The sequence below is a fragment of the Streptomyces sp. NPDC002133 genome, from assembly GCF_040296405.1.
In the GTDB taxonomy this organism is placed as follows: domain Bacteria; phylum Actinomycetota; class Actinomycetes; order Streptomycetales; family Streptomycetaceae; genus Streptomyces.
Genome location: NZ_JBEOXF010000009.1, coordinates 1 through 57,671, shown reverse-complemented (window position 1 = coordinate 57,671; position 57,671 = coordinate 1). Strand labels below are relative to the sequence as shown.

The following is a 57,671-nucleotide window of genomic DNA, read 5'->3' as shown; positions in this document are numbered from 1 at the left end:
ACGGCCATCACCGAGCCCTCGGCGGTGGCGAGCTGGTCGCTCAGTTCCCGTACGAAGGCGGTGCGCCCGGTGAAGTCGGAGACGGTCGCGGGAAGTTGAGCGGGCCGGGTGACCTGTGGGGCGGTGGGCGTGGGCTCCTCGACCGGACGGGCCAGCTCCGCGTCGGCCTGGAGGATGCGCTGCTGGAGCCGGGACAGCTCGGGACGCGGGTCGACGCCGAGTTCGTCGGCGAGGAGGCGCCGCGTGTCGGCGTAGACGGCGAGCGCCTCGGCCTGCCGCCCGCTGCGGTACAGGGCGAGCATCAGCAGCTCGCGCAGCCGCTCCCGCAGCGGGTGCGCGGCCGTGAGCGCGGTGAGCTCGGACACGGCCTCCGCGTGGCAGCCGACGTCGAGGTCCATCTCCAGGCGGGTCTCCAGGAGCTGGAGCCGCCATTCCTCCAGCCGCACCCGCTGGGACTCGGCGTACGGGCCGGGCACGGACGCGAGAGCCTCGCCGTCCCACAGCCCGAGGGACTTGTTGATCAGAACGCGCGCCTGGCAGCGGTCGCCGCCCGCGCGGGCCTTCTCGGCCTCGGCGACGAGTTCCTGTGCGGTGTGCAGGTCGAGCGCGTCGGGCGGCGTGCGGATGGCATATCCGCCGGATTCGCTGACCAGGGCGCCGGGACCGAGGGCCTTGCGCAGCCGCGATGCGTACGTCCGTACCGCGGCGAGCGCCTGCGAGGGCGGCTCGTCGCCCCAGATGGCGTCGATCAGCTCGGCGGCCGTGGCGGTGCGCCCTTCGCGCAGGAGCAGCGCCGCCAGCAGCGCGCGCTGCTGCGGCGACCCGGTGGGCAGGGCCTCGCCGTCGCCCCAGGCGCGCACGGGTCCGAGCACGCTGAAGCGCAGGCCGCTGCCGTCGTGCCGCACCGGAGTCCGCTGCTCCGGAACGCGCGTCGGTGCGGAGGGCCCGTTCTCACGGTCCATAGCTTCCCCCTCGCCGGTATCGCCCCGGACAGTCTGCCTTGTGGGGGCCCGACTCGTCAGCAATGGGTGACTCTCTGCACAGGATCTGCGGGTTCGGCCCTTTCGGGCAGCCGACAGAGAGCTGACGGATCGTCAGATCAGCGCTACCGTGGTGCGCATGGAGACCTTCCCGGAGATCATCTCGGTGGACGACCACACGGTGGAGCCGCCCCACGTCTGGCGGGACCGGCTCCCGTCGAAGTACCAGGACACCGGCCCGCGCGTCGTCCGGGCTCCGCTGAAGGAAATGACGTTCCTGGGCGGGAAGTTCGCCCCCGTCATGGGCGCCCCGGGCGACGACGGGCCGATCGGGGACTGGTGGGTGTACGAGGACCTGCACCGGCCGCTCACCCGCCTCGACACCGCGGTCGGCTACGACAGGGACGAGATCAGGCTCGAGGTCATCACGTACGAGCAGATGCGGCCGGGTTCGTTCTCCGTGCCCGACCGGCTCGCGGACATGGACGTCAACCATGTCCAGTCGGCGCTCTGCTTCCCCACCTTCCCGCGCTTCTGCGGGCAGACCTTCACCGAGGCGAAGGACCGCGAGCTCGGGCTGCTCGGGGTCCGGGCCTACAACGACTGGATGGTCGAGGAGTGGTGCGGGCCCGAGGCGCAGGGCCGGCTGATCCCGCTGACGCTCGTACCCCTGTGGGACGCGGAGCTGGCCGCCGCCGAGGTCCGGCGCAACGCGGGGCGCGGCGTGCGGGCGGTGGCGTTCTCCGAGATACCTCCGCACCTGGGCCTGCCGTCCGTCCACACCGACGCGTGGGACCCCTTGCTCGCGGCGTGCGACGAGACCGGCACGGTCGTCGCCATGCACATCGGCTCCTCGTCGCGGATGCCGTCGACGTCCGCGGACGCCCCGCCGGCCGTCGGCTCGACCATCACGTTCGCCAACTGCTGCTTCTCGATGGTCGACTGGCTGATGAGCGGCAAGTTCGAGCGCTTCCCGAACCTGAGGATCATGTACGCGGAGGGCCAGATCGGCTGGATCCCGTACATCCTGGAGCGCGCGGACGTGGTCTGGGAGGAGAACCGCGGCTGGGGCGGCGTGGCGGACAAGGTCCTGCGGCCGCCGTCCGAGCTCTTCGCCGAGCACGTCTACGGCTGTTTCTTCGACGACGCCTTCGGGCTGCGGAACCTGGACGCGATCGGCGTCGGGAACGTCCTGTACGAGACCGACTACCCGCATTCCGACTCCACCTGGCCCAAGTCGCGGGAGGTCGGGGAGTCCCAGATGGGGCATCTGGCGCCGGACGTGGTGGAACGGATCGTGCGCGGGAACGCGATCGAGCTGCTGGGGCTGACTCCCGAGGGGCTCTGGGCCGGCCCGGGCGCGTGACGACATGACGAGGCCGCGGCCCCCGGTGGGGAGCCGCGGCCTCGTCGCCGCGCGGTCAGCCGAGGAAGACCGACGACACGGTGTTGTCGAAGCCGATGCCGGCCAGGTCGGCGACGTTGCCGTTCACGACCTGGGACCTGCCCTTGCAGTCCTTCTCGGACCAGATCTTCAGCGAGCCGGAGGCCTGGAGGGACGAGGCGAGGTTGTCACGGCCGACGTTCTGGCAGCCGGAGCCGGCGAGGCCCTCGGACGGGTCGCCGAAGTTCTTCTCGTCGGACAGGGTGACGCTGGTGGCGGGCTTCGCCGTACCTTCGCCGCTGTCGGCCGGGCCCCCGCCCGCCTTCTGGCCGTTCGGCGTCACGCCGAACCAGGTGCCACCGACACCCTGCCCGTTGGTGTCACCGGGCTTGAGGTCCTTGCTGAACCGGTAGACCGGCCAGCCGCCGATCGTCACCTGGAGGTTGCCGTCGTCCCGCTTGACGACCCCCACGTCGGACTTCTTCACCCCGTCGATGAAGATCCTGCCGCCGGGTGCGACGACCACGGGCGGCCAGGTGGTGGCGCACTCGCCGTTGCAGGTGGACTTCGACGGGTCCGCGGTGTCCTTGTCGAAGCGGTAGAGGGTGAAGCCCGCACCGTTGACCACGACGGGGTTGAGGTTCCCCGCCCCGGCGGCGCTGAGCTGGACCCACTTCTTCGCGACCGGCCGGGTCGCGGGCTTGCCGGGGCCGTTGGCCCAGTCTCCGGTCCTGGGCCGCGCCTTGTTCTGCTGCGCGGTACCGCTCAGGAAGTCGAGGTTCTGCGTCCCGCCGGCCTGCTCGGCGGCCGCCGAGGTGTTCGGGGCGGCGGCGTCGGTCCCGTAGCCGTCGCCGTTGCAGGCGGTCAGCAGCAGGGCACCGGCAGCGGCGGCACCGGCGATCATTCCGAAGCGCTTGTTGAACATCGGGCTCTCCTCGCGTCATTCGCTCCGGACCCCCCGGAGCCTTCGCCACGAGGTACGGGGCGGGGTCCGTGGCCCCCTCACCCGGTTACGCCCCTGAGACACGCCCGGGACAGGTCGCGGCCATTGCGGACCGGGCGCGGTCATTCCTGGTACGACGTGGACATCCGGCGGCCGCGGCGGCGGCATTCGGGCCGTTCATGACGTGGACACCGGGGCGCGGGCGGCCCCACCATCGGCCCATGACGCTCTCGCTCGCTGAAGCCGACAAGATCCTCGCCGACAACTTCGCCCCGTGGGTGCTCGACCTCGGTCTGGCCGTCGTCGAAACGGGCGGCCTTCACGCCGTCCTGCGCCTGCCCTGGTCGGACCGGCTCGCCCGCGAGGGCGGCGCGCTCTCCGGTCAGGCGCTGATGGCCGCGGCCGACACGGCGACCGTGATCGCCGTCTCCGCGGCCCGCGGCGCCTTCGTTCCGATGACGACGGTCCAGCAGTCGACCACCTTCCAGCGTGCGGTGACCGGCGCGGACGTCCTGGTCGACGCCCGTATCTCCAAACTCGGCAAGCGCATGGCCTTCGCGGACATCACGATGACAGCGGAGGGCACGGACGAGCCCGCGGCCCGCGCCTCCACGGTGTACGCGCTGCTGGGCTGAATCCCGGGCCCTTCGGGGCCCTCAAAATCCATTGCCCCGCAGGCCGCCCGGCTGCGAGGCTCCCGGGCATGCCCGACAACGGATCCAGCGGTGCGCACAGCGTGGCCGCCCTCTTCTCCCAAGGCCGGCTGACGGCGATCCCCCGGAAGCCGGCCCGTCGCGAGCAGTTGCTCGTGCACCTCGCGGAGACCCTGTTCGAGCCGGACCGCGCCTACACCGAGCGCGAGGTCAACGAGGCACTGCTCACGGTGCACGAGGACTGCTCGGCGCTGCGGCGCTACCTGGTCGTGGGTGGCCTGCTGTCCCGGACGAGGGACGGCAGCAGCTACCGGCGGATGCGGTAGCCGGCCCTCACGGGTGACGCCGGTGCGGGGCGCCCGCGGGCTCGGCGTGACGCCGGGCCGGTGGGTCGCGGGCAGTCGTCAGGCCGGTGGGGTGCGCCCGCGGGCTCGGCGTGACGCCGGGCCGGTAGGTCGCGGGCAGTCGTCAGGCCGGTGGGGTGCGCCCGCGGGAAGGGGCGACGCCGGTGCGGTGCGCCCGCGGGCAGGGGTCACGCCTGGTCCTGGGGGCGCTTGCCCGCGACCGTGTCGATGAGGGCCTCCGCCGAGCCCGGTTCGCCCGCGAGACGGCCGGCCTCGCGGATCTGCTCGTCCGTCATGCCCTGCCCGGCCAGTTCGATGGCGTCGTGGATTCCGTTTCCGTCGCCGTGCCCGTACATGGTGAAGAACCAGCGGACCGCCTGCACCGGGTCGGTCGCGGTGCCGAAGCCGTCGCGGTACCAGCAGGCCGCCGCGTACATGGCGTTCGTCTCGCCGCGCTCGGCTGCCCACAGGTACCAGGCCAGGGCCTCCTCGTCCCGGTCCACCGCACCGAGGCGGTCGCCGAGGGCACAGCCGGCTTCGGTGACACCGAGACCGGCGGCGCCGGCCAGCAGCCGCAGCTCCTCGTCGCCGTCCGTGTCGCTGTCGAGCGTCGCGGCGAGATTGAACATTCCGTAGGCGTCGCCGCCTTCGGCAGCCGCTCGGAACAGCTTCGCCGCCCGATCCTCGTCCTTCTCCACGCCCAGGCCGTTGACCAGCATGAAGCCGTATGTGCGCTGTCCCGCAGGGTGCCCCGCCGTGGCCGCCGCCTCCGCGTATCGAACGGCCGTCGGCAGCGCGGACTCCTCGTAGTACTCCAGGAGGATCCCGGCCAGCAACGCCGCCGCATCCGCAGAGCCCGCGTCCGCGAGGGGTCTCAGCCGAGGAGCGGCCGTCCGTGATGCCTGGTTCGCCCCGTCGAGGCTCGCCTGCATCGCGGCCTCCACCCAGGCGCGACCCGCCGCGATCCAGTCGCCGTCCGCAGCTGCGCGCTCGGCCGAGGCCAGAAGCTCGGGGACGGGACTCGGCTCGGGGGCGTCCGTGGGCGGGGTGAGGGGCGGGTGGCTCATGGGGAGCACTCTAGGCAGCCCCGGAAAGCCGGACGCCCGCACCCCGCACACCCCTTGTCTGATGGGGCGTCAGCAAAGACCATGGTGGTTCATCGAATATGACGGAGCGTCAGGTAAAGGGGATGGATCATGGTGGTCTACGGGATGCAGCTTCCGGTCCAGTCGCAGAGCACCATCTACGCCGAGCCCTGGGAGGCCACCGCCGGCCCCGGTGACCTCGTCGAGATCGCCCGCACCGCCGACAGGTCGGGCTTCGACTACCTCGCGTCCTGCGACCATGTGGCCATTCCGCACCGGCTCGCCGCCGCGATGTCGACCGTCTGGTACGACCCCGTCGCCACGCTCTCCTTCCTCGCCGCGACCACCGAGCGCGTCCGGCTCCTCAGCCATGTCGCCGTCGTCGGACTGCGCCATCCGCTTCTCACCGCCAAGCAGTACGCGACCCTCGACCACCTCTCCTCCGGCCGACTGGTCCTCGGCGTGGGCGCCGGTCACGTACGCGAGGAGTTCGACGCGCTCGGGGCGGACTTCGAGCGGCGCGGGCCCGTGCTCGACGAGACGATCGATGCGCTCAGGGCGGCACTCGGGCCGGAGGAGTTCCCGAGCTTCGCGGGGGAGCGGTTCGCCTTCGAGGGGCTCGGGCAGAGGCCCCGGCCCGCGCAGGCCCGCGTGCCCATCTGGGTCGGCGGCTCCTCGCCCGCCGCCGTGCGCAGGGCCGCGCTCAAGGGCGACGGGTGGCTGCCGCAGGGCGATCCGCGCGACCGGCTCCCGGGCCGGATCGCGAAGCTCAGGGCGCTGCGCGAGGAGGCGGGGGTCACCGATCCCATGGAGATCGGCGCGATCACCGAGCCGCTGTACGTCGGCGACGCCTCCTGGGACGTCGGCCGCCGTACCCTCGCCGGCAAACCGGACGCGCTCGCCGAGTCGCTGCGCGCGTACGGCGCGATGGGAGTGGACCAGATCCAGGTGCGCTTCCGCAGTCGGAGCCGCACCGAACTCACCGACCAGATGGCGGCCTTCGCCGCCGATGTGGCTCCGCACCTCAACCGTTAGGAGTACGGGCATGGGCAAGCTGGACGGACGTGTCGTCGTCATCACGGGCGCGTCGCGCGGACAGGGCGAGCAGGAGGCGCGGCTGTTCGCGGCCGAAGGGGCGAAGGTCGTCCTCGGTGACGTGCTCGACGACCAGGGGGAGGCCCTGGCCAAGGAGCTGGGCGAGGACAGCGCGAAGTACGTCCGTCTCGACGTGACACGGGAGGCCGACTGGGCGGCAGCCGTCGCGACCGCGAAGGAGGCCTTCGGGCGGATCGACGGCCTGGTGAACAACGCGGGCATTCTGCGCTTCAACGAGCTGGTGTCCACGCCGCTCGAGGAGTTCCAGCAGATCGTCCAGGTCAACCAGGTCGGCTGCTTCCTGGGGATCAGGAACGTCGCCCCCGAGATCGAGGCGGCCGGCGGCGGGACGATCGTCAACACCGCCTCGTACACGGCCCTGACAGGCATGGCCGGCGTGGGGGCGTATGCCGCGACCAAGCACGCCGTCCTCGGTCTGACCCGGGTCGCGGCCGTGGAGCTGGCCCCGAGGAAGATCCGGGTCAACGCGGTGTGTCCCGGGGCCGTGGACACCCCGATGAGCATGCCGGAGGGCGTCGACCGGGCGGCCGTGGACGAGCTCTACCGCAAGGTGGTGCCACTGGGGCGGGTCGGGCAGCCGGAGGAGGTGGCGCGGCTGGCGCTGTTCCTGTCCAGCGACGACTCCTCGTACATCACGGGCCAGCCGTTCGTCATCGACGGCGGCTGGCTGGCGGGCGTCAGCATTCTCTGACGCATCGTCAGGTATTGACGCCCCGGGCGCCCGGTGGAACAGTCGACCCATTCAGATCTGACGGTGTGTCAGAAATAGAAGGACGGTGAACCCCTTGGAATTCGGTCTCTTTGTGCAGGGATACGTGCCTGAGGCGCGGTCCAAGGTCGACCCCGAGGCAGAGCACAAGGCGCTGATCGAGGAGACCGAGTACGTCATCCAGGCCGACAAGTCGGGCTTCAAGTACGCCTGGGCCTCCGAGCACCACTTCCTGGAGGAGTACTCGCACCTGTCGGCGAACGAGGTCTTCCTCGGCTACCTCGCGCACGCCACCGAGCGCATCCATCTCGGCTCGGGCATCTTCAACCCTCTCGCCCAGGTCAACCACCCCGTCAAGGTGGCCGAAAAGGTCGCCATGCTCGACCACCTCTCCCAGGGGCGCTTCGAGTTCGGTACCGGCCGCGGTGCGGGCAGCCACGAGATCCTCGGCTTCCTTCCCGGCATCGAGGACATGAACCACACCAAGGAGATCTGGGAAGAGACCATCGCCGAGTTCCCCAAGATGTTCCTCCAGGAGGAGTACGAGGGGTTCCAGGGCAAGCACTGGTCGCTGCCTCCGCGCAAGGTCTTCCCCAAGCCGTACGGCAAGGCCCACCCGGCCATGTGGTACGCCGCCGGCTCTCCCTCCTCGTACGCGATGGCCGCCAGGAAGGGCCTGGGCGTCCTCGGCTTCAGCGTCCAGAAGGTCTCCGACATGGAGTGGGTGCTGGAGGAGTACAAGACCGCGATCCGGGAGGCGAAGGCCATCGGTGCCTTCGTCAACGACAACGTCATGGTCACCTCGACCGCGATCTGCGCCGAGACCCACGACAAGGCGGTCGAGATCGCCGTCAACGCCAATCTGAACCGGTTCCAGTCGCTGGTCTTCCGCTACCACGACACCTTCCCGCGGCCCGAGGTCATCCCGCAGTGGCCCGAACTGCTCCCCGAGTACAACGCCGAGATCATCGAGCTGCTGATCGCCGAGGAGCTGATGATCTGCGGTGATCCCTCCGAGGTGCTCGCGCAGTGCAAGCGGTGGGAGCAGTCGGGGGCGGACCAGCTGTCGTTCGGTCTGCCGACGGGGGTGTCGTACGAGGACACGATGAACACCATCAAGCTCCTCGGCAAGCACGTGATCCCGGAGATCGACACGGATCCGGTCCACCGGACGACCCGCTTCCGCGAGGCAGCCTGACCATGAGCTCGGCCCCCGGGTCCCCGGGTCCCCGGCCCCCGGGTCCCCGGGTCCCCGGCCCCCGGGTCCCCGGGCCCCCGGCCCGCGGGCTCGACCCCGGGCTCCGGGCCCAGCACCGGCGCCCGACCCCGCGCCCCGGCCTCACCCGGCTCTCGGCCCGGCCCCGGCCGTGGGGGGCGCCTGCGGCGGGCCCTCCCCTCCGCCCCTTTCCGCACCGGGGACCCCGTCCGGGGGCTCCGCCCCGAACCTCGCGCCTCAAACGCCGGCGGGCCTGACTACGCAGCCCGTCCGGCGTTTGAGGACGCGGGGCCAGAGGGCCTGGGGCCGGCCCCGGTGCGGAAAGGGGCGGGGTGGGGGAAACGCCTCACCCCCAAAGACCGCGGGCGGCGTCTTCCCGGATCGCCGTTCGCACCGCCCGGCCGGAGGTCTCCGCGGCTGCGGCCAGCCGCGGAGACCTCCGACCGGGGCACCCGACGAGTGACGAAAGGGACGCCACCCATGCTGGACCACCTGATCAAGGGCGCCACCGTCGTGGACGGCACCGGCGCCCCCGCCTGCACCGCGGACGTCGGCCTCCGCGACGGCCGCATCGCCGTCATCGCCGAGCCCGGCACCGTCACCGAGGACGCCACGACGAGCGAGGACGCGACCGGGCTCGTCCTCACGCCCGGCTTCGTCGACCCCCACACGCACTACGACGCCCAGTTGTTCTGGGATCCGTACGCCACGCCCTCCATGAACCACGGCGTGACCACCGTCGCGGGTGGCAACTGCGGATTCACGCTCGCGCCGCTCAACCCGGACCGCCCCGAGGACGCCGACTACACGCGCCGCATGATGTCCAAGGTCGAGGGCATGTCCCTGGTCGCGCTCGAAGAGGGCGCGCCCTGGAACTGGCACACCTTCGGCGAGTACCTGAACGCCCTCGACGGCCGCATCGCCGTCAACGCGGGCTTCATGGTGGGCCACTGCGCCCTGCGCCGGCACGTCATGGGCCCGGACGCGGTCGGCGCCCGGCCCACGCCCGAGCAGCTCGACGCCATGGTGCGGCTGTTGCACGACGCGATGGACGCCGGAGCCTGGGGTCTGTCCACCACTCAGTCGTCCACCCACTCGGACGGTGACGGACAGCCCGTCGCCTCCCGCCACGCCGGGCCCGCCGAACTCCTCGCCCTCTCCCGCGCCGTCGCCGAGCACGAGGGCACCCAGCTCGAGGCGATCGTCGCGGGCTGCCTCGACCAGTTCTCGGACGAGGAGATCGACCTCTTCGTCGAGATGAGCGCCGCCGCGGGCCGCCCGCTCAACTGGAACGTGCTCACCGTCGACGCCGCCGTACCCGAACGCGTACCGCGCCAGCTGGTCCCGAGCGAACGCGCCCGCAAGGCCGGCGGCCGGATCGTCGCGCTCACCATGCCGATCCTCACCCCCATGAACATGTCGCTCGGCACCTTCTGCGCGCTCAACCTCATCCCGGGGTGGGGCGAGATCCTGGGCCTGCCCGTCCCGGAGCGGATCGCGAAGCTCCGCGAACCCGCGGTCCGCGCCGAGATGCTGCGCCGCGCCGACTCCAAGGAGGCGGGCGTCTTCCGGCGCCTGGCCGACTTCGGCCGTTACGTCATCGGCGACACGTACAGCGCGGAGAACGAGGGCCTGAGCGGCCGGGTCGTGAACGACATCGCGGCCGAGCGCGGCCAGGACCCCTTCCGGTGCCTGGTCGAGATCTGCGCCAACGACGACCTGCGCACGGTCCTGTGGCCGATGCCCACCGACAACGACCCGGCCAGCTGGACCCTGCGCGCCGAGACCTGGCAGCACGAGGACGTCATGCTCGGCGGCTCCGACGCGGGCGCACACCTGGACCGGATGTGCGGGGCGCCGTACACCACGCGCTTCATCGGGGACTGTCTGCGCGGACGCAGGCTCGCCTCCCTCGAGGAGGCGGTGAAGATGCTCACCGACGACCCGGCGCAGCTCTTCGGCCTGCGCGAGCGCGGCCGGATCGTCGAGGGCTTCCACGCCGACCTGGTGCTCCTCGACCCGGAGCGGATCGACGCGGGCCCGGCGACCCTCGTCCACGACCTGCCGGGGGACAGCCCGCGGCTCGACTCGCGGGCGGTCGGGATCGTGTCCGTACGCGTCAACGGCGTCGAGACCGTGCGCGACGACGAGATCACGGGCGCGATTCCGGGCAAAGTGCTGCGCTCGGGCCTCGACACCAGGACGGTGAGCACCAGGTGAGCGCCGATGGGCCCGCCGGGCAGCGGCTGTACATAGGAGGGGAGTGGGTCGAGCCGGACGGCGGCCACTACGAGGTCGTCGACCCCGCGACCGAGGAGGTCGTCGGCCTCGCGCCCGAGGCGAGCCGCGACCAGGTGTACGAGGCCGCGGCAGCCGCCCGGGAGGCCTTCGTGTCCTGGTCCGGCACCGCCCCGGAGGAGCGTGCGGCGATTCTGGACCGGGCCGCGGACGTGATCCAGCGTGAGTTCGACATGTACGCGGAGCTCGCCCGCGCCGAGACCGGCGCGACGACCGGGACGGCCCGCGGCATGCAGGTCGCGGTCGGTGTCTCCCGCTTCCGGCGGTACGCGAAGGGCGCGCTGGAGCCCGCCGAGCAGGGGTTGCCGCCGCAGATCAACGAGGCGGGCCCGATGGGGAAGGCCGGGATCTTCGGCGCGCTCGCCGCCCGTCGCCCGGTCGGCGTGGTCACCTGCATCACCTCGTACAACAACCCGTGGGCGAATCCGGCCGGCAAGGTCGCCCCAGCCCTCGCCATGGGCAACACGGTCGTCGTGAAGCCCGCCCCGCAGGACCCGCTGTCCGTGTACCGGATGGCCGAGGCGCTGGCGGAGGCGGGCGCGCCGCCTGGGGTGGTCAATGTCGTGAGCGGCTCCCGCACGGAGGTGGGGGAGGCGGCCGTCGACTCGCCTGACGTCGACATGGTCAGCTTCACCGGCTCCACGGCCGTCGGGCAGCGCATCGGCGAGGTGTGCGGCGGGGCGATGAAACGGCAGCTGATGGAGCTGGGCGGCAAGGGCGCGGCGGTCGTCTTCGACGACGCCGATCTCGACTCCGCGGTCATGGGCATCGGCACCACCTTCGCCTTCTACAGCGGCCAGATCTGCACCGCACCGACGCGCGTCCTCGCGCAGCGCGCGATCCACGACAGCCTGATCGAGAAGCTGACGGGCTACCTGGCTTTCATGAAGGTCGGCGATCCGGCGGCGCAGGGCACGGTCGTGGGCCCGGTGATCTCCGCGGCGCACCGTGACCGGATCGAGTCGTACGTCGAACTGGGGAAGAAGGAGGGCGCGCGCTTGGTCGCGGGCGGGGAGCGCCCCGACTTCGCGCGCGGCTTCTACGTGGCGCCGACGCTTTTCGCCGACTGCACCAACGAAATGCGTGTCGTACGGGAAGAGATCTTCGGTCCTGTGGTGGTCGTCGTGCCCTTCGACGACGAGGAGGAGGGCATCGCGCTCGCCAACGACAGCGACTACGGGCTGATCGACTACGTCTGGTCGGGGGATGCGGCCCGGGCCTTCCGGGTGGCGCGGCGGCTGCGGGCCGGCGGGGTCGGGGTGAACACGATCGGCCGCAACATGGAGGCGCCGTTCGGGGGGTTCAAGAAGAGCGGGGTGGGCCGGGACGTGGGTTCGTACGCCCTGCACGCGTACAGCGAACTGCAGGCGATCGTGTGGCCCGGAGGCTGAGCCCGAGCGGGTGGCCGGGAGCGGAGTGGCGGGCGCCGGCGAGGAGGCCGGCGACCCGCGGATGAATCCGACGGGAAATTTCAGAAACGGGCAAAACGGGCGCAGCTGCGGTTTTCGCATTCGGGAACTGCTTGATTTGAGCCTGTAAATCTCCTGGACAAGTCCTCGTTCACCCTTTCAATCACCGGTTGATTGCGTTTCTTCTTGTGGATATCAAAGGTGAAGGGAGTGGAGTTCAGGCTTCCGGATACGGGAACCGCAGCATTTAACGTCCTGTTCATGACTCAGCTGGACATGCAACCCCAGGCCGGAGACACGGTAGGGGGACGCCCTGGAGGGGGCGTCCGGGCCAAGGGACTGGAGAAGAACTCCGTCGGTCTCCTCGGCAGTGCTGTGATCGGTATCTCGACGGTCGCCCCCGTGTACTGCCTGACCTCCACCCTCGGCTCCACGGCCGGCGAGGTCGGCCTGCAGATGCCCGCCGTGTTCCTGGCCGGCTTCCTGCCCATGCTTCTCGTCGCCTTCGCCTACCGCGAGCTCAACAGGGTGATGCCGGACTCCGGCACCTCCTTCACCTGGACGGTGAAGGCCTTCGGCCCGCGCGTCGGCTGGATGTGCGGCTGGGGTCTCGTGATCGCCACGATCATCGTGCTCTCCAACCTCGCGGGCGTCGCGACCTCCTACTTCTGGCTGCTCGCCGGTGAGATCACGGGCAGCGAGTCGATCGCCGCCCTGGACGGCAACAAGGCCGTCCACATCCTCACCTGCCTCGTCCTGATCGCCATCGCCACCGCGATCAGCTACCGCGGCATGACCGCCACGAAGCGTGTGCAGTACACGCTCGTCGGCCTCCAGCTCGTCGTCCTCGCCGTCTTCGTCGCCATGGCCCTCCAGAAGGCCGGCAGCGGGGCCTTCGACACCGGCCTGGACTTCTCGTGGTCCTGGCTGAACCCCTTCGCGGTCCAGTCCTTCGCGGCCTTCACCGCCGGACTGTCGCTGTCGATCTTCATGTACTGGGGCTGGGACGCCTCCCTGTCCACCAACGAGGAGACGACCGGCTCCGAAAAGACTCCCGGCCGCGCCGCGCTCATCGCGATGGTCGTCCTGGTCGCTTCGTACCTCGCCACCGGTGTTGCCGCGCAGATGGCCGTCGGCTCGGGTGACAAGGGCCTCGGCCTCGCCAACCCGGACACCTCCGACAACGTCTTCGCCGCCCTGGCGGGACCCGTCATGGGTCCGGTCCTCGGTGTCGCGCTCTTCGTCGCCGTTCTCGCCTCGGCCGCGGCCAGCCTCCAGACGACGTTCATCCCGGTCGCCCGCACGGTGCTCGCGATGTCCGCGTACGAGGCGCTGCCCAAGTCCTTCTCGGACGTCCACCCGCGCTTCAAGGTCCCCGGCCGGGCCACGGTCGTCGCGGGCGTCGCCACCGGCGTGTTCTACACGGTCATGACCCTGGTCAGCGAGCACGTCCTGGTCGACACGATCTACGCGCTCGGCCTCATGATCTGCTTCTACTACTCGCTGACCGCCTTCGCCTGCGCCTGGTACTTCCGCCGGGAGCTCTTCCGCTCCGCCCGCGACTTCGTCTTCAAGGGCCTCTTCCCGGTCCTCGGTGGTGTCCTGCTCGCGGCGGTCTTCGGCAAGACCCTCTACGACATGTGGGACCCGGCCTACGGCTCGGGCTCCGCGGTCTTCGGCGTCGGCTCCGTCTTCGTCATCGGCGTCGGCCTGCTGGTCCTGGGCGGCGTGATCATGGTGATCATGCAGCGCCGCAGCCCGGCGTTCTTCCGCGGCGAGGTACTGACGAAGGAGACCCCGTCGTTGGTCGTCGCCGACTGACCGCTGCCCCTTCCTCCCGCTGAGTCCATGCGTCCGGGCCCGGCCCCCTTCCTCGGGGGCCGGGCCCGGACGCATGTCCGTCACGCATGTCCGTCACGCCGGTCCGCTCACGGTTCAAGGGCCGTCAGCGGCTAGCCGGTGGCCGGTGGCCGGCGGCAGCGGACGTAGAGCGTCACACCTTCTCGAGAACCAGGCGAAGCACGGTGTAGCGCCGCTCGCGCATGAACTTGAGCGCTGTGCGCTGCTCCCTGAGGATGTCGGACACCGCGCTCTCGCCGATGAGTTCGGCCCCGCGGCGCCGGTTGGCCTCGGCCCGCTCCAGCCAGCTCTCCAGGGTCCGTACGCCGTCCTCCGGGTCGCTGCGCACGTCCACGAGCTTGAACATGCCGATGCTCGCGTCGATGAGCTCGGCGAGGGTCGGCAGAAAGCACTCGGGGAACACCTTGCGCGATGCGTGGAAGCCCTCGCGGATGTTCTGGAGCCCGTCGTAGACGTCCTTGAGGGCCAGGTGCCCGTTCCTGCCGGCCGTCGTGCTGCTGCTGCCCGTCCTACCGCCGCGCGGGTGGTGCGGTGCCAGTTGCCGCGCCGGCAGCACCAGGGACGACAGCCACCCACGGCTGTTCCAGGCGTTGGACTGCAACGACATGCGCCCGCCCGGGCGCAGCCAGGAGTGGGAGCGCTCGAAGAACTCGCGGTAGCGGGCGACGCGCTTGGCCCGCAGGATGTTGTTGCCCGCGAAGTGTTCGATCGCCTCGATGGCGATGATGGAGTCGTAGGGCGCTGTCGGCACATGGTCGAACCAGTTCTCGGTCCGCACTTCGCAGCGAGGCCAGTTCTGGTCGCGGATCCAGGCGACCTGCCCCGGACTCATGGTGATGCCGACGACGTGACCGACATGGTGATTCTCCACCAGCCGCTGCATGAGGCTGCCCCATCCGCAGCCGACGTCGAGCACGCGGTCGGCGCCCACGGCGTTCGCTGCCTCGGCGTGGTAGTCGAGCTTGCGCAGCTGGGCCGATTCGAGGGTGTCGCCCTCCTCCCACATTCCGTAGGAGTAGACGAGCTCGGGCCCCAGGGTCAGCCGGTAGAAGTCGCCCAGGAAGTCGTACTGATGGCGGATCGCCTTGGACGACGTGCCCTTGTAGGCATGGGATTTGCTCGACCCGATCAACGCCATCACCCAACCTGTTGCCATGGAGCCCGGAGAAATCGGAAATCGCGACAGATTATGACTATGTACCCATAGTAGCGCTTACGTCACTGTCCAGCGATTTCTCGACGCGGAATCATCCCTGTCGGCAGCGCTTGCGCGCCCGTTCCGACAGGGACAGGAGGCAGGGACAGGAACAGGTGGGCGGCTCTCAGGCGGAGCGCCCCAGGAAGACCGGATTGGTGAACGCGGCCAGCGGCCCCGGGAGGCCCGGGACGGGGACGACGGGCGCGTGCCGCACCTCGGCCCGTACGTACGCCGCGTACGCCGCCGTCGTACGCCACTCAACCGTGCCCGTGCCCTCCGGCGGAAGGGTCGCCGTGTGCAGCACGCCCTGGTCGGTGACGATGCGGGCCGTGCGGCCGGGGGCGCCGGTCACCTCCAGGCGCACGGTCACCGGTTCGTCGGCGTCGACGCGCAGCCGCTCGCCGATGCCCGCGTGCTGCCCTCGTCCGCCGGACGCGGAGAAGGACAGCGACACGGCCGAGGACTCGGCGACATAGCTGCGCCCCGCGCGGATGCCGTCGAGGATCGCCTCGCGGGTGAGGTCGTCGGCGAGGACGACGGTCTGCGGCGTGCCGACGGGGTCCGGGTCGCGGTGGGCGTCGCTGTTGCCCATCGCGGGGGTCCAGCGGCTGCCGGAGCGTACGGAGGCCACGAGCATGCCGTCCCAGTCCGCGAGGGACACCTCGTCGTCCGGCGTGTACGGCCCGTTCCACACCTCCACCGCGTCCGCCTCGCCGAAGCCGAACTTCCAGTTGCAGCCGATGCAGGTGGCGTGCGGGTGCGCCGGGACGACCAGGCCGCCGGCGCGGCGGATCTCGCGGGCGTAGTGGCCGAATCGGTTGTCGCGGGCACGGTAGCGCCAGTCGACGAACGTGCCCGGGTCGGTGCCGAGGGCGACGACGTGACCGTTGCGCGTGGTGACCTCCTCGCCGAGGAGGATCAGCAGGTCGTCGCCCGCCTCGTCCGCCCAGTGGGCGTGCGCGGCATGCGTGTTGTGCTCGCTGCTGTTGATGAAGTCCAGACCCGCTGCGCGAGCGAGCGCGGCGATCTCGGCGGGCGTGCGCCTGCCGTCCGAGTACCAGGAGTGCAGATGGCAGTCCCCGCGGTACCAGGCCCGCCCACGCCCCTCGGCCCGCTCGGGCGGGTAGACAGGCTCGGGGGTCTTCGCCCGGGCGCCGTGGGTGAGCGTGATCGTGATCGTGTACGGCAGGCCCTGCGGCGCGACCGTGTACGGCCCGAGCGCGATGTACCAGGTGCCCGCGCGGATCGGCCCCGGGAGGTAACCGGGCGTCGACTCGTCCCCCCGGATGAAGAACTCGCTGCGCGCCCCGCCCGACCAGCCCCGGAAGCCCTTCCCGCCGAGCGCCGTGCCGCGCTCGTCGAAGATGCCGATGTCCAGGGCGTTGCCCTGGGTACCGGCGGGCACAGCCGGCTTCTCGTACGTGTACGAGACCCGGATCTCCGACACGCCGCGCGGGATCTCCACCGGCAGATGGACGAAGTCGGGTGAGCCGGGCGGGAGGGTGCCGCGCACGACTTCGGTGGTGGTCTCTTCGGCAGCTGCCTCGGCGAAGGTCACACTGCTCAACGTAAGCGCGGCAGCGGCTCCCGTCACGAACAGTCCGCGTCTGCTGATCGAGTGGTCACCGTGCTCTTCCTTGCACATGTCGTCGGCTCCCCGGGGTTGGTGAGAGGGACAGAGGTGGGCTCGACCAAGCTGGTACTCGACCATGAACCACGGGGCAAGGGAAGGGGATTGGACGATTACGCGGTCGTGGCGTCGCCGTGCTCTCGGAATCCCGCACCGCACGGCGTACCTTTGGCCCGCCACGGACACGACGACGGGCGACGAAGGCGGAGGAGCCGTATGCGGATCTCGACCACGATCTTCCTGACGGACGAGACGATCACGCCCGTGCGGTTGGCGCGCGAGCTGGAGGAGCGCGGCTTCGCCGGGCTCTACCTGCCCGAACACACCCACATCCCGGTCGAGCGGACCACTCCGTACCCCGCGGGCGGCGAACTCCCCCCTGAGTACGGCCGCACCCTCGACCCCTTCGTCGCCCTCGGCCAGGCCGCGGCCGTCACGACGCGGCTCGGCCTCGGCACCGGCATCACCCTCCTCGCCCAGCACGACCCGATCGCCCTCGCCAAGCAGATCGCGACCCTGGACTTCGTGAGCGGCGGCCGCTTCACCCTCGGCGTCGGCTTCGGCTGGAACAAGGAGGAGGCCGCTGACCACGGTGTGGAATGGTCCACGCGCCGCGAGCTGAGCCGCGACCGTCTGCTGCTGATGAGGGCGCTGTGGGCCCCCGAACCGACGGCGTACGAGGGCGACTTCGGATCGGTGCGGGCGTCCTGCGCCTACCCGAAGCCCGTCGCCGGGGGCGCCCCGCGCATCCTGGTCGGCGGGGCGGCGGGCCCGAAGCTCTTCGCGCACATCGCCGAGTACGCGGACGGCTGGATGCCGATCGGCGGACGGGGCCTGTCGGAGTCCGTGCCGGTGCTGCGTGAGGTGTGGGAGAAGGCGGGCCGCGACCCGGGCGCGCTGCAGGTCGTGCCGTACGCCGTCCTGCCGTCGGCGGGCAAGCTCGCGCACTACGCGGAGCTGGGCGTGGCGGAGGTGGTCCTCCAGCTGCCGCCGGCGGGGGAGGGAGAGGTGCTGGGGGTGCTGGACGAGTACGGGCGGTACCTGTGACACGGCACCGCCCGCCCGCCGCGTCCCGCCCGTCCCGACGGAGCGCGGGTCACGGACCGCTGCCGTCGGTCGGGGCGGGACACCTCAGCGTGTGATCGTGTAGAACGAGGTCGTTCCCGTGCCCTCGTTCGCCACCGCCGGCATCGGCCGGTGTGTGGGGCTCTGCCAGGCCGGGAGTTCCAGAGGGTCTCGTCGCCCATGTCGAAGTACCGGCTCATGTGCCGCCCGTACTCAGCTTCCGCGAACGGATGTGACGAAGGCGTCCCAGTGGGCACGGGTGAAGGCGAGTCGGGGGCCGGTGAGGTTCTTGGAGTCGCGGACGTGGATGGTGGTGGGGCAGCCGGCGACTTCGAGGCTTTCGCCGCCTTCACCACCGCTGTGGCTGCTCTTGAACCAGTCGAGTTCCGTCGTGCTCATCGTTCTCCCGACATCTTCTCGACCAGGGACAGAGACTCCCGTGGGGTAAGAGGCTGCGCCCGGATGATGCCATGGCGTTCGGTGAACATGCGGACCTCACCCGGGTCGGTGACCAGACGCGGATTGCTCTGGATCTCCATGTACGCGACCTGCTGCTGCCATCGGGGGAGTTGAGCTCGGGACCGCCCTGGTCGGAATGTGGCCAACGGACAGCCGGAAGACCACCGCCGCCACCCGCTGCGCAGTGGTCGGCGCCGCATGCCGATTAACCCACACCTGTCGGGGCCCACCTCTTCCTCCGCCGGCGACCGGGCCAGGGTCGTGCTCCGACCCGGAGGCCTGACAGATCGAGGTGAGGAGCTGTATGATCCCCGCGATGATGACTCATTCTGTTGGCAGATTGGGGGTCCCGTCCGCGCAAGGTGAGTGCTGATGCTCACTCAGACCGCGAATGGGGATTCCCGCCTTTCCTTCTGGCTGCGCGTGCGTGAGTTCGCCGTGCCGCCGTCCATGATCGAGACTGCGACCGCCCGCCGTTGCGCCGGGGACTGGGCGGGGGCGTGCGCCGCCGCAGGCATCGATGTCGATCTCAATCTGCGTTCCACGGCGCGTACCCATGGCCAGGAACTCGCGGCCCGAGTGCGGGCCGATCTCCGCCATCTGGCTCCCGACCTGTTGCGCTGGCACATGCCGAGGATCGCTCCCGACGGACTGCTGCGCCCGGGGCTGACCATCGCCCTGGCTCGGTACGACGCCGCGCGGCGTGACGGCGCCTACCCGGTGCACCTCGTGGCCCGGACTCCGCCGGCCTGGGCGGATGCCGGTCAGCGGATCAGCCTCGCGCTGTGGGACGGGTCCCACTCCGAGGCCGGCGCAGGCCGTTATCCGCATCCGCATCCCAACCGGCGGTTCCGCCTCGACCTGCACCGCCACCTGTGGGACGCGCGCAGGACCGATGAGCTGCGGATCCGGTCCGGGGCGGATCGGCTGCCCGTCGACGGCAGTCCTGTGACGGACCCGGATCTGCCGGCTGTGGTGCAAGAGCGTCGCTGTGCCGTTGACCGGTGGGCGGCCGAGGCGGGGATCCTGCTCCACGCCGAGGGGCGGCCCACCGGTACCGTCACCGTGCGGATCGGGGCCCGACATCGGCTGGTCCTGGACCTGGTCGCGGACAGGGACGGCGTCGGGCCGCCCGCATTGCGGGTCGCGGCGGCGTCCACGGATGACGGCGGGTCCGCGCTGCCGGTCCTGCCCGACGCGGCGACCTGGGTACTCCCCGACCTGGAACTGATCCGCACCGGCTCGATCGAGGCCGATCGGCTGCACCCGCTGGTCGCCTCGGCACTGGTACCGGAGCGTTCGCCGACCGGTTCCACCGGGATTCCGGACTGGGCACGGCACCCGCGCCTGGTGGAATGCCGGGGAGCCCAGCACCGGATCGGCCTGGTCGACGGGGTACTGGCCCCGCTGGACCACGACCCGGCCGAGATCCGTCGCGAGGAACTGCTGGCCGCACTGACCGGTACTCCGCTTCCCTGCCTGCAGATGATCGACAAGGCGCATCGTCGTCCGGACGCCCTCGACGGCGTCCGCGAGCGCCTGATCCACGGCGACACCGCCGGCGCGCTGGCCGTCGTCGAGGACCTGCTGGGCCCCGACGCGCTGCTGCGCGACGGCGCGCTGCGGGACGAACTGGAGACGGCCGCGCGGCGTCGGATCACCTACGGACTTTTCAGGGCGGGCCTGGTCGAAGCCGGACCCGGCCGTATCCGCCCGGACCGTCGCCGTCCCCGTGACCTTCGCACCCACCCGCGCCACGCGAACTCCCGCTGACCCGGGGACCTCCACGTCCGTCCCCTGCACCCACTCGCCTCACGACGAACCCATAGGTGATCACACATGCCCACGTACACCCCGTTCGCTGCCACCGGCACCTCCTCCGACCCGGCCCACGCCTCTCAGCTCGGTGCCTCCCAGCACGACGCCTCTCAGCTCGACGTCGCCGGCGAGCTGCTGGCCCTGCTGCGCGACGCCACCACCGAACCGCGCCCCGACACACAACTGGAGGCCCTGACACTGGCCGTGGCCGCCGACCTGCCCGTACTCCTGTGGGGTGAGCCGGGGATCGGCAAGACCGCGGCCCTGACGCAGCTCGCCTCGGCCCTGGACCTGCCGCTGACCACAGTGATCGCCAGCGTGCACGAGCCGTCCGACTTCTCGGGGCTGCCCATCGTCGGGGACGATCCCGCGGAGCAGGGTGTCCCCATGGCTCCGCCGGACTGGGCCGTGCGGCTGGTGCGGGCCGGCCGAGGACTGCTGTTCCTGGACGAGCTGTCCACCGCGGCACCGGCCGTTCAGGCCGCCCTGCTCCGCCTCGTGCTCGAGCGGCGGATCGGCTCCCTGCAATTGCCGCCCGGGGTCCGGATCGTGGCCGCCGCCAATCCACGCTCCTCGGCGGCCGACGGCTGGGAGCTGAGCCCGCCTCTGGCCAACCGGTTCGTTCACCTTCAGTGGATCCACGACCACGAGGTCGTCGTGCGCGGCCTCGGTGGGACGTGGCCCCGGGCGACCCTGCCACAGCTCGACCCGGAGAAGCTGTCCGAGGCCGTGCACTTCGCCCGACGTGCGGTGTGCGGGCTCCTCGCCGCCCGCCCCGGCCTCGTGCACCGGCTGCCCAGCAGCGAAGCGCGCCGCGGTGGTCCCTGGCCGTCGCCTCGAAGCTGGGAGATGACCCTGTGCCTGATCGCCTTCGCGACCGCGGCCGGCTCCTCCCGGGAAGTGCTCTCCCTGCTGGTCCGGGGCACAGTGGGGGACGGACCGGGGCTGGAGCTGCTGGCAAGCCTGGACCGGATGGACCTCCCGGACCCCGAGGTGCTTCTCGCCGACCCGGCGGGTGCCGCCCTGCCCGAGCGGGGGGATCTGCGCCAAGCCGTGCTCGACGGTGTGGTGGCGGCGGTCCGCAGGCGCCCGGACAAGTCCCGCTGGGACGCGGCGTGGGCGCTCCTGGTCCGGGCGCTGGACACCGGAGCCCCGGACCTGGTCGTCGTCCCCGCGACGACACTCGCCTCGCTGCGCCAGGAGGACTGGGACGTTCCCGCATCGATCGAACGGCTCGCCGGAGCGGTGTCCCTGTCCCGGCGGGCAGACCGCGCGGCGGCCCGGGCCGCGGTCGCCACGAAGGCCGGCCGGTGATCGCGGACGCATCGAGGGCACTGGACCTCGACAAGCTCTTCGCCGCCCGACTGCACGCCGCCCGGGTCCGGCCCTACCTGGCGACGGCGCTGTTCGCCCTGCACGTCGTGGAGTCACGGCGGGTACCCACGATGGCCGTCGACCGGCACTGGCGGTGCTACGTCTCACCGGCGTTCGTGGACCGGACCCGGGTGGAGGAGCTGGCCGGGGTCTGGGTGCACGAGGTGTCGCACCTGCTGCGCGACCATCACGGGCGCAGTGACCGGGTCGCGCGGGAGCGCGGGCTGGCCGGCCCGGGGGAACGGCTGCGGATGAACATCGCCGCGGACTGCGAGATCAACGACGACGCGTTCGGCGACGGGTTGGTCCGGCCCGAAGGCGCCGTCACGCCGAGGACCCTGAAGCTGCCCGAGGGGGAGCTCATGGAGGACTACTTGGGCCAGTTCCGGCTCGGGCTGCGTACGCAGAGCCTGGCCTGGCTGGACTGCGGCAGTGGCGCCGACGGACTGGAACGGGAGTGGGACCTGGGACCGGACGGTGCGCACGGACTGAGCGCACAGGAGCGGGACGCGGTCCGGTTCCGCGTGGCGCAGGGCATCACCGCCCGTCCGGGGACCGCCCCGAAGGGGTGGCGGCGGTGGGCGGAGGAGGCGTTCCACCCACCGCAGCCGTGGCGGGAGTTGCTGGGAGCGGCGATCCGCTCGGCAACCTCCGGCCCCGGCGCGGGCGACGACTACACCTACGGCCGGCCGGCGCGACGCTCGGCCGGGGTGCCCGGCGTTGTCCTGCCGAGCCTCCGGCGCAGGCCACCTCGGGTCTCCGTGGTCATCGACACATCCGGATCGGTCAGCGACGCCGAACTGGGCGGCGCTCTCCACGAGGTTGCCGCGATCTCCCGTGCCGTGGGCGGCCGTCGCGACCTGATCACCGTGCTGCCGTGCGACGCGGCGGCCCGGATCGTGCACCCGCTGTGCCACGCCGAGGGAATCCCGCTGGTGGGCGGTGGGGGTACGGATCTGCGCACGGGCTTCGCCAAGGCGCTCCGCGCGCGCCCCCGACCGGATGTCATCGTGGCCCTGACCGACGGACAGACACCCTGGCCGGACACGCGACCACCGTGCCGGACGGTGGTGGGCCTGTTCCCCCGGCAGCAGGCAGCCGGCTCGTGGGACGAGGACAACCCCGATTACGTGCCGGACTCGCCGCCCGCCTGGGCACGAGTGGTGGTCATCGGGTCAACTCCCGCTGCTCGGTGAGCCCCGCGGGATGGCGCGACCGTTTGCATTGGGTGGACCGAGACCTGAAACGCAGGCCGCGCAGAGGGCTGCCGCACACGCAGGGCATGAACAACCGTCTGCGCGGGGGTCGCTCGACGCCGTCGCTGAAGCAGCGACAGCCCTCGGCGCAATGCCCTGGCCGCAAGGACGAACGGGCTGGTCGATCGCGTGTGGGATGCCGGCATGGTCGGATTTCGCCTGGCAACCGAGTATGGCCGCACATGGCCGCATCTGCCCCCTCAGCTGTCACCTCGCGCTCGTATGCTCGCTGCATGACGGATCACCAGCCCGGACCGCAGCCTGAACCGCATGCCGGAACGCACCCCGGAACGCAGCCCGGGCGCCCCACCGCCAACGCCATGCGCCGTGCCCTGAAACGCGCCCGGGACGGTGTGGCCCTCGATGTGGCCGAGGCCGCCGTGCTGTTGCAGGCGCGTGGGGAGGATCTGGACGACCTGTGCGCGTCCGCGGCCCGGGTGCGGGACGCCGGGCTGGAGGCGGCGGGGCGGCCCGGTGTCATCACGTACTCGAAGAGCGTCTTCATTCCGCTCACCCGGCTGTGCCGTGACAAGTGCCACTACTGCACCTTCGCCACCGTCCCCGGCAAGCTGCGCCGCGCTCGGGCCACGGAGGGGGTACCTCCCACGTCGAAGACTGTGGGGATGTTCATGTCGCCGGACGAGGTGCTGGACATCGCCCGCCGGGGCGCCGAACTGGGCTGCAAGGAAGCGCTGATCACACTCGGGGACAAGCCCGAGGACCGCTGGCCCGAGGCGCGGGAGTGGCTGGAGGCCGAGGGGTACGACGACACGATCGCGTACGTACGGGCCATGGCGATCCGCATCCTGGAGGAGACCGGGCTGCTGCCCCACCTCAACCCCGGGGTCATGACCTGGACCGACTTCCAGCGGCTCAAGCCGGTCGCGCCGTCGATGGGCATGATGCTGGAGACCACCGCGACCCGCCTGTGGAGCGAGCCCGGCGGGCCGCACTACGGCTCGCCGGACAAGGAGCCGGCCGTGCGGCTGCGGGTGCTGGAGGACGCGGGGCGCTGCTCCGTGCCGTTCACCAGCGGGCTGCTGATCGGGATCGGGGAGACGTACGAGGAGCGCGCGGAGTCGCTGTTCGCGCTGCGCCGCGTCTCGCGGGCGTACCACGGCATCCAGGAGCTCATCATCCAGAACTTCCGCGCCAAGCCGGACACGGCCATGCGCGGGATGCCGGACGCCGAGCTGGACGACCTCGTCGCGACCATCGCCGTCGCACGGCACATCATGGGTCCTTCGGGCTGTCTGCAGGCGCCGCCGAACCTCGTGGACGACGAGTACCGTCGTCTGATCGGCGCCGGGATCGACGACTGGGGCGGGGTGTCGCCGCTCACCATCGACCACGTCAACCCCGAGCGGCCCTGGCCGCAGATCGAGCAGCTCGCCGAGCAGTCCGCGGCGGCGGGCTTCGAGCTACGGGAACGGTTGTGCGTGTACCCCGAGTTCGTGCAGCGCGGCGAGCCCTGGCTGGACCCGCGGCTGCTGCCGCACGTACGGGCCCTGGCCGACCCGGAGACGGGACTGGCCGGCGAGGACGCGCTCGCGCGGGGTCTGCCCTGGCAGGAGCCCGAGGAGGCGTTCACCTCCGCCGGGCGCACCGAGCTGCACCGCACCATCGACACCGACGGGCGGACCTCGGACCGCCGCGACGACTTCGACGAGGTGTACGGCGACTGGGAGGCGCTGCGCGAGGCCGCGGCGCCCGGCATGGTGCCGTCCCGTATCGACACGGACGTCCGCGCGGCGCTCGCGACCGCCGCCGACGACCCGACGAAGCTCACCGACGACGAGGCCCTCGCGCTGCTGCACGCGGACGGGCCCGCGCTGGACGCCCTCACCCGTATCGCCGACGACGTCCGCAGGTCGGCCGTGGGAGACGACATCACGTACATCGTCACGCGGAACATCAACTTCACGAACGTCTGCTACACCGGCTGCCGGTTCTGTGCCTTCGCCCAGCGCCGCACGGACGCCGACGCGTACACGCTCTCGCTCGAACAGGTCGCGGACCGGGCGGCGCAGGCGTGGGACGTCGGGGCCGTCGAGGTCTGCATGCAGGGCGGCATCCACCCGGACCTGCCCGGCACGGCGTACTTCGACATCGCGCGGGCCGTGAAGGAGCGCGTGCCCGGCATGCATGTGCACGCCTTCTCGCCGATGGAGGTCGTCAACGGCGCGACCAGGACCGGCATGTCGATCCGGGAGTGGCTCACGGCCGCGAAGGAGGCCGGGCTCGACTCGATCCCCGGGACGGCCGCCGAGATCCTCGACGACGAGGTGCGCTGGGTGCTCACGAAGGGCAAGCTGCCCACCGCCACCTGGATCGAGGTCGTCACCACCGCTCACGAGCTGGGCATCCGCTCGTCCTCGACCATGATGTACGGGCACGTGGACCAGCCCCGGCACTGGCTCGGCCACTTCCGGACGCTCGCCCGCATCCAGCAGCGGACGGGTGGCTTCACAGAGTTCGTGACCCTGCCCTTCATCCACACCAACGCGCCCGTGTATCTGGCGGGCATCGCCCGGCCGGGGCCGACGACCCGCGACAACCGCGCGGTGACGGCGATGGCCCGGTTGCTCCTGCACCCGTACATTCCGAACATCCAGACCAGCTGGGTGAAGCTCGGCACCGAGGGCGCCGCGGAGATGCTCCGCTCCGGGGCGAACGACCTGGGCGGCACGCTCATGGAGGAGACGATCTCCCGGATGGCGGGCTCCAGTTACGGCTCGTACCGCTCGGTCAAGGACCTGGTCGCCATCGCGGAGGCGGCGGGGCGGCCGGCCAAGCCGCGTACGACGCTGTACGGGGAGGTGCCGGAGGAACGGCAGCGGGCAGCCATGGCCTCCGACGGCCATCTGCCGGAGCTGCTGCCCCTCGCCGACTGAGGCAACGGGTCCCGGCAGGACCGGTGGCCTCGGTATAACCGGGGCCTCGGCGGTGACCGGGGCCGGGTCCCCGTCGGGACCCGGCCCCGAGTACGGGGGCGCAGGCTCTGGCCGGGCCGGCAGGTCCCGTTTCAGCTCGCGCAGGCTGCGGCGACCGCGGTGCAGGCGGCAGGGACCGTGACGCCTTTCACAGCGGTGAGTGCGGTGACGGCAGTGACGGCAGTGACTGCGGTGACGGCCCTGACACGAGTAAGAAGGGCCATGCGGCGGACCCTGCGGATCCCGGACGGCACAGCCGGAAATCCGCCATGAACGGTGCTCAAAACCGGCCTGAGGGGCGACCGGGCACATACCCTTCCGGCTCGATTCCGCCCATGAAGCGATCTCACGCGGTCGATTACAGTGCTGCGCACGAATGGGGAGGGAGTTGCGCGTGACCACCGCAACCACAGCCGTCTGGGGCCGTACCGAGCAGCAGGACTTCCGCGCCCGGGTGCGCGGCTGTCTGCTGGGCGCGGCCATCGGCGACGCGCTCGGCGCCGGGGTCGCGCAGACGACCCTCGACGAGATCCGCGCAGCCCACGGTGCCGACGGCGTCGGCGACTTCGTTCCCGCGTACGGCCGCCGCGGCGCCGTCACCGCCGCGACCCAGCTCACCCTCTTCACCGTGGACGGGCTGATCCGTGCCCAGGTGCGCCGGGACACCGGCGCCTGGCACCCGCCCACCGACGTGCACCGTGCCCATCTGCGCTGGGCGGCGACCCAGCGCGACTGGGGCCCCGACGAGCGCCGCAAGGACAATGGCTGGCTCGCCCGCGAGGAGTGGCTGTACGCCCGCCGCGACCCCGACCGCTCCACTCTCACCGGGCTCGCCGACGAGTTCCTCGGCACCCTCGACAAGCCCAAGAACCCCACCGCGCGCGATGCCGGAGCGCTCGTCCGCTCGGCGCCCTTCGGGCTGCTGGTCGGCTGGGAGCCGCAGCTGGTCTGCCAGCTCGCCGTCGAGTGCGCGGCCCAGACCCACGGTCACCCCACCGCGTATCTCTCGGCCGGTGCCTTCGCCGTCATCGTGCACGGTCTGGCCCGCGGCGAGACCGTCGACGGGTCCGTCCAGCGCGCCCTCTCCCTGCTCGCGGCCCGCCCCGGCCACCAGCCCGTCACCGACGCACTGAAGCAGGCTCTCGGCGCCGTACGGCAGGGCATCCCGAGCGCCGCCCGCATCGCCGCGCTCGGCAACGGGCAGCACGCCGAGGACGCCCTCGCCGTCGCCGTCTACTGCACCCTCGTCAGCGACGAGATCCGTCACGGCCTGCGCCTCGCCGTCAACCACGACGGCCCGTCGCACACCACGGGCACCCTCTGCGGCGCTCTGCTCGGCGCACTCCACGGCGAGACCGCCCTGCCCGCGGCCTGGCTCGCGGAGCTGGAGGGCCGGCCCACCATCCTCGAACTCGCCGACGACTTCGCCATGGAGATGACCCAGGGGCCGTCCCTCCACGGCCCGGGGGTCTCGGCGCCGGGCTGGCTGCTGCGCTATCCGAGGGGCTGAACGACAGAGCGCCGAGCGACCGGGGGGCCGCGCGGCCGAGGGGCTGGACGCCGGACCGAAGGGCTGAACGACAGGGGCGGGCGGCCCCCCGTACGGACCGCCCGCCCCTGCCGTCGCTCCTCGGCTGCCGTCTACTCCTTGGCGGCCGGCTGCGTCACCGTGTCGCCGGCAGCGGCCGGCCCGGGGATGGCCGCTGTGGCCGCCCCGCCCCCACTGCCCGGGTTGAGCTGCGCGAGGATCCCGTCCCGCTCCGGTGTGTCCTCGGGCTTGATGTAGCCGATGAGGACGAAGAGCACCAGCGAGACCGCGAGCGGGATGGAGACCTGGTACTGCAGCGGGACGCCGCCCTCGACGTTCCAGTTGATCGGGTAGTTCACCAGCCAGAACGTCAACAGGCCCAGACCCCAGCTGAGCAGCGCGGCGGTGGGGCCGCTCCTGCGGAACCACGGCAGCAGACCGAGCATCAGCGGGATTGCGATCGGGCCCATCAGACCGGCCACCCACTTGATGACGACGGTGATGATGTCCCCGAAGAATGCCGAGTTGACCTGGGTCGCGATGGCCATCGACAGACCGAGGAAGAGCAGCGTCGACCAGCGGGCGGCGAGCAGTCCCGCGCGGGTGTCCCATTCGCGGACCTTGCGGGAGACGGCGGGCATGATGTCACGGGTGACGACCGCCGCGATCGCGTTGGCATCGGAGGAGCACATCGCCATCGTGTGGGAGAAGAAGCCCACGACGACCAGGCCCAGCAGACCGTGCGGCAGGAGCTGTTCGGCCATCAGGGCGTACGAGTCGGCCGGAACGACGTTCGTCTCGTCGCTCAGGATCACCGGCGCCACCCACATCGGGAAGAACAGCACCAGCGGCCAGATCAGCCAGAGCAGGGCGGACAGCCGGCCCGAGCGCTCGGCGGAGCGGGCGGAGTCGGTGGCCATGTAGCGCTGGGCCTGGTTCCACATGCCGCCGTTGTACTCGAAGGTCTTGATGAACAGATAGGCGATCAGGAAGACCATCATGTACGGGCCGGCGAGCGGCTCGGTGTGACCCGACATCGCGGGCTCGTCCCAGACGCTCCACAGGCTGCTGAAGCCGCCCAGTTCGGCCATGACGGCCACCAGCATCGCGATGCCTGCCAGGAACTGGATGATGAACTGGCCGAGTTCCGTGAGGGCGTCCGCCCACAGGCCGCCGACCGTGCAGTAGACGGCGGTGACCGCGCCGGTGATCAGGATGCCCATGTTGAGCGAGACACCGGTGAAGACGGAGAGCAGCGTCGCGATGGCCGCCCACTTGGCGCCGACGTCCACGATCTTCAGCAGGACACCGGACCAGGCGAGGGCCTGCTGGGTGGGCAGGTTGTAGCGGTCCTTGAGGTATTCGAGCGGCGAGGAGACATGAAGGCGTGAGCGGACCCGGTTGAGGCGTGGGGCGAAGAGCCGGGAACCGATCGCGATGCCGATCGCGATGGGGAAGGACCAGGTGACGTACGAGGTCACGCCGTAGGTGTAGGCGATGGCCGCGTACCCCGTGAACATGACGGCGCTGTAGCCGGACATGTGGTGCGAGATGCCCGACAGCCACCACGGCATCTTGCCGCCGGCGGTGAAGAAGTCGCTGACGTTGTCCACGCGCTTGTGGGACCAGACGCCGATGGCGACCATCACGCCGAAGTAGCCGATGAGCACTGTCCAGTCGAGACTGTTCATGTCCTGCCCCCTCCAGGGGTCCGCCTTGTGAACGCCGTTCATGGTGTGGCCATTTACGCGGCCACGACAACGAGTCGAAAGGTCAAGAGCAAGTAAAATTGTTCGAGTTATTGACCTTTATTCACATCCATGACCGCGCGGAAGACGAAAAGAGGCCGCACGGCGATGCTCGCCCGTGCGGCCCGAGGGGGAGGTGGGGTGCGGGTTACCGCATCAGCTCGCCGGCGTTGACCAGCAGCGACTGTCCCGTGATCGCCCGCGCCCGGTCGGAGGCGAGGAAGGCGACGGCCTCCGCCACGTCCCCGTCCGTGGCCAGTTCCGGCAGGGCCATGCGCTCGGTCAGCCGGCCGAGCACGTCCGACTCCGGTACGCCCTCGGTGTGCGCGGTGAACTGGACGTACGCCTCGACCGGCGGCCCCCACATCCAGCCGGGCAGCACGGTGTTGACCCTGATCCGGTGCGGGCCGAGCTCGCGCGCCAGGGAGTACATCGCGGAGGTGAGTGCGCCCTTCGATGCCGCGTATGCCGCCTGGCGGACCTGGGAGGGGGCGGCCACCGCCGACTGGGTGCCGATGATGACGACGGAGCCGCCGCGTTCCTTCAGTGCCGGCAGGCAGGCCCGGGTCATGCGCAGCGTTCCCAGCAGATTGACGTCGACGACCTGCTGCCAGGTCGCGAAGTCCGCGTCCTCCAGGCCGCCGAAGTAGCTGTCCCAGGCGGCCACATGGACGACCGCGTCGATCCGCCCGAAGCGTTCGACGGCGAGCGCCGCGAGCGCCTCGCACTGCGCCTCGTCGGTGATGTCGGTGGGGCGGTGGGCGGTGTGGGCGCCCTCGGGGTCGATCTCCGCGGCGGTCTTGACGAGATTCGCCTCCGTGCGCGCGCCGAGGACGGCGTTGCCCCCGTCCTGTACGACGGTCGCGGCGACCTGGTGCCCCAGCCCGGCGCCGACGCCGGACACGATGACGGTCTTTCCCTGCAGCAGCATCTCGGTGCCTCCGGACTCTGGTCCTTCATCTGACGGTGCGTCAGAGTAGGTCCGTCCACCGGAGGAAGGAAGGGGAGCGTCGTGAGCGAGGACACCCGGTCCGAGGTGTACGCGGAACTGGCGGCCGTCGGCCCCTACGGAGTCCACCCGGGCCATGCCCTGATCACCATGGTCGAGCCGCATCCCGGCCACGAGTACGCGTACAACCGCTGGTACGAGGACGACCACTACTACGCGGGCGCGATGGCGATGCCCTGGATGTACGCGGGGCGGCGCTGGGTGGCGACCCGGGAACTGCAGCTCCTGCGCTACCCGGAGAAGTCGGCGGTCGCCCAGCCGGTGACGGCGGGGTGCTACATCTCCACCTACTGGATCACGGAAGGCCGCTACGACGACCACATGAAGTGGACCGTCGGCATCAACAAGCGGCTGAACCGTGACGGCCGCGTCTATCAGGACCGTACGCATGTCTTCACCGCGTTCCAGGACCATGTGGCGACCGTCTACCGGGACGGCGCCGCCGGTCCGCGCGACCACCACGCGCTCGACCACCCCTACGCGGGGCTGGTCGTGGAGGTGATCGACGCCGAGGGGCCGGAGCAGCGGGCGGAGCTGCTGGAGTGGCTGCGGTCGCGCGAGCTGCCGAGGCAGCTCGCCCCCAAGGGGAATGTCGCGGCATCCGCGGCCATGGTGGCGGTCTTCCGGCCGACGCCGCTCCCGCTGGACCGGATGTCGTACGTCAAGCAGGTGGAGGGCGTCGACACGCGCCTGACGCTGCTCTGGTTCCTGGAGGAGGACCCGCGCGCCTGCTGGGAGGACCGCTTCGCGGACCTGGAGGCGGGGGAGCTCGGGCGGGTGGAGCTGGTGGCACCGTTCATTCCGACCGTGCCGGGGACGGACCGCTATGTGGACCAGCTGCGCTGACGCGGTACTGCGGGGAGAAAAGCCGAGCCCCCTCGGCCGGGACGGCGGACCAGTCGAGAGGGCTCTGTCGTTGAAATCCGGTATTTTCCGTTGGTTCCGGTATTTCGGTATCCCTTGAGGTCGAGGTCCTACCAGGTCTCCTAGAGGGAACCCTTGCTCACCTCGTACACGAAGGCGTTCCACGAATCCGGGACGAAGGTGAGCGAGGGTCCCGCGGGGACTTTGGAGTCCCGCACGGCGATTGCCTGCACAACGGGGGACTTGACCTCGACGCAAGCGCCGTTTCCGCCGGAGTACGAGGACTTGGTCCACGTGTCCAGGGCGCCCTTTTGAATAGCCATGTGCATCTCCGGTTCCAGGTTGGTCGTTGCCGCCGACGTTCCTGACGGCGTGATCACGACGCTACTTGGCTGGCTCTCCGGATGAGAACGGCCGTTCACCCGACCGGATGGCATATTCCAGTGTGGTCTTCCGGGAAACGCTGGTGACGGTGTACCGTGCGCGCCCGCGAGTTTGTTGCTCGGGCGTTACCTGGCGTATCCCTTGGCGATGTCCTCGATGAACTCCCGGGTATGGTCCACATTCAGCGCCTGCGCGCGCAGGTGCTCGTACATCACGGTGTACTTGTGGACATCGTTCGCCTTCTCCAGATAAAGGTCGCTGGTGACACCCTCGATGTAGACGACGCTCGAGTCCGATGCGTCCGGAAACTCCAGCACCGCGTAGTGCCCGGTGATGCCGGGGTGCGCGCCCATGCTGAACGGCAGCACCTGGACCGTGACATGCGGCAGTTGCGACTGCTCCACCAGGTACTCCAGCTGGTCGCGCATCAGCTGCTCATTGCCCACCACGCGGCGCAGCGCGGCCTCGTCGACCACCGCCCACAGCCGCAGCGGATTGTCGGGCGTCGTGATGCGCTCCTGTCGGCGCATCCTGACCTGCACCCGCTTCTCGACATCGCTGACCGGTGTCTCGGGCAGCGCGCCGGCGATCAGGGCCTCCGCGTACTGCCGGGTCTGGAGCAGGCCGGGCACGATCTGCGGCTCGTACACGCGCAGGCTCGCGGCGTCGGTCTCCAGGCCGATGTAGACGCTGTACGGGATGTCGCCGAAGGCGTGCCACCAGCCCTGCTGGCGGGAGTCCTTGGCCATCTGCATCAGCGAGTCGACGACCCGGTGGTCCTCGACCTCGTACACCCCGCAGAGATCGCGGACGTCGCGCTGGCTGATCGAACGCCGGCCGTTCTCCAGCCGGCTGATCTTCGACTGGGAGACGAGAAGGCGCTCCGCCACCTCCTCCGCGGTCATGCCCTTGAGCTCGCGGAGCCGGCGCAGCTCCTGACCCAGGCGGCGGCGCCTGACGGTGGGGTTGACGTTGGACGCCACAGGAACTGCACCTCCGGCTAGGGACTTCATCTGTTCGTTGCTGTCCGTATCTACGTCCCAGCAGACTGCCACCAATGGTGCTGGCTGCGCTGGGAAATGACGACACGCGAGACAACGCGAACGCGCGGAGCAGTCGCGATGACTGCTCCGCGCATTCAGTGCGGCTCCCGAACCGGGCCTTCCGTGGAGGGTGTTGTTCTTGCCTGCTCGGACTCGCCGGGTGACTCGGTTCGCTCGGTGATTCGGTCCGATCGGGTTGCTCGGACCGACTGCTCAGTGTGCGGCGGCGCGGGCCATGCTTCCGCGGCGCGGTTGCACCGGTACGGCGGACTGGCGACCGGGCGGGGCCGCCGGGCTACGGCGCGGCTGTGCTGCCGCACCGTTCTGGACGTCCATCACGGCGTGCGCCACGAGGCCGCCCATGGGGTCGTGCCTGATCAGATCCCGGAGCCTGGAGCGCGATGAACGCCCCTCGTTCCCGGGATACAAGTGCTTGCCTAGGCCGACCGCATGGGCCAGCGCGGCGAGCGCCGCGGTCCGCGGGTCCGGTGGTACGCCGGTGCGGATCGCACTGTCGAGCCGGGCCTTGATGTCCCGGCTGACCGCCGTGTCCGTCGCCTGGTAGCGAGTCGTCGGCAGCACCCCGCACATCTGGCCCGCCACGGCATGCACCATGCCGCACCGCTCCAGGTGCGCGAGATAGATCTGGCGCAGCCCCAGTCGGGGCCCGCCGATCCAGTGGACCGCCCGTACCGGACTGCCGCGTCTGCGCAGCAGCTCCAGTGCGGAGTCCAGTGTCGGATCTCCTGTCGGCCGTGGCATCACCACGGCGATACGATCCCCGTCAGGGGCTATCCGTCCTGCCAGCGCCAGCTCCACTAGCTGTGCTCCGGCCAGGCCGAGGTCGAGCGACTGCGGCTGCGCTGTGGTACCCGTGGTCGGGTCCAGAGCGAGCAACAGAAGCTCTTCCGGAAGTGTTCTGCGGCTCCTGCCCATCCATGCCTCCCCGCGTGGATGAATGACAGGGTGACGCCTCTCACATTGGTCTGTCGAGAGTGCCTGGGTGCTTCGTACGGGAACCGGTAGGTATGTCGTTCTCGTCTAGCACGGGGGCCAAGCGCTCACACAGGACACTGGTAGATGGTTCGGACAGCGACGTTTCGCGGCGCGTAGGCATGGAGGAGGCACGGTGGCGGGCGAGTCCCCCGACAAGTCGGAGCAGCAGAAGTCGTCGGGGGAGACGACTTCGGGCGACCGCGATCCGCGGCTTGCCGTGTTCCGTCAGGAGGCGGCGGCGCCGCGGGCGGAGGGGCCGATCGACCAGCCGACGGCGGTGTTCAAGACGCTGCCGTCGCCTGCTGCCGCGCGAGACGCGGCGGGGTCGGCTTCCGGTTCCGGTTCTGGTTCCGGTTCGGCCGGGGACGGTGCGGTTGCGTCGTCCGCTGCGGCCGGTTCGGCCGATGTGCTCGATGCCGGCGACGAGAACGAGGATCCGGACGCGCCTGCGGAGCCGGATGCCTCGTCGGACGGCGACGACGCGCGGCTGCGGGCTGCGGTGGCGGCGTGGGTCTCCAGGTCCGACAAGTCGCGGGAGCCGGAGCCGGCGCCGGACACGGACGTGGCCACGGAGGCGGGCGCCTCGGTCGACGACGAGGCCGATGTCGATGTCGAGGACGGCGACGACTCGGACGGGGATGCCGACCAGGACGCGGAGACGGCCGCTGCGGCGGAGGACGCGGCGACGTCCGAGCCGACCGTTGCATCCGACGCGTCCGAGCCTGCTGAAGGCGACGACGATGACCCGACCACGAATGTCGAGGACGGTGGCGCCCATGCTCCCGCTCCTGCCTCGTCGGAGGCGCACGAGCCCGAGTCGTCCGACGCCGAGGACGCGGATGGCGCCGACGCCGACGCCGACGCCGACGCCGAGGACGCGGATGGCGCCGACGCCGACGCCGAGGACGCGGATGGCGCCGACGCCGACGCCGAGGACGACGAGCAGGACGGCCGGCCGGTCGATCAGCCGACCGCCGTGTTCAAGGCGCTGCCCCGGCCGGCCGTCGACCAGCCCACCACCGCGCTGAAGATCACCCCGCCGCCCGCGCCCGAGCCGGGGGCGAAGCCCGAACCGAAGCCCACGCCCGAGCTGAAGCCGCAGACCGAGGCCGAGCCGGAGACCGGACCCAAGCCGGAGACCGAGGCCGAGCGGACCAGCAAGTTCGTACCGCTGCGCCGTGACGAGGTGCACCCGGCCCCGGCCCCCGCCCCGGCCGCGTCCCCCGCATTCGCACCCGCCGCGCCCGCGTCGCTCCCCGAGGTCGAGCGGACCAAGCAGCAGCCGCTGCCGCCCAAGCCGCCGCTCGACCTGCTCGCCGAGCTGACGAACACGCCGCCGCCGCCCCAGACCCCGGTCCGGACCGCCATGCGGCGGATCAGGATCTGGACGCCGCTCGTCGTGCTGCTCCTGATCGTCTTTGCGATCGTGCAGCTCGTGCGGCCGCTCCCGGAACCGGTCCTCACGCTGACCGCCACGTCCGAGTACACCTTCGACGGCGGGGCCCCCGAGCTCCCGTGGCCCGCCGAGGGCCAGTCGGCCGTCGAGGTCGAGGGCGTCGGCAGTCTCGGCACACGCGGAGCGCAGGAGCCCGCGCCGATCGCGAGCGTCGCGAAGACGATGACGGCCTACGTGATCCTCGAGAACCATCCGCTCAAGGGCCAGGAGACCGGCCCCCAGATCGAGGTGGACCAGAAGGCCGAGGAGGAGTCCAAGGCCGAGGACGAGTCGACGGCTCCCATCCGCGCGGGCCAGAAGTTCAGCGAGAAGCAGATGCTCCAGCTGCTGATGATCCCGTCCGGGAACAACGCGGCGCGCCTGCTCGCCCGCTGGGACTCCCCGTCGGAGGCCGCGTTCGTCGAGAAGATGAACGCTGCGGCCAAGGAACTCGGCATGAACGACACCACGTACACGGACCCGAGCGGACTGAAGGCCACGACCGTGTCCACGGCGTCGGACCAGCTGAAGCTGGCCAAGGCGGTCATGCAGAACGACGTCTTCCGGGAGATCGTCAACACTCCGGAGACCGTGATCGACGGCATCGACGGGAAGATCTACAACAACAACAACATTCTTCTGAACCCCGGCGTCAGCGGCATCAAGACCGGTTCGTCGACGCCCGCGGGCGGCAACCTCCTCTGGGCCGCCGACACCGTCGTCGACGGCAAGTCCCGCCGCATCTACGGCGCGGTCTTCGGCATCCAGCGCGGCGACTCGCCCAACGCGAAGCTGGAGTCGTCCCTGCAGGACAGCCTCAAGCTGATCCAGGGCGCCCAGGCGGCGGTCAGCTCGGCGACCGTCGTGAAGAAGGGCACGGTCGTCGGATACGTGGACGACGGCCTCGGCGGCCGCGTCCCTGTCGTCGCGACCAAGGACGTGAAGGCGCTCGGCTGGCCCGGCCTGAAGGTCGAGCTCGAGATCGGCGCGGGCAGGGCCGCGATCCCGCACGCCGCGAAGGCGGGCATGGTCGTCGGCGAGGTGTCGGTCGGCACCGGCACCGGCAAGGCCTCGTCGCCGCTCGTTCTGCAGTCCGACCTGGAGGAGCCGGGCGTCGGCGCGAAGCTGACCCGCGTCGCCTAGTTCACCCGGTGACCCACCTGTGACAGCGGCCCTGAGCACGGAACACCCACCGTGCCGGGGCCGCTGTCGTCCGCGCTGCCGCACCAGAACTCGCGTGCTAGCGTCCGGGCAACGTGACACCCCCGTGAGGCGTCCCTGTACCTGGGGGGCTGACACGTGGGGACGACGGGGAGAACCGAAGTGATCACCGCTGAGCCGACGCCGGCGTACGCCGACCATGAGGTCGAACCGTCCGCCCGCGGCAGCCTGCGGCAGCGCACCCTGCGCTTCCTCCGCCACCCGGTGGCCGTCGCCGCACTCACCGCGGGCGTCGCCCATGTCGTCTGGTTCTTCGTCTTCGCAAACAGCGGCGGGGACCTCGCGGCCCAGGACGCGTGGGCCGAGTTCGTCGGCCGGCACCCCGACTCCGCTTACAACCTCGCCTGGTACGGGGGCATGCACCCCGTCTCGTACAGCGTGGTGTCCCCGTATCTGATGTCCCTGCTCGGCGTGCGGACGACGATGATGATCGTCGGCACGCTGTCCGCGGCACTGACCGCGCTGATCCTGACCCGCGTCCGCGCCGTCCGCAATCCGTCGGCCTGCGCGCTCGCCGCCGTCTTCGCCTTCGTGTGCAACGCGCTGTCCGGGCGGGTCACCTTCGGGCTCGGGATGCTCTTCGCGCTGGGCGCGGTCACGGCCGTGTTCTGCTGGCCGTACCGCTGGCGGTACAAGCGGTGGGCGAAGGCCGCGGTCGCCGCGCCGCTCGCGGGGCTCGCGACCGCGTCGAGCCCCGTCGCCGGGCTGTTCCTCGGGGTCGTCGCGGCGGCGCTGTTCCTGAACAAGCGGCGCCCGGGTGCGTATGCGCTCGGGCTCGCCCCGATGGCGGTCGTGGCGCTGTCGGCGTGGCTGTTCCCGTTCTCCGGTACGCAGCCGATGTCGCTGGCGTCGACGTCGCTGCCGTTCCTCTTCGGGGTGCTCGTCCTCGTGCTCGTACCGAAGGACTGGCGGACGGTCCGCACCGCCGCCGCCGTGTACGCCGCCGGGACCCTCCTCACCTTCGTCGTCGACTCGCAGATCGGCTCGAACGTCTCGCGGCTCGCGATGCTGTTCGCCGGTGTCGTGCTGCTTGCGGCGCTGCCGTACGCCGCCCCGCGCTCGCTCAAGTGGTACGCGCTCGTCCTGGCCTTCGTCGGTCTCAACGGATGGATCGGCTTCAAGAGCGTCGACGACATCGTCCGTACGGCTCCGGCCGCGTCCTGGACGCGCGAACTCGCGCCGCTCGTGAACCAGCTCCAGCAGGCCGGGGCCGACAAGGGCCGCGTCGAGGTCGTCCCGGCCAGCAGCCACCGCGAGGCGTCGGCGCTCGCGCCGTACGTCAATCTCGCGCGCGGCTGGAACCGCCAGGCCGACATCGAGCGAAACCCGCTCTTCTACGACGACACCCTCAATGCCGACAACTACCGCGAATGGCTCGACCGCTGGGCGGTGCACTACGTGGTGCTGCCCAAGGGCATGCCCGACTCGGGCGGCGGCCAGAAGGAGGCGGAGATCGTCGAGCGCGGGCAGCCGTACCTCGAACGGGTCTGGGCCGACGCGAACTGGCAGCTCTTCGCCGTCCGCGACCCGATGCCGCTCGCGGACCCGCCGGCGACCGTGGACCGGGCGGGCGCCGGCGAGCTGACCATCCGTGTGCGCACCGCGGGCCGGGTGCTGATCCGCATCCCGTACTCGCCCTGGCTCGGCCTCGTCGACGAGCAGGGCCGGAGCGTGCCGCAGCCGGAGGAGACCGATGCGTCGAAGGCGCGGTCGGACGACGAGCCGCGGACGTTCGTCAACGTGGCCGGCTGCCTGCTGAAGGCGGAGGAGGACGCGGAGGGCGACGAGTGGACGGAACTCCTCGCCCCCCGCCCGGGCGTGTACCGGCTGGCGGCGCCGTACCAGTTGCCGCGGGGGACGCCGTGCCCGGAGGAACTCCGCGAAGCGCGCTGAGGCTGCGGCCCGGCCCCGCCGCCCCGGTCGGCGCTCCGCCGCGGACCGGTACCGGCGGGTGGCCCGGGTGCCCGTCCTCGAACGCCGTACGGACCGGAAGCTGCCCGGCACCAGCAGGTGGCGGTCCGCGCCGCTACGCCACCGGGAAGGCGATGTCGCACACCTCGTCCGTCGCCCCCACCGCGTCCCAGTCGGCGAAGTACACCTCCCTGCACGGGCCAGTGATCGTCAGACCCTTCCGCTCGACCCATGCCTCGACCGCCTCGAAGGCCGAGATGATCTGCGGGTACGCCACCTGGGCCTTGGTGATGCGGGTGTACGCGAGGCGCTGCGGGGGTTCGACGCGGAGGGCCGTCCCCGACGTCGCACCACGGCAGTTCGCCGCCACCCACTCCTCGGCGGCCCTCGCGTCGGCGACCGGCACGCAGGCCTCCGCCGGGCCGTCGCTGTCCGGGCTCACTTCGGCGTGGTAGGCGACGTACGGGGCTCCCGCCGTGCCCCCGCACTCCTCGGCCGCCCGGAGCAGTCGGTCGAGTGCGGCCGGGATCCAGCGCGGCAGCTCGTCCGTGAGAAGGTGCTTGCGCTCGGCGAGCACCGCCTGTTCCGGTACGTCACATGTCCTGATCTCGTACATCGTGGGTCTCCTGCCCGAGAGCCGTTCACGGAGATGGGCCACGACGGCGCCCTGCACGGCACGCCGTTCCTCGACGTCCGTCCAGTACGCGGCCACGGCCTCCGCGGCCTGCGCCCCCGGCAGCTCCACCACCTCGGCGATGCGCGCGAGCGGCATGTCGATCTGCCGCAGGAGCGCGACGAGCCGGGCGCGTTCCACCTGTTCGGCGCGGTACCAGCGGTAGCCGGTCGCCTCGTCGACGTACGCGGGGGCGAGGAGCCCCAGCCGGTCGTACAGGCGGAGCGCCTTGGGCGACAGCCGCGCACGAGCGGCGAAGGCCCCGATGGTGAGCGGAGCTTCCCGCAAGGCGCTGTCCGGGGGCGCGTCCGGGGAGTCGTCGTGCACGGTCCCATCCTCCGTCACCGGGCGGCGTCTTCCTTGTCCGCCCGGCAGGAGGACGGTGCGCCTTGCCCCTGGGACAAGGTCAAGGTCAGATCTTGTGGATCGATATCGCGTCGAGACGCTTGAGTGCCTACCGGTCGGTACGAACTCCGCTGCATAGTGAGGCGCATGGTGTGCGAGAGATGCGGCGGAACGCACCGGGGCGCGCTGCCGGGGATGGTGACGGATTCGTGCACCGTCGATGCCGTTCCGGCGCGATCCAGGACGGTGCGGGAATCGCCGCCCGGGCTGAGGGCACTGCCGACAGCGGGAGTTGTGCTCGCCATCGGCGGGCTGCTGGCCGGCGCCGCCCTGCTCCTGACGGGCGGGGAGGACAACCGGACGGCCGGGGCCGGTCCAGCGGTCGACGACCTCACGCTGGGCGGGCTGCCTAGCCGGGTGGGCCCGACGTCCGTGGCGGAGGACTCGCCGTCACCGAGTGCGACGAGCCCCAAGCCCTCGCACAAGCCGAAACCGCCGTCCAAGCCGAAACCGGAGCCGGAGCCGGAACGTTCCGAGCCTTCGGCCCCCCCGACGTTCAGCGAGTGGGTGGGGCCGGGCTGCCCGCACGGAGTGCGGACGTACGGGCGGTTCTCGGACGGGCGCGACGGCTGGTACGAGGTCGATTCCGGCGGCCACGACGGGGATGCGTGCGACGGTCGGTTCATCGCCGTACCGATGTCGGGGGCACGGGACCGGGACCGGGGGAACACGGTCACCTGGAACTGGCGTCCGGGCGATGGCCATACGAAGTGCTCGGTGTCGGTGCGCATTCCGTGGAGCCCGCGCGAGGAGGACGTTGCCGGTGACCCGACGCGCTACAACGTGCTGTCGGACGGGGACGACGGCGACAGCATCGTCACGTACTTCCAGATCGACCAGCCGAGCATGCGGGGCGGTGTCGTGGTCGTGAACGATCTCCCTGTCCGGCAGGGCGAGTTGACGATCCAGCTTGTGGACCGGGGTCAGGACTGGGGCCATGGGTACGTGGACGGCGGGCATCACGCAGCGGCGCAGATACGGGCGGACTGCACGGCGTGAGGACGTGACCGGACGGCGGTCCGACGGGACGGCGGCGTACACCTGGGCGTCGATGAGATGTTCGGTGGGACATTCGTGTGGGTGTTCGTGTAGGCGTTCGCCCTCCGTGACGGTTGGGGTTCCTGCATAGTGACCTGGTATGGCGTGCGAACGTTGCGGCAGTGAAAGGCGGGGCCCGCTGCCCGGCATGAGTTGTCCCGACTGCGGGTTCGTGGTGCGGGCCGGCCGTGGCTCGGGTACGTCGTGGATCGCGCGCGAAACGCTCGCGGGCCGGATCTCGACGCTTTCCCGGGTCCGCAAAACCGTGCTGGCGACGGGAGTCGTGGTCGTTCTGGGCTGCTTCGTCGCCGCCGCGGCACTGATCGGGGGCTCCGAGGCGAACGGCGGGGCGGGCGGAGCCCAGGCGGCGGAGGACGACATCGCGGGCCCGGGCATACCGACGAGGCTCGGCCCGACGTCACTGCCGGATCCGGATGACCCGGGCGACCGGAACGACGGCTCGCCGGGGTTCGAGGAGTGGGCGGGTCCGGGCTGCACGACGGGCAACTACCGCGAGGACGGCCGCTTCGAGAACGGGCACGCCGCCTGGTACACCGTGTCCTCCGGCGGCCGGCGCGACGAGTCGTGCGACGGCAGCTTCACGGCCGTCCCCATGTCGGGCAGCCCCACCAAGGACGACGGGGGCACGGCGACCTGGAGCTGGGACCTCGGGCAGGACTACGAGCAGTGCTCGCTCGCCGTCTTCGTACCCTTCACCACCCGTGCCATGGACGTGGCAGGCGACCCCACCTTCTACCGCGTCCTGGCCGACCCCGCCGACCCGGCTTCCGGCTACACCGGCTTCGGCGTCCGCCAGACCGACCATCGCGGCGCCGTGGTCCCGGTCGGCAGCTATCCGGTCAAGGGGGACCGCACCTTCGCGGTCCAGCTGATCGACCGAGGGCGCGACTGGGGGACGGCGGAGCGGTTGGGGGCGCATCATGCGGCGGCGCAGATGAGGCTGACGTGCCGTAGCTGAACGGGGCAGGCACGAACAGGGCGCAGGGGCACCGCCGGGGATTCCCGTCCCGGCGGTGCCCCTTGAGGGACGGTGGGCGAGGTCAGCCGACGCAGTTGGGCACGGCGTTGGCCGGGGCGCAGTTGTTCGGGTGGTTCTGGCGCACCTTGGAGTCGGTGAGCGTCACCGTGCCGCCGGCCTCGAAGATGCCGCCGCCGCCGAGAGTGCCAGGGGGAGGGCCCGCGATGCCCGCGGTGTTCCGCTCCACCCTGGAGCGGATCAGGGACGCCAGCCCACCGGAGACGAAGAGGCCGCCGCCCTGGTCCGTCGCTCCGTTACGGAATACGAGCGAGTCGAGGACCGCCACGGTGCCACCGCTGCTGGCGATGCCGCCGCCGTCGACGGAGATGTTGTGGCGCACGCTGGAGTGGGAAAGCGTCACCGTGCCGGCGCCGAAGTTGAAGACGCCGCCGCCGCTCTCCGCGGCCGTGTTGTGCCGCACCGTGGTGCGGGTCAGGTTCACCGTGCCTTCGTCGTTGAAGATGCCGCCTCCGCGCGCGGCCGTGTTGTGGCGCACGGTGGTGTTGAACAGCGTCAGCGTGCCGCCGTTGTTGAAGACGCCGCCGCCGCGTCCGGCCGCCGAGGCGTCGGCGTTGGCGGCGCCGTTGGCGATGGACAGATCCTTCATCCGCACGTGGATGGGTCCGGTGACGGTCACGGTCGGGCCTGCGAACCTCCCGTCGAGGACCGTGTGCTTGTCACCGATCAGGGTCAGATTCCTGGTGATGGCGAAGGGCCCGATGCAGGTTCCCTGTACCTTCAGCTCCGCCCTGTCGGCGGCGCTGTTGATCGCGTTCTGCAGGGCCGAGGGGTTGCCCTTGCAGTTCACCACGGTGGATGTCACGCCCGCGGCCTGAACCGCCACGACGGGCCCGACCGCCCCCGTTGCCACCGCCATCGTCGCCACGGTCGCCATCCATGCCCACCGGCGCTGCGCCGCCCGGGCTGCTCGCTTGATGAGCATCCAGTCACTCCCGTCTCTGCGCGGGGTCACGCCCGACGGTCCTGCCCCGCTGCCGTTCTGCGCACGGGCACTCCGAACGCCCGCGCTCTGAGGTGACCGGTGCCCCGGTCGGCCTGCGCCGCGCCGAGGAAGGTCCTCGTTTCATCCGAACGGCTCGGATCAATGACCGGTACGGCCCACGGACGGGACGGAGCGACGGGCGGGTCGGCCGGGACCGACCGCACGACAACGCGTAAGACACGGCGGAGAGGTCCGATGCGTAGTGTCCGCGCTCACGGCACCGGGCCACGTGTGGCTGCCGGGTCTCCCCGGGGCTCACGCGGCGATCGGCTGCCCTGTCGTATCACCTAGGGTGAAAGGCATGTGACCGTGGCGGATGAGAAGGTCCTCGACGCGCAGAAGTGGGTGAACGCCACCTACGACAACGTGGCGGGGTACGTGCGATGCCCGGAGGACGGCCGCACGGGCTGGACCACCATGAACTCCCTGATCATGGGATTGCAGACGGAACTGGGCATCAGCCCCGTGGTCGCGAACTTCGGCCCCGGAACCATGGAAAAGGTGACCGCGCTCGGCACGATCGGGTTCGGCTGGAACGTCAACCCCAACATCGTCCGCATCGTCCAGCACGCCCTGCGCGGTGGCTGTACGGGAACGGGTACCGGATCGTGGGCCGCTACCTCTACGACCCGCCGGGCTCGACCCTGGACAAGGAGATCAAGCCGGGGGAGCTGCAGAGGATGTTCGACGCCGGGCTGCGGGTGTTCCCGATCTACCAGGACAACGCGCGCGAGCTGTCGGACTTCACATACACACAGGGATACCAGCACGGTCTGAACGCCCATGCGCTGGCGGCGGGCTACGGCTTCAACCGGGGGACGGTCATCTACTTCGCGGTGGACTACGACGCCACCCAGGAGGAGATCGACGCGGCGATCGTCCCGTACTTCCACGGTGTGGCCGGGGCGCTGTCGAACCAGGGCAAGCGATACATCCATGGGGTGTACGGGTCGCGGAACGTGTGCCACAACGTGACGAATCGGACGGACGCCCGGTACTCGTTCGTGTCCGGCATGTCCTGGGGGTTCTCCGGCAATCTCGGCTTCACCCTCCCGCCGAACTGGTCGTTCAACCAGATCAAGGAGTTCCTGGTCACCAACGGGGCCGACCAGTTCGACCTGGACCGGGACGTGTGGCGCAACGGGTCGGATCCGGGCACGAGCTCGGTCAACAGCTCTGCGGGGCCGGCCGATGACTTCATCGACTACATCAGCCGCCTGTACGACATCGCCGTGGACTACGGCAGCAGCGACCGGAGGCCGAGCCAGCTCGTCATGGAGTTCATCCGCCACGAACGGTACGGCGGGGCCGACTGGGACTTCCTCATCGGCGGGTACGACGGCGACTTCGTCGGCCATGCCAAGAGCCGGGGCATGTCGGTCATGAAGGAGTTCACGGACCCCTTCACCGGTCACGAACTCGGCGCCGAGCATCTGATGGCGACCGCCAACGGCCATCTGGTCACGCCCCAGCCGTCGAACCCGAAGAGCGTCAATGGCGGCGACGTGGCGGGATGGGGCGGCGATCTCCTCACCTTCTACGTGGACTGGCGCAACTCCAAGGAGCAGTACCCGTCGGGTCACACCTTCTGCCTGGAGAGACTGGCGAAGATCGGCGTCACGTCCAGCTTCGGCTTCGCCGACCTCGTCGAGGACGCCGACGGGTACCTGCTCGCGCGGGCCGTCAATGCCGGCAGGACCATCGTGGACGCCGTGCGGGACCACTACAACGGCGGGGGTGGCCTGCGCCGGTTCCGGGACTACTACGCCAAGCGGTTCACAAACGCCGAGGACGCCAACTTCCTCGCGCACAACATGCTGACCGCGTTCGACGACGTGAAGGTTGTCGCGGCGCAGAAGTTCCTCGTCCTCGTCCAGGGTGGCGCGGCACTTCCCGAGACGATCGGTTACAGCGAGCTGCAGCCGTACGAGCAGGGGTTCGCCGACACACTGCTGGCGCGTACCGGTCAGGAGGAGAGCCTCGTCTCCACCTACAAGAAGAATCACGAGGCGTATCTGCGCGCCGCACGATCGAGGGCCGCACGCAGGTAGCCGACCAGAAGCAGTCGCACACAGGTAGTCGCACACAAGCAAGGGGCAGGGGACGCGTGGTGGCTTTTGTCGTCGTGGCCGTGGTCGCACTGGTCGGGTGGAGCACGTGGAGGATCGTCCGCGGTGGGGTCACCGGCCGGTGGAACCGTCCGGCGTGGTGGCTGCTCCTGGCATTCGTGTGCCTGGTCGCGGGTGCCGTCGTCTGGTCGGCGGGTGCCTTCGCCGGCGGCCATGACATCGCCGACACGTGCCGGCGCGCCGGCCAGGTCTACGACGTGGCGTACCGCGAGGAGCACTGGCAGGAGCCCCGCCAGTGGTTCCCGCTGCACAACAGGTGCAACGCCGCCTACGACGCCGTCCCCGGCTACGTCAATCCCTCCGTGGTCATCCTGGCCGTCTGCACCGTGCTCGCCCTGGGCGGGGCGGTGGGGTCGGCGATCATCCGAAGGAAGAAGCCGTGACACATCTCTTTGACCGCCGCCGAGTTCTGACCGCCGGCGCGGGCCTCGCCGCGGTCACCGCGCTACCGCCCGTGCTGTCCGGCCCCGCCCACGCCGCCGAGCCCGGCGCCGCCCGCCTCTGGCGCGAGAGCACCTCGGCCAACGGCTGGCCGATCCTCGACGACGCCCCTTCGCACCGGGTCGAGGGCAGCGGCCGTACCGTGCGCCTGGCCGAGGGGGACGCCGCGGTGATCCTGCTCCACATCGCGCGCCGGTTCCACTACGAGGTGGACGGCCTGCGCCCGGCCGACCTGAGCGGCCACACCACGGACCGGCGGGTGCGCGAGGCGTACGAGTCGAACCACCTGTCCGGTTCGGCGATCGCGATCCGTCCGCACGCCTATCCGGTCGGCGTGAAGGGCGGCCTGTACCCGAACGAGCTCGTGGTGATCCGGGACGTCCTCGCCGAACTCGACGGCGTCGTGCGGTGGGGCGGGGACGCGAAGGTGCCGAAGGAGTCCCATTTCGAGCTGGCGCTGAGGCCGCGGCATCCGAGACTCAAGGGCGTGGCGCGGAAGATCCGGGGGTGGACCGACGCCCCGGGCGGTGAGGGCGCGGGCTCGACCGACGCCTTCGACCCGAGGCGCCGCACCGCGGCGCAGGCGTTCGCGCAGCGCACCGCCTAGCGTTCGAGGAGTACAACGGCCCCTCGGCAGATCCTGGCCGAGGGGCCGTCCGCATGGCGCTAGGTGCCGGGCGGTGCCCGGCCGGCACCGGCCGCGGCATGCACTCGGCGTCCGGCAAGGCGCCACGACCGGACCCACTCATTGCCGAACCCGTGTTCCCCTACGGTGGACTGGACCGACTCGTGGAGTCAATTTTCACCTGGCTGCCGCCCGCTCCCGAGTCTCCTGAGAAACCGGCCGGTTGGCAGTCGCGGAGGCGCCGGTCAGGAGGCGCCGACCAGCACCTCGGCCGCGGCGATCCCCGACACACGTGTCGCGCCGTGGGTGGCCAGGTACACCGCTCCGGGGCGGTCGTCCGCGGGTACGCCCATCTCCACGACCAGGGCGTCGGGGCGGCGGCGCACCAGGCCGGCCAGGGCCTGTGCCATCCAGCGGTAGCGGGCCGCGTCGCGGACGACGACGACCAGGGCCCGTCCGTCCGCGGGGGCCAGCGCCAGCCGGTCCAGCAGGTCCTCCGTGTCGGCCAGTTCGGACTCCCGCAGCCGCACGGACGTGGTGCCAGGGCGCAGGGCCTTCAGCGGGTCGGCCACGCCCCAGGGGGTGCTGCCGTCGATGGCGAGGTTCGTGGTCGGGGACAGCTCGACCACGTGCGGGGCGCCGACGAGTGGGAACTCGGTGCCGGTGTCCGCCTTGCGGTGCACGCGCACCGCGCGCCGGGCCGCCACCATCCCGATGCCGGAGGCGTCGTCGTCCGGGGCGGCGGAGCGCGCCAGATCGCCCGACCACGCGGCGAACTCCTCCACCCGCGCCGATGCTTCGGCGAGCCGCTCCTCGGGCAGCGTGCCGTCGAGGACGGCCTGGACGAGGGCGTCGGTCAGTTCGACGGTGGTGGCCTCCTCGGCGCTCTCGCCGCCGACGCACACCGCGTCGACGCCGCCCGCGACCGCCATGACGGTCGCACCGGTGATGCCGTAGCGGTCGGAGACGGCGCCCATCTCGATGCCGTCGGTGACGACGAGACCGGTGAAACCGAGGTCGCCGCGCAGCAGGTCGTTGATGATGCGGTGGCTCAGCGTCGCGGGCAGGCTCTCGTCGTAGGCCGGGATGAGCATGTGGGCGGTCATGATGGTGCGCACGCCCGCGTCCATGGCCGCGACGAACGGCGGAAGGGCGATGCGCCCGATCACGTCGGCGTCGGCCGAGACCTGCGGCAGGCCGTGGTGGGAGTCGACGCTGGTGTCGCCGTGGCCGGGGAAGTGCTTGGCGCAGGCGGCGACGCCCGCGGACTGCAGGCCGCGGATCCAGGCGGAGGTGTGGCGGGAGACGACATCGGTGCGCGCACCGAAGGAGCGCACCCCGATGACGGGGTTCATCGGGTTGGAGTTGACGTCGGCGCTGGGTGCGTAGTTCAACGAGACTCCGACGGCCCGCAGTTCGCGGCCGATGTCACGGGCCACCTGTTCGGTCAGGTCGATGTCGTCGATGGAACCCAGGGCCAGGTTGCCGGGGCGGGAGGCTCCCGTCCGCGCCTCCAGGCGCGTGACGTCGCCTGCCTCCTCGTCGATGGCGATGATGAGGTCGGGGTTCTCGGCGCGCAGCGACGCGGTGAGCGCGGCGACCTGCTCGGGGCTCTGGATGTTGCGGCCGAACAGGACGACGGAGCGGAGGCCTTCGGAGATCCTGCGGAGGACCCAGTCCGGAGCCGTGGTGCCCACGAATCCCGGCTGGAGCACGGAGTTGGCCAGCCGCATGAGTTCCGGGTGGCTGCTCTCTGCCATGGGGACCTCCGGAGAAGGTGGGTGTGGAGCGGGGAAATCGGCAGGCCGCGACATCATCATTGGTACAGGCCAAGCGGATATTGGCCTATACCAATATGGACTGTCAAGGAAGCCCGTCGATGCGGATTCGCATCGAGGAGGTCGGTGCTGAGCGGGCCTTGACGGTCGCGCCGGCGGCGGAGCGACCGACCGCCCGACGCCCGATCGAGGCGCTGCGAGACCGCGGACATGACCGTCCCCCGCACCCTGGGCACGGGTGCGGGGGACAGTGTGCGTGCGAGGCCGCCGTCGGACGGGCCGGCTGCCCGCGGCCCTGCGGCGTCGCATCCACCACGTCGGCGCGCTGCCTGCGACGGCGAGCGCCGCAGCCGCAGCGGCGATCACGCCGACGGGGGTGCTGTGGCCCGCTCGGTGCGGGGCGCCCCTCCTCGGACAGGGCGGACCGTGCCTAGGAGCAGGACGGACACAGCCCGCGGTAGGTGACGTCGACCGTGGACACGGTGAAGCCGAATCGTTCCTGGGCCGGGAGGTCGGCCAGCGGATCGCCCGTCGGGTGGACATCGCGGATGGTGCCGCAGCCGGAGCACACCAGGTGCTGGTGCGGGTGGTGGGCGTTGGGGTCGTAGCGTTTGGCGCGGCCTTCGGTGGAGACCTCTGCGACCTCACCGAGGGAGACCAGCTCGCCCAGGGTGTTGTAGACGGTCGCCCGGGAGATCTCGGGCAGCCGCCGAGCCGCGCGGGCGTGCACCTCGTCGGCCGTGAGATGCACGTGGTCGCCGTCGAGGACCTCCGCAACGACACGCCGCTGGGAGGTCATTCGCCAGCCACGCCCTCGCAGTCGCTCCAGCAGGTCACTCATATCGGTGCACCTATTCGGGTTCGGCGGGAGTACACGAAGTTCGCCCGCGGACGTCCTGGTTCTGATTGGATATGGGTTTGACGCGCTTCTTGACTTAGACCCTGTCCATCGTAGGATCGGCTCCGGCGATAGCCAAGGGGCAGGAAGACTCCAGTACGGCAGGAGACAGAGACGTGACGGGACGCCGCCGAGGAGCTGCGCGGTGCCGGCCTGCGGAGTGACGGCCGCCCGCGTCCCGCTGTCCGGGACCGTCCGGGACGGTGATCACCTCGGCATCGAGGCGATCGCCTCGAAGGCGTGCGATCGCGTGGGCCGTATCTCCCTTCACGTCGTATGCGAGTCCCTCGACGCGCTCACGGCGGCGGGACCCGTACGCCGGACAGCACCGGTCGGCAGCCCGGCCCGGTTCGCGCGGCACGTCGGGGACCACCGTCATCACGTCGCCCACCTGCCCGACCGCGTCCGGCGGCCACGGCTTCTCGACCGACGAGACCGAGGCCGTCAACCGGGGTCTGCGCCCCGACTGTTCCACTGCCCGCAGTTTCCGAGCACCGTGATCCGCCTGGTCCGGAAGGATTCCCATGTCTGAGAACCATGATGCAATCGTCACAGACGCAAAAACGGAGGGCGCTGGTGGCTGCCCGGTAGCGCACGGGCGCGCCCCGCACCCGACTCAGGGCGGCGGAAACCGCCAGTGGTGGCCGGAACGGCTCAACCTGAGGATTCTTGCCAAGAACCCCGCCGTGGCCAATCCCCTCGGCGAGGAGTTCGACTATGCCGAGGCGTTCAAGACCCTCGACCTCCCGGCGGTGAAGCGGGACATCGCGGAGGTGTTGACGACCTCCCAGGACTGGTGGCCGGCCGACTTCGGGCACTACGGCCCGTTCATGATCCGGATGGCGTGGCACAGCGCGGGCACCTACCGGATCAGCGACGGCCGTGGCGGTGCCGGGGCCGGCCAGCAGCGCTTCGCCCCCCTCAACAGCTGGCCGGACAACGGGAACCTGGACAAGGCCCGCCGTCTGCTGTGGCCGGTCAAGAAGAAGTACGGCCAGAACCTCTCGTGGGCCGACCTCATGATCCTCGCCGGCAACGTCGCCCTGGAGTCGATGGGCTTCAAGACCTTCGGCTTCGGCGGCGGCCGTGCGGACGTCTGGGAGCCCGACGAGGACGTCTACTGGGGTCCCGAGACCACCTGGCTCGGCGACCAGCGCTACACCGGCGACCGTGAGCTCGAAAACCCCCTCGGCGCGGTCCAGATGGGCCTCATCTACGTCAACCCGGAAGGCCCGAACGGCACCCCGGATCCGCTCGCCGCGGCCCGCGACATCCGCGAGACGTTCCACCGGATGGCGATGAACGACGAGGAGACGGTCGCCCTGATCGCGGGCGGCCACACCTTCGGCAAGACCCACGGCGCGGGCCCCGCGGACCACGTCGGCCCCGACCCCGAGGCAGCATCGCTCGAGGAGCAGGGCCTTGGCTGGAGGAACGCCTTCGGCACCGGCAAGGGCGGGGACGCGATCACCAGCGGCCTCGAGGGCATCTGGACGAACACCCCGATCACCTGGGACAACAGCTTCTTCGAGATTCTCTTCGGCTATGAGTGGGAGCTGTTCAAGAGCCCCGCCGGCGCGCACCAGTGGCGACCGAAGGACGGCGCCGGGGCGGGCACCGTGCCCGACGCCCACGACGCGTCGAAGAGCCACGCCCCGACGATGCTGACGACCGACCTCTCGCTCCGTTTCGACCCGTCCTACGAGCAGATCTCGAGGCGCTTCCTCGAGAACCCGGACGAGTTCGCGGACGCCTTCGCCCGCGCGTGGTTCAAGCTGACCCACCGTGACATGGGCCCGATCGTGCGCTACCTCGGCCCGGAGGTCCCGGCCGAGACGCTGCTGTGGCAGGACCCCCTCCCCTCGGTGACGCACGAACTCGTCGACGCCGGTGACATCGCCTCGCTCAAGGACCAGATCCTCGCCTCGGGGCTGTCGGTGTCCCGGCTCGTGTCCACCGCCTGGGCGTCGGCCTCGTCCTTCCGCGGCAGCGACAAGCGCGGCGGTGCCAACGGTGCCCGCATCCGCCTTCAGCCGCAGAGCGGATGGGAGGTCAACGAGCCCGACGAGCTGGCGACGGTGCTGCGCACCCTGGAGGGCATTCAGGAGGCCTTCAACGCCGCCCGGACCGGCGGCAAGCAGATCTCGCTCGCCGACCTGATCGTGCTCGCCGGTGCCGCGGGCGTCGAGAAGGCCGCCAAGGAGGCCGGCTTCGACGTCGAGGTCCCCTTCACTCCGGGTCGCGTGGACGCGTCGCAGGAGCAGACCGACGTGGAGTCGTTCGCCGCCCTCGAGCCGGCCGCCGACGGGTTCCGCAACCACCTCGGGAAGGGCAACCGGCTGCCGGCCGAGTATCTGCTGCTCGACCGGGCGAACCTGCTGACCCTGAGCGCCCCCGAGCTGACGGTCCTCGTAGGTGGCCTCCGCGTCCTGGGCGCGAACTACCAGCAGTCGTCGCTCGGCGTCTTCACCACGACCCCCGGGTCTCTGACCAACGACTTCTTCGCCAACCTGCTCGACCTGGGCACGACGTGGAAGGCGACGTCCGAGGACCAGAACACGTTCGAGGGCCGCGACGCCGCCACGGGCGAGGTCAAGTGGACCGGCAGCCGTGCGGACCTCGTCTTCGGGTCGAACTCCGAGCTGCGTGCGCTCGCGGAGGTCTACGCGAGCGACGACGCGAAGGAGAAGTTCGTGAACGACTTCGTCGCGGCGTGGAACAAGGTGATGAACCTCGACCGGTTCGACCTCGTCTGATCACGGCGTCCGGGTCGGCCCGCGCCGGCCGACCCGGACGCCGTCGACCTCGCACCGCGTCCCCGCTCTCCAAGGGCTCCAGCGTGACCCGTCGGTCGGCGTCCAGTTCGGCCAGCCGCCGTCGGCCAGCCACCAGCACCCTGCTTCCCGCTCCTGAGGGCAGCAGCGGTCGTATCTGGTCGGCGTCCAGGGCATCGTCCAGCACGAGGAGCAGTCGTAGCGAGCTCGTTGCCGCGCGCCAGACGGCAGTGAGTTCCTCGAGGTCGCTCGGCAACTCGCCTTTGGCCGCGCCGAGCGATCGCAGCAGTCGCTGCAGCGCTTGCTCCGGCGATTGCCGCCGCTGTGTGCTGTGCGCGCGCAGGTCCACGAACAGGCAACCGTCCGGGTAATGGGCGCTGAGCTCACGGGCCGCGCGGACGACGAGCGCGGTCTTGCCGACCCCGGCCGTGCCGTCCACCGTCACGATCGATACGGATCCGGGCGTGGAAGGCGCGATCAGCTGCCCCAGCTCGGCCTCCCGCCCGATCAGGCGTCCGGCGTCGCCCGGCAGTTCATTGACTGCGGGGTGGAGCCGGGGCCGCGTGGGCAAAGTGGCGGAGCGTGCCGCGGCCGGACCGAGGAGACGTTCGTCGTCCCGGCGCAGCACCGCTTCATGTACGCGGCGGAGTTCACCGCCAGGATCGACCCCGAGTTCGTCGCGCAGGCGCTCGCACATGCCCTGATAGACGTCCAGCGCCTCCACCTGGCGTTCGCTGCCGTACAGGGCGCGCATGCGCAGCGCCGACAGCGACTCGTCGTACGGATGGGACGCGGCCAGGGCGGCGATGCCGTCCAGGGCATCGGCGAACCGGCCCAGCAGGACCAGGCATTCGAGCCGCTCCAGCCGAACCGTGCGCAGGCGCTCCAGCAGCCGCTGCCGCTCTGCTTCGGCGTACGGCCCCGGCAGCCCGGCCAACGGCTCGCCGTCGAAAAGGGCGAGCGCCCCCGACAACCGGTCCAGCGCGGTGGCCGGATCGCCGGTCGCCTTCGCGTGCCGAGCTCCGTCGACCTGCTCGGTCAGGTCCGCCAGATCGAGTCCGACCCCGTCGGCGACGAGGCGGTACCCGCCCCGTTCCCCGCGGATCAGCGAGTCGGCCGGCCCGGTGCTCTCGGCGTCGAGGATCCGCCGCAACGCGTAGATGTAGCTGGGCAGTACGCTGCGGCCCGACTTCGGCGGTTCGGTGCCCCAGACCCCGTCGAGCAACTGCTCGTGGCTCACCAGGAACCCCGGACGCAGCGCGAGTGCGGCCAGTACGGCCTGTCGCCGGACGGGCCCCAGGGCCAGCGGCGTGCTGTCGTGCCAGGCCCGCACGGGCCCGAGCACCGCGAGCCGAAGCCGTCGACGAGATCCCGCGCCCACCCGAAGCCTCCGCTCCGCCCCGCGCATCATCAGAATTTCATGGGCATTCCAGCGTCTGCCGCCATGGTTTGCAAGTGCCCATCGCAATCTCGCGGACAACCGCGGGCAAGCACCGGAGGGGCGCTGTGCCGGGCGGCGGCCGTTGGCGGGGGGGAACGGCCGCCGCCCCCCTAGGAGGGAACACGAACGTGACCGTCGTCGACGAACCTCTCACGAGGTTGCTGAAACAGCGGAAGCTCTTCCTCACGCGGGAGCGTAGCGATGCCGCGGAGATCGTGTACGTATGCCTGGACGACGGGCTTCCCGGCGGTTATCCCGTCGGCTACGTCATCCCGTCCCGTGCGGGGACCTGGTTCGCGTACGCCCGGGCCCGCCCCGGCCGCGTCTTCGCCAACGACCAGGTGGACGCCGGCCTGTTGAACGTCGAGGAAGCGGTACGCGCCGTCCTCGATCACGCCCGCTACGGGGACGTCCTGTTCGCCCTGGAACAGGGAGCCGGCTCCGACACCACGTACACCGTCGAGGTGCAGCACGTCCACGCCACCTGGCTCGCCGCGCTCGCCGAGCCCGAAGGCATCACCCACCTCGGCAACGGCAGAGTCCGCTTCACCGGCCCCGCCGTCGCGTATCTGCGCGGTCTTCCGGAACGGCTCGGCTGCCATGTGGACGACGAGGACCGGCTCCGGCTCGCGGGCGAGTCGTACCGGTTGGTCCGCGAGCCGCAGCACTCCGGCGAGGCACGCCCTGAAGGAGGCATGGGATGACCGGGGTCGGTGACCGTGGCCACCAGTAGGCCGCCACCGCCGTCGTGCGCGGGCTCCTCCACTGTGCCGTCCGTGCAGGTCATGTCGTTGATCGCCGGACGGCTCAGCGCAGCTCCTGGATGCGGATCATGTTGCCCGCGGGATCGCGGAAGGCGCAGTCGCGCACGCCGTAGGGCTGCTCGGTCGGCTCCTGGACGACCTCGGCGTCGTTGGCCCGCAGCCGTTCGAAGGTGCCGTCGAGATCGGTGGTGGCCAGGAGGATGCCTCCGTAGGTGCCCTTGGCCATCATCTCGACGATGGTGCGACGCTCGTCGTCGGTCACGCCGGGGTCGGCGGCCGGCGGATGCAGGACGACGGACGTGCCGGGCTGGTCGGCGGGGCCGACCGTGATCCAGCGCATCCCCTCGTATCCGACGTCGTCGCGGACCTCGAAGCCGAGGTGTCCCGATAGAAGGCCAGGGCTGCGTCCGGGTCGTCATGCGGGAGGAAGCTCGCGTGAATGGTGATGGCCATGCTGGGCACGCTAGCTGGGGCTCAGCGGTGGCGCTTCTCGATTCCTGATCGGTCTGGTCACCTGTTTCGCCACGCACGACGGCATCCCGGCGGTCGCGCGCGCCGCGTCGCGCCGGTAGGCGCTGGGCGGCATACCGACCAGTTCGGTGAAGCGAGTGCTGAAGGTGCCCAGCGACGAGCAGCCGACAGCGAAACAGACCTCGGTGACGCTGAGGTCACCACGACGCAGCAACGTCATCGCGCGCTCGATGCGCCGCGTCATCAGGTAGCTGTACGGCGACTCGCCGTACGCGGCCCGGAACTCCCGGCTGAGGTGCCCGGCCGACATGTTCACGCCGCGCGCGAGCGCCTCGACGTCCAGCGGCTGCGCGTACTCCCGGTCGATCCGGTCGCGAACACGGCGCAGGAGCGCCAGGTCGCGCAGGCGCTGCGCCGAGGCGGGTCTGCTGGTCACATGCGAAATCGTACGTCGAACCGGGATCGCCTGGCGGTGTCACCGGGTCTTCTTGCACGTCATCGACGTCGATGACGTCGATGACGTCTATGTCCGGCCGGACGCCGGTGAAGTCGGCCCACGTCTCGTCGTGCATCGGCGGATGCAGATCGCGCATCGACTCCCGTTCCTGCTCAGCTTTGACAAGCCCGTCGAGGACAAGGACCTCGCGCTGCTGTTCGGCGGCATCCTCGCGCTGGTCGGCGCCGTGGTTGCGCCTGGCGACGAGCCGTCATGTAGGCCTGGATCGCAGCCTCGGCCAGGCGGAGACCACAGCGGTGCGGCCCATCGGCACTCTCGACCAGGGAACCGTCGCGGTCACCGCGGGCCTTGCCCACCTGGCCGGGCTGCTGGTCGGATTGGACATCGCCCGCAACACAGTCCTGATTCTGGCCGTTGCCCTTCTCGTTCGGCGGGTGATCAACGAAGCAGCCGCGACCGTAGTGGGCCTCATGGTCCTCATCCTCAACCTTGTCGCAGGCCGCGCCTACACCCCCGACGGATTTGTCGGCCACACCTGGTGGGCCATCGCCCTCTACCCGGCCGACAGCATCAGCGCATGGCTGGTCACCATGCTGGTGTTCGCTCTCGCGCTCCCTCTCGGGCTCCCTCGCCGCTAGGTGAATCCGCCACCTGAGCTGAATCCCGGGGGCCGTCCCCCATGGCGGCCAAGCCCTGGACATCCCATGTGGCACGGCTGGCGCAAGGCCACGGTGCGTGCCGGGCCTCACCCACCGCGGACGGACTGCTGCTTCTTGAGCACCGGGTGTTCGTCCGCGTAGCGCACGAGCTCCAGCAGCGCCTCGTCCCGCGCGGCGGCCAACAACTGCTCCCCGTTCACCGGGGCGGACACGCCCGCGGCGTCGTCGGGCGAGACCGCCAGCCACACCTTGCTCTGCCCGTACGAGAAGGTGACGTTCGTGGAGGAGATTCCCTCGTTCGTCGGCATGAGCATGACCGTCGCCGGGATGCCGCCGGGCAACTCGGCCACGCTGCAGGAGATCCCCTTCACCGGGGCGTCCGGGCAAGGCTTCTGCTGCCGCCCGTCCTGCGGCTGCACGGAGAAGATCACCGGGAACTTCCTCCCGTCCTTTTCCGCCTGGTACAGCCGCACCGAGAGGTCCACCGGACGGATCTCGCCGGCCGCGCCGCCCAGCGTCCGGTTCAGCGAGGCGGCGGCCCGCTGCTGGAAGTCCTCCAGCCGCTTGCGCTCGGCGTCCGGCAGCTCGGCCATGGACTCCTCGCCCGGCGTCGGCTCCACATGCACCGGCGTCCGGTACGGGACGGGGCTTGTCGGCGGTGCGGCCGGTACGACGACCCCGCCTCCATCCCCGTCGCTTCCCGGCAGTGCGACCATCCCGAGCGTCCCCAGCACGGCCACACCCGCGACGCTCGCCGCGACCGCTGCCAGCCGCGCCCGCACCCGGCGGCGCTGGCCCTGCGCCACGGCCGCGGGTGCCAGATCGGGTAGCGCGGGCAGGTCGGCTGTCGTACGCTCCATCGCTTCTCTGACCCGCAGGGCGTCCTCGTCGCTCACAGCACTCACAGCGGTCCCCTCAGCTCTCGGTGGTGTAGACATGGGCTTCGCCGAGCTGCTCCCGCAGCCGCGCCAGCGAGCGTGAGCACTGGCTCTTGACCGTCGACTCGCTGCACTTGAGCAGCCGGGCGACCGTTTCCACGCTGAGGTCCTCCCAGTAGCGCAGCACGACCATCGCCCGTGCGCGCGGCGGCAGTTCTGCAAGCGCAGCCAGGAGCGTCACGCGCAGATCGGCGTGGAGCGGGGCGGGTGGCGGGTCGGCCGGCCCATGGGCGAGCAGATCCCGCAGCCGGCGGCGCCGCTCGGCGAGGAAGGTGCGGGTCATCACAGTCCTGGCGTACGCGTCCAGATGGTTGGCCGCGCTCGCCCGCCGCCAGTGCTGGAACAGCTTGGCGAGCGTCGACTGCACCAGGTCCCGGGCGTCGTCGGCGTCCCCGCACAGCAGATACGCCGTGCGGTAGAGCCTCCGCTGACTGTCCCGCGCGTACGCCTCGAAGTCCTGATGCCGGTCCACTCCTGGCATACGACCCTCCCCTTTCCCGCCCTTGCGCTCCTGCACGCGCCCTCATCCCTCTTCAGAGCGCGGTCGCGTCGAAAAGGTTGAAGAGTTTGACGCGATTGCCGACAAGAGCGCTGGGATGCCTCAACGACCCGGAAGGCAGCGATCACTTCGGGTGACGGTACGGCCTATCCGGGACCGCGCTCCGTAGGTGCGTCCTCAGTCGCGTCCATCGGAGCAGTCATGGCAACAACCCGTCGCTTCGAGCGGGCCACCGAGGAGCACTGCTTCGTCCGTCCCCGAACCACGACGACTCCGTCCACGAGCACCCGGTCGAAGGGCAGATCAAGATTCTTTCGCCTGGTCGAACTTCCAGCCCTCCGCGGACGGGACATCCCCGCGGTGCCTGGAACGTGCGTGTGGCGGTGGATGCCCCGGGGCCGGACGCTCGCGCCATCGACGTCACTATTGGATGGCCAGGCGAGTAACCCGATGAAGCCGCGGCCTCACATGGACGGAGCGTCCTGACCGCAGGACCAGGACCCTCGTACGTGGCAACCTTCTGATCCGTAGCTCTGACCGGATCGGTCAGCGACGGTCATTCCGGGCGCTAGGAGGCGCCGGAGGGACGGTAGTGAACGGGGAAGGTTGCTGGGGTCGCGGTACGGGGCTGCTGTACCGGGCGGGGTAGCTACCCCGCTCGTTCGAGGGTCAAGTCGCTGCGAGCAGGTTCGGCTCGCCACATAGCAGTCAGCTGGGGGTAGGACTCGATGAAGCGACGCATCTCTCCGAGCGCGGCAGTCCTTGACGCGCCGATCGCGCCGTAGTCGAACCCGGTGTCCTGATGTCCCAAGCTGTCGAGATCAGCCCATGCCGGGTCGTCGCCGAAGATGAGCTGCAACTCCACTTTCCAGTACTCCGGCTGCCAGTGCGGACCGTCGCGCCCACCGTCGTCGTTGACCGCGAGCAGCCGCCCGAAGGACAGCGCAGGCTGGTCATCGTTCCAGTCCCACTCGCCCCACTCGACGATGAAGCCGTCGCCATCGTTCCCGGGACTCTCGATCCCTGCGATCCCGATCTGGAGAAACTCGGCGAAGGCGTCCCACGCAGCGTTGACGTCGTGTACGGCATCGGGCTCGACCCCACGCTGTCTCAGCATCTGCGCGAACACTTCGGCGCTGGATCGCCATGGAATGGGCATGCGGGATGCTACCGCGGTGGCCGGCATTGGCCCTGGAGCACCTGCTTGGAAGGCCCCGTAACCGGGTCCGGCCTGACCAGGCAAGGCGCTGACCTGTGCGTTCGGGCGCGGTTCACTGAGGTTCCCCGTTGTTCCCCGCCGCTCACTGGCTGATCGGGCACGCAGGGGGCACGGGCGGCGCCCTTCCGGTCTTCCGGCGCCCCAGAGTCCCGCGGGGCTAGGGGCGGTAATAAAGGTCGCTCATGGTTGGCGGGGTGTTGTGCACCGCGTTGGAGTTGTAGGACACCCGGTCGTTGTGCGCCTGTACCCGCCGCGCTTGCTCGATCAGGAGTCCGTCGACGTTCTCCGTGCTGCTGCGACGCAGGAGCTTGACGATCAGGACAACCGCGATCGCAGTCATGAGTCCGAACATGACGCCGAGCTCGATCACAGAAACCCCCGCTGCTGTGGCTACTCAGCCTCACGATAGCGGCCGCCCTGGCGGCGGACTAGATGGCGGGCCACGTGGTCGGCGGGAGCGGCTTTGGGCTGGAGTCTCAATGACGAAGTCAAGCCGCTTGCGTGACCGGTGGGGCGGCGGTGAAGACCCGTCCGTCACGCAGCAGCGCCCA

Annotated in this window: 47 protein-coding genes and 4 pseudogenes (1 of these 51 running past the window's edge); 28 read left to right on the top strand and 23 right to left on the bottom strand. The window is 70.7% G+C overall.

The features are described from left to right. Window positions 1–962: the start of an SARP-family global regulator AfsR gene (afsR, locus tag ABT078_RS13075; RefSeq protein ID WP_351226917.1), read on the bottom strand. 1,999 nt of this gene lie to the left of the window's left edge; 962 of the gene's 2,961 nt are visible here — the first part of the coding sequence; it begins with the start codon at window positions 960–962; its stop codon lies beyond the left edge, outside the window. Window positions 963–1,119: 157 nt separating this feature from the next. Between afsR and ABT078_RS13070 the strand changes: the two genes are divergently transcribed. Then, window positions 1,120–2,346: an amidohydrolase family protein gene (locus tag ABT078_RS13070; RefSeq protein ID WP_351226915.1), complete on the top strand. Its 1,227-nt coding sequence runs from the start codon at window positions 1,120–1,122 to the stop codon at window positions 2,344–2,346. Window positions 2,347–2,401: 55 nt separating this feature from the next. Here ABT078_RS13070 and ABT078_RS13065 read toward each other — a convergent pair whose 3' ends face one another. Then, window positions 2,402–3,289 (bottom strand): hypothetical protein, encoded by an 888-nt coding sequence (locus ABT078_RS13065; protein ID WP_351226913.1) that lies wholly within the window; start codon window positions 3,287–3,289, stop codon window positions 2,402–2,404. A gap of 239 nt (window positions 3,290–3,528) precedes the next feature. Here ABT078_RS13065 and ABT078_RS13060 point away from each other — a divergent pair, with 239 nt between their 5' ends. Continuing rightward, complete coding sequence (locus tag ABT078_RS13060; protein WP_351226911.1) at window positions 3,529–3,942, top strand: PaaI family thioesterase; 414 nt, start codon at window positions 3,529–3,531, stop codon at window positions 3,940–3,942. A gap of 68 nt (window positions 3,943–4,010) precedes the next feature. Beyond that, window positions 4,011–4,286, top strand: a complete 276-nt coding sequence (locus tag ABT078_RS13055; protein ID WP_351226909.1) for a DUF2087 domain-containing protein — start codon at window positions 4,011–4,013, stop codon at window positions 4,284–4,286. A 206-nt stretch (window positions 4,287–4,492) separates the two neighbouring features. On the opposite strand, the gene ABT078_RS13050 is transcribed toward ABT078_RS13055, so the two are convergent. After that, window positions 4,493–5,371 (bottom strand): tetratricopeptide repeat protein, encoded by an 879-nt coding sequence (locus tag ABT078_RS13050; RefSeq protein ID WP_351226907.1) that lies wholly within the window; start codon window positions 5,369–5,371, stop codon window positions 4,493–4,495. Between the two features lie 129 nt (window positions 5,372–5,500). Between ABT078_RS13050 and ABT078_RS13045 the strand changes: the two genes are divergently transcribed. From ABT078_RS13045 to ABT078_RS13020, 6 genes are all read left to right on the top strand, one after another. After that, entirely contained in the window at window positions 5,501–6,424 is a 924-nt protein-coding gene (locus ABT078_RS13045; protein ID WP_351226905.1) for an LLM class F420-dependent oxidoreductase, read from the top strand. Between the two features lie 10 nt (window positions 6,425–6,434). Further along, window positions 6,435–7,196, top strand: a complete 762-nt coding sequence (locus ABT078_RS13040; protein ID WP_351226903.1) for an SDR family NAD(P)-dependent oxidoreductase — start codon at window positions 6,435–6,437, stop codon at window positions 7,194–7,196. A 94-nt stretch (window positions 7,197–7,290) separates the two neighbouring features. Then, entirely contained in the window at window positions 7,291–8,412 is a 1,122-nt protein-coding gene (locus ABT078_RS13035) for an LLM class flavin-dependent oxidoreductase (protein WP_351226901.1), read from the top strand. Between the two features lie 498 nt (window positions 8,413–8,910). Next, a complete protein-coding gene (locus ABT078_RS13030) occupies window positions 8,911–10,650 on the top strand; it encodes an N-acyl-D-amino-acid deacylase family protein (protein WP_351226899.1) in 1,740 nt (579 codons plus the stop codon). Further along, on the top strand, window positions 10,647–12,119 hold the full coding sequence (locus tag ABT078_RS13025) for an aldehyde dehydrogenase family protein (RefSeq protein WP_351226897.1): 1,473 nt from the start codon (window positions 10,647–10,649) through the stop codon (window positions 12,117–12,119). The genes ABT078_RS13030 and ABT078_RS13025 overlap by 4 nt, the downstream gene beginning before the upstream one ends. Before the next feature lie 279 nt (window positions 12,120–12,398). Then, window positions 12,399–13,958: an APC family permease gene (locus ABT078_RS13020; RefSeq protein ID WP_351226895.1), complete on the top strand. Its 1,560-nt coding sequence runs from the start codon at window positions 12,399–12,401 to the stop codon at window positions 13,956–13,958. Window positions 13,959–14,130: 172 nt separating this feature from the next. Here the strand turns inward: ABT078_RS13020 and ABT078_RS13015 are convergent, their stop codons facing one another. Both ABT078_RS13015 and ABT078_RS13010 read right to left on the bottom strand, forming a co-directional pair. After that, window positions 14,131–15,135, bottom strand: coding sequence for an SAM-dependent methyltransferase (locus ABT078_RS13015; protein ID WP_351226893.1), 1,005 nt, complete (start codon window positions 15,133–15,135; stop codon window positions 14,131–14,133). 184 nt (window positions 15,136–15,319) lie between these two features. Beyond that, window positions 15,320–16,840: a CehA/McbA family metallohydrolase gene (locus tag ABT078_RS13010; RefSeq protein WP_351226891.1), complete on the bottom strand. Its 1,521-nt coding sequence runs from the start codon at window positions 16,838–16,840 to the stop codon at window positions 15,320–15,322. A 201-nt stretch (window positions 16,841–17,041) separates the two neighbouring features. On the opposite strand from ABT078_RS13010, the gene ABT078_RS13005 reads away from it, so the two are divergent. After that, window positions 17,042–17,872, top strand: a complete 831-nt coding sequence (locus tag ABT078_RS13005; protein ID WP_351226889.1) for an LLM class F420-dependent oxidoreductase — start codon at window positions 17,042–17,044, stop codon at window positions 17,870–17,872. A gap of 231 nt (window positions 17,873–18,103) precedes the next feature. Here the strand turns inward: ABT078_RS13005 and ABT078_RS13000 are convergent, their stop codons facing one another. Beyond that, the gene (locus ABT078_RS13000) at window positions 18,104–18,289 is read right to left on the bottom strand and encodes a DUF397 domain-containing protein (RefSeq protein ID WP_351226887.1); all 186 of its coding nucleotides are present in this window, start codon (window positions 18,287–18,289) and stop codon (window positions 18,104–18,106) included. Next, complete coding sequence (locus tag ABT078_RS12995) at window positions 18,286–18,429, bottom strand: hypothetical protein (protein ID WP_351226886.1); 144 nt, start codon at window positions 18,427–18,429, stop codon at window positions 18,286–18,288. Before ABT078_RS12995 ends, ABT078_RS13000 begins: the two co-directional genes overlap by 4 nt. Before the next feature lie 292 nt (window positions 18,430–18,721). Here ABT078_RS12995 and ABT078_RS12990 point away from each other — a divergent pair, with 292 nt between their 5' ends. The 5 genes from ABT078_RS12990 (at window position 18,722) to ABT078_RS12970 (ending at window position 27,240) form a co-directional block, all read left to right on the top strand. Continuing rightward, on the top strand, window positions 18,722–20,122 hold the full coding sequence (locus ABT078_RS12990; RefSeq protein ID WP_351226884.1) for a hypothetical protein: 1,401 nt from the start codon (window positions 18,722–18,724) through the stop codon (window positions 20,120–20,122). 66 nt (window positions 20,123–20,188) lie between these two features. Further along, complete coding sequence (locus ABT078_RS12985) at window positions 20,189–21,481, top strand: AAA family ATPase (protein WP_351226882.1); 1,293 nt, start codon at window positions 20,189–20,191, stop codon at window positions 21,479–21,481. Then, the gene (locus tag ABT078_RS12980) at window positions 21,478–22,737 is read left to right on the top strand and encodes a vWA domain-containing protein (protein ID WP_351226880.1); all 1,260 of its coding nucleotides are present in this window, start codon (window positions 21,478–21,480) and stop codon (window positions 22,735–22,737) included. Before ABT078_RS12985 ends, ABT078_RS12980 begins: the two co-directional genes overlap by 4 nt. A 293-nt stretch (window positions 22,738–23,030) precedes the next feature. Further along, window positions 23,031–25,691: a bifunctional FO biosynthesis protein CofGH gene (locus tag ABT078_RS12975; protein WP_351226878.1), complete on the top strand. Its 2,661-nt coding sequence runs from the start codon at window positions 23,031–23,033 to the stop codon at window positions 25,689–25,691. 433 nt (window positions 25,692–26,124) lie between these two features. Further along, window positions 26,125–27,240 carry an ADP-ribosylglycohydrolase family protein gene (locus ABT078_RS12970; protein WP_351226876.1) on the top strand — a complete coding sequence of 372 codons (1,116 nt, stop codon included), beginning with the start codon at window positions 26,125–26,127 and terminating at the stop codon, window positions 27,238–27,240. A gap of 131 nt (window positions 27,241–27,371) precedes the next feature. Here ABT078_RS12970 and ABT078_RS12965 read toward each other — a convergent pair whose 3' ends face one another. Then, entirely contained in the window at window positions 27,372–28,949 is a 1,578-nt protein-coding gene (locus tag ABT078_RS12965) for a sodium:solute symporter family protein (RefSeq protein WP_351226874.1), read from the bottom strand. 205 nt (window positions 28,950–29,154) lie between these two features. Next, window positions 29,155–29,937 (bottom strand): SDR family oxidoreductase, encoded by a 783-nt coding sequence (locus ABT078_RS12960; protein WP_351226872.1) that lies wholly within the window; start codon window positions 29,935–29,937, stop codon window positions 29,155–29,157. 81 nt (window positions 29,938–30,018) lie between these two features. Between ABT078_RS12960 and ABT078_RS12955 the strand changes: the two genes are divergently transcribed. Continuing rightward, on the top strand, window positions 30,019–30,861 hold the full coding sequence (locus ABT078_RS12955) for a hypothetical protein (RefSeq protein ID WP_351226870.1): 843 nt from the start codon (window positions 30,019–30,021) through the stop codon (window positions 30,859–30,861). A 140-nt stretch (window positions 30,862–31,001) separates the two neighbouring features. On the opposite strand, the gene ABT078_RS12950 is transcribed toward ABT078_RS12955, so the two are convergent. The 3 genes from ABT078_RS12950 to ABT078_RS12940 form a co-directional block, all read right to left on the bottom strand. Next, a complete protein-coding gene (locus ABT078_RS12950; protein WP_351226868.1) occupies window positions 31,002–31,202 on the bottom strand; it encodes a DUF397 domain-containing protein in 201 nt (66 codons plus the stop codon). Between the two features lie 186 nt (window positions 31,203–31,388). Then, window positions 31,389–32,246, bottom strand: a complete 858-nt coding sequence (locus ABT078_RS12945; protein WP_351226866.1) for a helix-turn-helix domain-containing protein — start codon at window positions 32,244–32,246, stop codon at window positions 31,389–31,391. 273 nt (window positions 32,247–32,519) lie between these two features. Continuing rightward, the gene (locus ABT078_RS12940; RefSeq protein ID WP_351226864.1) at window positions 32,520–33,242 is read right to left on the bottom strand and encodes a GOLPH3/VPS74 family protein; all 723 of its coding nucleotides are present in this window, start codon (window positions 33,240–33,242) and stop codon (window positions 32,520–32,522) included. Window positions 33,243–33,435: 193 nt separating this feature from the next. Here ABT078_RS12940 and ABT078_RS12935 point away from each other — a divergent pair, with 193 nt between their 5' ends. Together ABT078_RS12935 and ABT078_RS12930 are read left to right on the top strand one after the other, a co-directional pair. Continuing rightward, the gene (locus tag ABT078_RS12935) at window positions 33,436–35,880 is read left to right on the top strand and encodes a serine hydrolase (protein ID WP_351226862.1); all 2,445 of its coding nucleotides are present in this window, start codon (window positions 33,436–33,438) and stop codon (window positions 35,878–35,880) included. A 261-nt stretch (window positions 35,881–36,141) separates the two neighbouring features. Beyond that, entirely contained in the window at window positions 36,142–37,851 is a 1,710-nt protein-coding gene (locus ABT078_RS12930) for a DUF8823 domain-containing protein (RefSeq protein WP_351227121.1), read from the top strand. Window positions 37,852–37,984: 133 nt separating this feature from the next. Here the strand turns inward: ABT078_RS12930 and ABT078_RS12925 are convergent, their stop codons facing one another. Next, window positions 37,985–38,887 (bottom strand): MerR family transcriptional regulator, encoded by a 903-nt coding sequence (locus ABT078_RS12925; RefSeq protein WP_502981211.1) that lies wholly within the window; start codon window positions 38,885–38,887, stop codon window positions 37,985–37,987. Between the two features lie 147 nt (window positions 38,888–39,034). Here ABT078_RS12925 and ABT078_RS12920 point away from each other — a divergent pair, with 147 nt between their 5' ends. Then, on the top strand, window positions 39,035–39,946 hold the full coding sequence (locus tag ABT078_RS12920; RefSeq protein ID WP_351226860.1) for an adhesin: 912 nt from the start codon (window positions 39,035–39,037) through the stop codon (window positions 39,944–39,946). A 187-nt stretch (window positions 39,947–40,133) separates the two neighbouring features. Next, window positions 40,134–40,964: an adhesin gene (locus tag ABT078_RS12915; RefSeq protein ID WP_351226858.1), complete on the top strand. Its 831-nt coding sequence runs from the start codon at window positions 40,134–40,136 to the stop codon at window positions 40,962–40,964. An 82-nt stretch (window positions 40,965–41,046) separates the two neighbouring features. On the opposite strand, the gene ABT078_RS12910 is transcribed toward ABT078_RS12915, so the two are convergent. Next, on the bottom strand, window positions 41,047–41,967 hold the full coding sequence (locus ABT078_RS12910) for a right-handed parallel beta-helix repeat-containing protein (protein ID WP_351226856.1): 921 nt from the start codon (window positions 41,965–41,967) through the stop codon (window positions 41,047–41,049). Window positions 41,968–42,330: 363 nt separating this feature from the next. On the opposite strand from ABT078_RS12910, the pseudogene ABT078_RS42660 reads away from it, so the two are divergent. From ABT078_RS42660 to ABT078_RS12890, 4 genes and pseudogenes are all read left to right on the top strand, one after another. Then, a pseudogene (locus ABT078_RS42660) lies at window positions 42,331–42,477 on the top strand (hypothetical protein); the annotation flags it as partial. 158 nt (window positions 42,478–42,635) lie between these two features. Then, window positions 42,636–44,078 (top strand): glycoside hydrolase domain-containing protein, encoded by a 1,443-nt coding sequence (locus tag ABT078_RS12900; RefSeq protein ID WP_351226852.1) that lies wholly within the window; start codon window positions 42,636–42,638, stop codon window positions 44,076–44,078. Window positions 44,079–44,134: 56 nt separating this feature from the next. Continuing rightward, window positions 44,135–44,539: a hypothetical protein gene (locus ABT078_RS12895; RefSeq protein ID WP_351226850.1), complete on the top strand. Its 405-nt coding sequence runs from the start codon at window positions 44,135–44,137 to the stop codon at window positions 44,537–44,539. Further along, window positions 44,536–45,204, top strand: coding sequence for a hypothetical protein (locus ABT078_RS12890; protein ID WP_351226848.1), 669 nt, complete (start codon window positions 44,536–44,538; stop codon window positions 45,202–45,204). Before ABT078_RS12895 ends, ABT078_RS12890 begins: the two co-directional genes overlap by 4 nt. A gap of 263 nt (window positions 45,205–45,467) precedes the next feature. On the opposite strand, the gene ABT078_RS12885 is transcribed toward ABT078_RS12890, so the two are convergent. Together ABT078_RS12885 and ABT078_RS12880 are read right to left on the bottom strand one after the other, a co-directional pair. After that, complete coding sequence (locus tag ABT078_RS12885; RefSeq protein ID WP_351226846.1) at window positions 45,468–46,982, bottom strand: glycoside hydrolase family 3 protein; 1,515 nt, start codon at window positions 46,980–46,982, stop codon at window positions 45,468–45,470. A gap of 448 nt (window positions 46,983–47,430) precedes the next feature. Continuing rightward, window positions 47,431–47,841 (bottom strand): Fur family transcriptional regulator, encoded by a 411-nt coding sequence (locus ABT078_RS12880; RefSeq protein ID WP_351226844.1) that lies wholly within the window; start codon window positions 47,839–47,841, stop codon window positions 47,431–47,433. Window positions 47,842–48,036: 195 nt separating this feature from the next. Here ABT078_RS12880 and ABT078_RS12875 point away from each other — a divergent pair. Together ABT078_RS12875 and katG are read left to right on the top strand one after the other, a co-directional pair. Next, a pseudogene (locus ABT078_RS12875) lies at window positions 48,037–48,398 on the top strand (transcriptional repressor). A gap of 24 nt (window positions 48,399–48,422) precedes the next feature. Further along, the gene (gene katG, locus ABT078_RS12870) at window positions 48,423–50,654 is read left to right on the top strand and encodes a catalase/peroxidase HPI (protein WP_351226842.1); all 2,232 of its coding nucleotides are present in this window, start codon (window positions 48,423–48,425) and stop codon (window positions 50,652–50,654) included. A 127-nt stretch (window positions 50,655–50,781) separates the two neighbouring features. Here katG and ABT078_RS12865 read toward each other — a convergent pair. Beyond that, window positions 50,782–52,080 (bottom strand): annotated as a pseudogene (locus ABT078_RS12865) (AfsR/SARP family transcriptional regulator); the annotation flags it as partial. Between the two features lie 161 nt (window positions 52,081–52,241). Here ABT078_RS12865 and ABT078_RS12860 point away from each other — a divergent pair. Continuing rightward, window positions 52,242–52,817 (top strand): hypothetical protein, encoded by a 576-nt coding sequence (locus tag ABT078_RS12860; protein ID WP_351226840.1) that lies wholly within the window; start codon window positions 52,242–52,244, stop codon window positions 52,815–52,817. 103 nt (window positions 52,818–52,920) lie between these two features. Here ABT078_RS12860 and ABT078_RS12855 read toward each other — a convergent pair. After that, window positions 52,921–53,330: pseudogene (locus ABT078_RS12855) on the bottom strand (VOC family protein). A 10-nt stretch (window positions 53,331–53,340) separates the two neighbouring features. Further along, on the bottom strand, window positions 53,341–53,784 hold the full coding sequence (locus tag ABT078_RS12850) for a helix-turn-helix transcriptional regulator (protein WP_351226838.1): 444 nt from the start codon (window positions 53,782–53,784) through the stop codon (window positions 53,341–53,343). Window positions 53,785–54,101: 317 nt separating this feature from the next. Between ABT078_RS12850 and ABT078_RS12845 the strand changes: the two genes are divergently transcribed. Continuing rightward, complete coding sequence (locus ABT078_RS12845; protein WP_351226836.1) at window positions 54,102–54,443, top strand: hypothetical protein; 342 nt, start codon at window positions 54,102–54,104, stop codon at window positions 54,441–54,443. A 107-nt stretch (window positions 54,444–54,550) separates the two neighbouring features. Here the strand turns inward: ABT078_RS12845 and ABT078_RS12840 are convergent, their stop codons facing one another. From ABT078_RS12840 to ABT078_RS12825, 4 genes are all read right to left on the bottom strand, one after another. After that, on the bottom strand, window positions 54,551–55,369 hold the full coding sequence (locus ABT078_RS12840) for a hypothetical protein (protein ID WP_351226834.1): 819 nt from the start codon (window positions 55,367–55,369) through the stop codon (window positions 54,551–54,553). A 10-nt stretch (window positions 55,370–55,379) separates the two neighbouring features. Next, window positions 55,380–55,883 (bottom strand): SigE family RNA polymerase sigma factor, encoded by a 504-nt coding sequence (locus ABT078_RS12835; protein WP_351226832.1) that lies wholly within the window; start codon window positions 55,881–55,883, stop codon window positions 55,380–55,382. A gap of 667 nt (window positions 55,884–56,550) precedes the next feature. Beyond that, window positions 56,551–57,060 carry a hypothetical protein gene (locus ABT078_RS12830; RefSeq protein WP_351226830.1) on the bottom strand — a complete coding sequence of 170 codons (510 nt, stop codon included), beginning with the start codon at window positions 57,058–57,060 and terminating at the stop codon, window positions 56,551–56,553. 217 nt (window positions 57,061–57,277) lie between these two features. Continuing rightward, on the bottom strand, window positions 57,278–57,490 hold the full coding sequence (locus ABT078_RS12825) for a hypothetical protein (protein ID WP_351226828.1): 213 nt from the start codon (window positions 57,488–57,490) through the stop codon (window positions 57,278–57,280). Between the last annotated feature and the right edge of the window lie 181 nt (window positions 57,491–57,671).

What these genes read in the sequence shown, in the direction of transcription:
- ABT078_RS13070 (WP_351226915.1), top strand. Translation starts at nt 1,120, where the DNA reads ATGGAGACCTTCCCGGAGATCATCTCGGTGGACGACCACACGGTGGAG.
- ABT078_RS13040 (WP_351226903.1), top strand. Translation starts at nt 6,435, where the DNA reads ATGGGCAAGCTGGACGGACGTGTCGTCGTCATCACGGGCGCGTCGCGC.
- ABT078_RS12920 (WP_351226860.1), top strand. Translation starts at nt 39,035, where the DNA reads ATGGTGTGCGAGAGATGCGGCGGAACGCACCGGGGCGCGCTGCCGGGG.
- ABT078_RS12975 (WP_351226878.1), top strand. Translation starts at nt 23,031, where the DNA reads ATGACGGATCACCAGCCCGGACCGCAGCCTGAACCGCATGCCGGAACG.
- ABT078_RS13055 (WP_351226909.1), top strand. Translation starts at nt 4,011, where the DNA reads ATGCCCGACAACGGATCCAGCGGTGCGCACAGCGTGGCCGCCCTCTTC.
- ABT078_RS12950 (WP_351226868.1), bottom strand. Translation starts at nt 31,202, where the DNA reads ATGGCTATTCAAAAGGGCGCCCTGGACACGTGGACCAAGTCCTCGTAC.
- ABT078_RS13045 (WP_351226905.1), top strand. Translation starts at nt 5,501, where the DNA reads ATGGTGGTCTACGGGATGCAGCTTCCGGTCCAGTCGCAGAGCACCATC.
- ABT078_RS13000 (WP_351226887.1), bottom strand. Translation starts at nt 18,289, where the DNA reads ATGAGCACGACGGAACTCGACTGGTTCAAGAGCAGCCACAGCGGTGGT.
- ABT078_RS12910 (WP_351226856.1), bottom strand. Translation starts at nt 41,967, where the DNA reads ATGCTCATCAAGCGAGCAGCCCGGGCGGCGCAGCGCCGGTGGGCATGG.
- katG (WP_351226842.1), top strand. Translation starts at nt 48,423, where the DNA reads ATGTCTGAGAACCATGATGCAATCGTCACAGACGCAAAAACGGAGGGC.
- ABT078_RS13020 (WP_351226895.1), top strand. Translation starts at nt 12,399, where the DNA reads ATGACTCAGCTGGACATGCAACCCCAGGCCGGAGACACGGTAGGGGGA.
- ABT078_RS12885 (WP_351226846.1), bottom strand. Translation starts at nt 46,982, where the DNA reads ATGGCAGAGAGCAGCCACCCGGAACTCATGCGGCTGGCCAACTCCGTG.
- ABT078_RS13030 (WP_351226899.1), top strand. Translation starts at nt 8,911, where the DNA reads ATGCTGGACCACCTGATCAAGGGCGCCACCGTCGTGGACGGCACCGGC.
- ABT078_RS13065 (WP_351226913.1), bottom strand. Translation starts at nt 3,289, where the DNA reads ATGTTCAACAAGCGCTTCGGAATGATCGCCGGTGCCGCCGCTGCCGGT.
- ABT078_RS12960 (WP_351226872.1), bottom strand. Translation starts at nt 29,937, where the DNA reads ATGCTGCTGCAGGGAAAGACCGTCATCGTGTCCGGCGTCGGCGCCGGG.
- ABT078_RS12940 (WP_351226864.1), bottom strand. Translation starts at nt 33,242, where the DNA reads ATGGGCAGGAGCCGCAGAACACTTCCGGAAGAGCTTCTGTTGCTCGCT.
- ABT078_RS13010 (WP_351226891.1), bottom strand. Translation starts at nt 16,840, where the DNA reads ATGTGCAAGGAAGAGCACGGTGACCACTCGATCAGCAGACGCGGACTG.
- ABT078_RS12985 (WP_351226882.1), top strand. Translation starts at nt 20,189, where the DNA reads ATGCCCACGTACACCCCGTTCGCTGCCACCGGCACCTCCTCCGACCCG.
- ABT078_RS12830 (WP_351226830.1), bottom strand. Translation starts at nt 57,060, where the DNA reads ATGCCCATTCCATGGCGATCCAGCGCCGAAGTGTTCGCGCAGATGCTG.
- ABT078_RS13050 (WP_351226907.1), bottom strand. Translation starts at nt 5,371, where the DNA reads ATGAGCCACCCGCCCCTCACCCCGCCCACGGACGCCCCCGAGCCGAGT.
- ABT078_RS12880 (WP_351226844.1), bottom strand. Translation starts at nt 47,841, where the DNA reads ATGAGTGACCTGCTGGAGCGACTGCGAGGGCGTGGCTGGCGAATGACC.
- ABT078_RS13060 (WP_351226911.1), top strand. Translation starts at nt 3,529, where the DNA reads ATGACGCTCTCGCTCGCTGAAGCCGACAAGATCCTCGCCGACAACTTC.
- ABT078_RS13015 (WP_351226893.1), bottom strand. Translation starts at nt 15,135, where the DNA reads ATGGCGTTGATCGGGTCGAGCAAATCCCATGCCTACAAGGGCACGTCG.
- ABT078_RS12995 (WP_351226886.1), bottom strand. Translation starts at nt 18,429, where the DNA reads ATGGAGATCCAGAGCAATCCGCGTCTGGTCACCGACCCGGGTGAGGTC.
- ABT078_RS12835 (WP_351226832.1), bottom strand. Translation starts at nt 55,883, where the DNA reads ATGCCAGGAGTGGACCGGCATCAGGACTTCGAGGCGTACGCGCGGGAC.
- ABT078_RS12965 (WP_351226874.1), bottom strand. Translation starts at nt 28,949, where the DNA reads ATGAACAGTCTCGACTGGACAGTGCTCATCGGCTACTTCGGCGTGATG.
- ABT078_RS12915 (WP_351226858.1), top strand. Translation starts at nt 40,134, where the DNA reads ATGAGTTGTCCCGACTGCGGGTTCGTGGTGCGGGCCGGCCGTGGCTCG.
- ABT078_RS13005 (WP_351226889.1), top strand. Translation starts at nt 17,042, where the DNA reads ATGCGGATCTCGACCACGATCTTCCTGACGGACGAGACGATCACGCCC.
- ABT078_RS12990 (WP_351226884.1), top strand. Translation starts at nt 18,722, where the DNA reads ATGCTCACTCAGACCGCGAATGGGGATTCCCGCCTTTCCTTCTGGCTG.